General features: G+C 68.5%; 50 protein-coding genes (1 of these 50 cut by a window edge). 27 read left to right on the top strand and 23 right to left on the bottom strand.

Translation table 11 applies throughout. From position 1 onward, the window contains the following. On the top strand, positions 1 to 161 hold the final stretch of the coding sequence (locus AC0685_RS27395) for a nuclear transport factor 2 family protein (protein WP_478228152.1). Its footprint begins 301 nt before the window's first position; the window shows 161 of its 462 coding nt (coding positions 302–462); the start codon falls outside the window, past its left edge; its stop codon occupies positions 159 to 161. A gap of 11 nt (positions 162 to 172) precedes the next feature. On the opposite strand, the gene AC0685_RS27390 is transcribed toward AC0685_RS27395, so the two are convergent. Further along, positions 173 to 856, bottom strand: coding sequence for a class I SAM-dependent methyltransferase (locus AC0685_RS27390; protein ID WP_478228151.1), 684 nt, complete (start codon positions 854 to 856; stop codon positions 173 to 175). Between the two features lie 39 nt (positions 857 to 895). Here AC0685_RS27390 and AC0685_RS27385 point away from each other — a divergent pair, with 39 nt between their 5' ends. The 3 genes from AC0685_RS27385 (at position 896) to AC0685_RS27375 (ending at position 4,497) form a co-directional block, all read left to right on the top strand. Next, positions 896 to 1,936 carry a DUF2891 domain-containing protein gene (locus AC0685_RS27385; protein WP_478228150.1) on the top strand — a complete coding sequence of 347 codons (1,041 nt, stop codon included), beginning with the start codon at positions 896 to 898 and terminating at the stop codon, positions 1,934 to 1,936. Between the two features lie 573 nt (positions 1,937 to 2,509). After that, the gene (locus AC0685_RS27380; protein WP_478228149.1) at positions 2,510 to 2,908 is read left to right on the top strand and encodes a hypothetical protein; all 399 of its coding nucleotides are present in this window, start codon (positions 2,510 to 2,512) and stop codon (positions 2,906 to 2,908) included. Positions 2,909 to 3,033: 125 nt separating this feature from the next. Further along, a complete protein-coding gene (locus AC0685_RS27375) occupies positions 3,034 to 4,497 on the top strand; it encodes a trypsin-like serine protease (protein WP_478228148.1) in 1,464 nt (487 codons plus the stop codon). A 57-nt stretch (positions 4,498 to 4,554) separates the two neighbouring features. Here the strand turns inward: AC0685_RS27375 and AC0685_RS27370 are convergent, their stop codons facing one another. Next, entirely contained in the window at positions 4,555 to 5,043 is a 489-nt protein-coding gene (locus AC0685_RS27370) for a hypothetical protein (RefSeq protein WP_478228147.1), read from the bottom strand. 277 nt (positions 5,044 to 5,320) lie between these two features. Here AC0685_RS27370 and AC0685_RS27365 point away from each other — a divergent pair, with 277 nt between their 5' ends. The 3 genes from AC0685_RS27365 to ligA all read left to right on the top strand — a co-directional run bounded on the left by AC0685_RS27365 (position 5,321) and on the right by ligA (position 8,839). Next, positions 5,321 to 5,572, top strand: coding sequence for a hypothetical protein (locus AC0685_RS27365; protein ID WP_478228146.1), 252 nt, complete (start codon positions 5,321 to 5,323; stop codon positions 5,570 to 5,572). A 123-nt stretch (positions 5,573 to 5,695) separates the two neighbouring features. Next, the gene (locus AC0685_RS27360) at positions 5,696 to 6,793 is read left to right on the top strand and encodes a calcium:cation antiporter (RefSeq protein WP_478228145.1); all 1,098 of its coding nucleotides are present in this window, start codon (positions 5,696 to 5,698) and stop codon (positions 6,791 to 6,793) included. A 54-nt stretch (positions 6,794 to 6,847) separates the two neighbouring features. Further along, positions 6,848 to 8,839, top strand: a complete 1,992-nt coding sequence (gene ligA, locus AC0685_RS27355; RefSeq protein WP_478228144.1) for an NAD-dependent DNA ligase LigA — start codon at positions 6,848 to 6,850, stop codon at positions 8,837 to 8,839. 171 nt (positions 8,840 to 9,010) lie between these two features. Here ligA and AC0685_RS27350 read toward each other — a convergent pair whose 3' ends face one another. Genes AC0685_RS27350 through AC0685_RS27335 form a run of 4 tightly spaced genes read right to left on the bottom strand, consistent with a single transcriptional unit; the run spans position 9,011 to position 13,905 of the window. Further along, positions 9,011 to 10,156, bottom strand: a complete 1,146-nt coding sequence (locus AC0685_RS27350) for a family 2 encapsulin nanocompartment cargo protein terpene cyclase (protein ID WP_478228143.1) — start codon at positions 10,154 to 10,156, stop codon at positions 9,011 to 9,013. Between the two features lie 25 nt (positions 10,157 to 10,181). Further along, the gene (locus AC0685_RS27345; protein WP_478228142.1) at positions 10,182 to 11,045 is read right to left on the bottom strand and encodes a geranyl diphosphate 2-C-methyltransferase; all 864 of its coding nucleotides are present in this window, start codon (positions 11,043 to 11,045) and stop codon (positions 10,182 to 10,184) included. A gap of 53 nt (positions 11,046 to 11,098) precedes the next feature. Then, positions 11,099 to 12,487, bottom strand: a complete 1,389-nt coding sequence (locus AC0685_RS27340; protein ID WP_478228141.1) for a family 2B encapsulin nanocompartment shell protein — start codon at positions 12,485 to 12,487, stop codon at positions 11,099 to 11,101. After that, positions 12,484 to 13,905, bottom strand: a complete 1,422-nt coding sequence (locus AC0685_RS27335; protein WP_478228140.1) for a family 2B encapsulin nanocompartment shell protein — start codon at positions 13,903 to 13,905, stop codon at positions 12,484 to 12,486. Before AC0685_RS27335 ends, AC0685_RS27340 begins: the two co-directional genes overlap by 4 nt. A 453-nt stretch (positions 13,906 to 14,358) precedes the next feature. Here AC0685_RS27335 and cmtR point away from each other — a divergent pair, with 453 nt between their 5' ends. The 4 genes from cmtR to AC0685_RS27315 are packed head-to-tail and all read left to right on the top strand — an operon-like array spanning position 14,359 to position 16,447. Next, positions 14,359 to 14,685 carry a Cd(II)/Pb(II)-sensing metalloregulatory transcriptional regulator CmtR gene (cmtR, locus tag AC0685_RS27330; RefSeq protein ID WP_478228139.1) on the top strand — a complete coding sequence of 109 codons (327 nt, stop codon included), beginning with the start codon at positions 14,359 to 14,361 and terminating at the stop codon, positions 14,683 to 14,685. Next, positions 14,682 to 15,335 (top strand): cation efflux transmembrane domain-containing protein, encoded by a 654-nt coding sequence (locus AC0685_RS27325; RefSeq protein WP_478228138.1) that lies wholly within the window; start codon positions 14,682 to 14,684, stop codon positions 15,333 to 15,335. Before cmtR ends, AC0685_RS27325 begins: the two co-directional genes overlap by 4 nt. 10 nt (positions 15,336 to 15,345) lie before the next feature. Then, on the top strand, positions 15,346 to 15,957 hold the full coding sequence (locus AC0685_RS27320) for a class I SAM-dependent methyltransferase (protein ID WP_478228137.1): 612 nt from the start codon (positions 15,346 to 15,348) through the stop codon (positions 15,955 to 15,957). A 43-nt stretch (positions 15,958 to 16,000) separates the two neighbouring features. Next, complete coding sequence (locus tag AC0685_RS27315; RefSeq protein ID WP_478228136.1) at positions 16,001 to 16,447, top strand: LppU/SCO3897 family protein; 447 nt, start codon at positions 16,001 to 16,003, stop codon at positions 16,445 to 16,447. A 4-nt stretch (positions 16,448 to 16,451) separates the two neighbouring features. Here AC0685_RS27315 and AC0685_RS27310 read toward each other — a convergent pair whose 3' ends face one another. Both AC0685_RS27310 and AC0685_RS27305 read right to left on the bottom strand, forming a co-directional pair. Beyond that, complete coding sequence (locus AC0685_RS27310) at positions 16,452 to 17,264, bottom strand: MBL fold metallo-hydrolase (protein WP_478228135.1); 813 nt, start codon at positions 17,262 to 17,264, stop codon at positions 16,452 to 16,454. Then, positions 17,258 to 17,863, bottom strand: a complete 606-nt coding sequence (locus tag AC0685_RS27305; RefSeq protein ID WP_478228134.1) for a TetR/AcrR family transcriptional regulator — start codon at positions 17,861 to 17,863, stop codon at positions 17,258 to 17,260. Before AC0685_RS27305 ends, AC0685_RS27310 begins: the two co-directional genes overlap by 7 nt. 70 nt (positions 17,864 to 17,933) lie before the next feature. On the opposite strand from AC0685_RS27305, the gene AC0685_RS27300 reads away from it, so the two are divergent. Continuing rightward, a complete protein-coding gene (locus AC0685_RS27300) occupies positions 17,934 to 18,827 on the top strand; it encodes an NADP-dependent oxidoreductase (RefSeq protein ID WP_478228133.1) in 894 nt (297 codons plus the stop codon). A 6-nt stretch (positions 18,828 to 18,833) separates the two neighbouring features. Here AC0685_RS27300 and rraA read toward each other — a convergent pair whose 3' ends face one another. After that, a complete protein-coding gene (gene rraA / locus AC0685_RS27295) occupies positions 18,834 to 19,319 on the bottom strand; it encodes a ribonuclease E activity regulator RraA (RefSeq protein WP_478228132.1) in 486 nt (161 codons plus the stop codon). Positions 19,320 to 19,332: 13 nt separating this feature from the next. After that, a complete protein-coding gene (locus tag AC0685_RS27290; RefSeq protein ID WP_478228131.1) occupies positions 19,333 to 19,932 on the bottom strand; it encodes a TetR/AcrR family transcriptional regulator in 600 nt (199 codons plus the stop codon). A gap of 62 nt (positions 19,933 to 19,994) precedes the next feature. On the opposite strand from AC0685_RS27290, the gene AC0685_RS27285 reads away from it, so the two are divergent. After that, complete coding sequence (locus AC0685_RS27285; protein ID WP_478228130.1) at positions 19,995 to 20,231, top strand: hypothetical protein; 237 nt, start codon at positions 19,995 to 19,997, stop codon at positions 20,229 to 20,231. 2 nt (positions 20,232 to 20,233) lie between these two features. On the opposite strand, the gene AC0685_RS27280 is transcribed toward AC0685_RS27285, so the two are convergent. Together AC0685_RS27280 and AC0685_RS27275 are read right to left on the bottom strand one after the other, a co-directional pair. Beyond that, a complete protein-coding gene (locus tag AC0685_RS27280; RefSeq protein WP_478228129.1) occupies positions 20,234 to 20,689 on the bottom strand; it encodes an NAD(P)-dependent oxidoreductase in 456 nt (151 codons plus the stop codon). Positions 20,690 to 20,777: 88 nt separating this feature from the next. Further along, on the bottom strand, positions 20,778 to 21,680 hold the full coding sequence (locus AC0685_RS27275; RefSeq protein WP_478228128.1) for an EamA family transporter: 903 nt from the start codon (positions 21,678 to 21,680) through the stop codon (positions 20,778 to 20,780). A gap of 79 nt (positions 21,681 to 21,759) precedes the next feature. On the opposite strand from AC0685_RS27275, the gene AC0685_RS27270 reads away from it, so the two are divergent. Continuing rightward, on the top strand, positions 21,760 to 22,665 hold the full coding sequence (locus AC0685_RS27270) for a LysR family transcriptional regulator (RefSeq protein ID WP_478228127.1): 906 nt from the start codon (positions 21,760 to 21,762) through the stop codon (positions 22,663 to 22,665). 71 nt (positions 22,666 to 22,736) lie between these two features. On the opposite strand, the gene AC0685_RS27265 is transcribed toward AC0685_RS27270, so the two are convergent. After that, positions 22,737 to 23,597 carry an NAD(P)-dependent oxidoreductase gene (locus AC0685_RS27265; RefSeq protein ID WP_478228126.1) on the bottom strand — a complete coding sequence of 287 codons (861 nt, stop codon included), beginning with the start codon at positions 23,595 to 23,597 and terminating at the stop codon, positions 22,737 to 22,739. 11 nt (positions 23,598 to 23,608) lie between these two features. After that, positions 23,609 to 24,484: an NAD(P)-dependent oxidoreductase gene (locus AC0685_RS27260; RefSeq protein ID WP_478228125.1), complete on the bottom strand. Its 876-nt coding sequence runs from the start codon at positions 24,482 to 24,484 to the stop codon at positions 23,609 to 23,611. Between the two features lie 95 nt (positions 24,485 to 24,579). Between AC0685_RS27260 and AC0685_RS27255 the strand changes: the two genes are divergently transcribed. The 4 genes from AC0685_RS27255 to AC0685_RS27240 all read left to right on the top strand — a co-directional run bounded on the left by AC0685_RS27255 (position 24,580) and on the right by AC0685_RS27240 (position 31,839). Beyond that, positions 24,580 to 27,768: an AfsR/SARP family transcriptional regulator gene (locus tag AC0685_RS27255; protein ID WP_478228124.1), complete on the top strand. Its 3,189-nt coding sequence runs from the start codon at positions 24,580 to 24,582 to the stop codon at positions 27,766 to 27,768. A gap of 147 nt (positions 27,769 to 27,915) precedes the next feature. After that, on the top strand, positions 27,916 to 30,492 hold the full coding sequence (locus AC0685_RS27250; protein WP_478228248.1) for an FtsX-like permease family protein: 2,577 nt from the start codon (positions 27,916 to 27,918) through the stop codon (positions 30,490 to 30,492). After that, the gene (locus AC0685_RS27245) at positions 30,485 to 31,177 is read left to right on the top strand and encodes an ABC transporter ATP-binding protein (RefSeq protein WP_340681814.1); all 693 of its coding nucleotides are present in this window, start codon (positions 30,485 to 30,487) and stop codon (positions 31,175 to 31,177) included. Before AC0685_RS27250 ends, AC0685_RS27245 begins: the two co-directional genes overlap by 8 nt. Next, entirely contained in the window at positions 31,177 to 31,839 is a 663-nt protein-coding gene (locus AC0685_RS27240; RefSeq protein WP_478228123.1) for an ABC transporter ATP-binding protein, read from the top strand. Before AC0685_RS27245 ends, AC0685_RS27240 begins: the two co-directional genes overlap by 1 nt. A 62-nt stretch (positions 31,840 to 31,901) precedes the next feature. On the opposite strand, the gene AC0685_RS27235 is transcribed toward AC0685_RS27240, so the two are convergent. Beyond that, positions 31,902 to 33,545 (bottom strand): tannase/feruloyl esterase family alpha/beta hydrolase, encoded by a 1,644-nt coding sequence (locus AC0685_RS27235; protein ID WP_478228122.1) that lies wholly within the window; start codon positions 33,543 to 33,545, stop codon positions 31,902 to 31,904. 199 nt (positions 33,546 to 33,744) lie between these two features. Between AC0685_RS27235 and AC0685_RS27230 the strand changes: the two genes are divergently transcribed. Further along, entirely contained in the window at positions 33,745 to 38,037 is a 4,293-nt protein-coding gene (locus AC0685_RS27230; protein ID WP_478228121.1) for a GH92 family glycosyl hydrolase, read from the top strand. A gap of 64 nt (positions 38,038 to 38,101) precedes the next feature. Here AC0685_RS27230 and AC0685_RS27225 read toward each other — a convergent pair whose 3' ends face one another. After that, positions 38,102 to 39,496, bottom strand: a complete 1,395-nt coding sequence (locus AC0685_RS27225) for an MFS transporter (RefSeq protein WP_478228120.1) — start codon at positions 39,494 to 39,496, stop codon at positions 38,102 to 38,104. A 402-nt stretch (positions 39,497 to 39,898) separates the two neighbouring features. On the opposite strand from AC0685_RS27225, the gene AC0685_RS27220 reads away from it, so the two are divergent. Genes AC0685_RS27220 through AC0685_RS27210 form a run of 3 tightly spaced genes read left to right on the top strand, consistent with a single transcriptional unit; the run spans position 39,899 to position 45,913 of the window. Beyond that, on the top strand, positions 39,899 to 40,657 hold the full coding sequence (locus tag AC0685_RS27220; protein ID WP_478228119.1) for an SDR family oxidoreductase: 759 nt from the start codon (positions 39,899 to 39,901) through the stop codon (positions 40,655 to 40,657). A 55-nt stretch (positions 40,658 to 40,712) separates the two neighbouring features. Further along, positions 40,713 to 43,784, top strand: coding sequence for a GH92 family glycosyl hydrolase (locus AC0685_RS27215; RefSeq protein WP_478228118.1), 3,072 nt, complete (start codon positions 40,713 to 40,715; stop codon positions 43,782 to 43,784). After that, positions 43,781 to 45,913, top strand: a complete 2,133-nt coding sequence (locus AC0685_RS27210; protein WP_478228117.1) for an FUSC family protein — start codon at positions 43,781 to 43,783, stop codon at positions 45,911 to 45,913. The genes AC0685_RS27215 and AC0685_RS27210 overlap by 4 nt, the downstream gene beginning before the upstream one ends. On the opposite strand, the gene AC0685_RS27205 is transcribed toward AC0685_RS27210, so the two are convergent. Together AC0685_RS27205 and AC0685_RS27200 are read right to left on the bottom strand one after the other, a co-directional pair. Further along, positions 45,861 to 46,505, bottom strand: a complete 645-nt coding sequence (locus AC0685_RS27205) for a DUF4360 domain-containing protein (protein WP_478228116.1) — start codon at positions 46,503 to 46,505, stop codon at positions 45,861 to 45,863. The two genes, AC0685_RS27210 and AC0685_RS27205, sit on opposite strands and share 53 nt — an antisense overlap. Positions 46,506 to 46,701: 196 nt before the next feature. Further along, a complete protein-coding gene (locus AC0685_RS27200) occupies positions 46,702 to 47,343 on the bottom strand; it encodes a DUF4360 domain-containing protein (RefSeq protein ID WP_478228115.1) in 642 nt (213 codons plus the stop codon). A 439-nt stretch (positions 47,344 to 47,782) separates the two neighbouring features. Between AC0685_RS27200 and AC0685_RS27195 the strand changes: the two genes are divergently transcribed. After that, a complete protein-coding gene (locus AC0685_RS27195; RefSeq protein WP_478228114.1) occupies positions 47,783 to 48,772 on the top strand; it encodes a malate dehydrogenase in 990 nt (329 codons plus the stop codon). A gap of 13 nt (positions 48,773 to 48,785) precedes the next feature. Here the strand turns inward: AC0685_RS27195 and AC0685_RS27190 are convergent, their stop codons facing one another. Beyond that, positions 48,786 to 49,169, bottom strand: a complete 384-nt coding sequence (locus AC0685_RS27190) for a MerR family transcriptional regulator (RefSeq protein WP_478228113.1) — start codon at positions 49,167 to 49,169, stop codon at positions 48,786 to 48,788. 52 nt (positions 49,170 to 49,221) lie between these two features. On the opposite strand from AC0685_RS27190, the gene AC0685_RS27185 reads away from it, so the two are divergent. Next, positions 49,222 to 50,058, top strand: coding sequence for an NAD(P)-dependent oxidoreductase (locus AC0685_RS27185; RefSeq protein WP_478228112.1), 837 nt, complete (start codon positions 49,222 to 49,224; stop codon positions 50,056 to 50,058). On the opposite strand, the gene AC0685_RS27180 is transcribed toward AC0685_RS27185, so the two are convergent. Further along, positions 50,055 to 50,180, bottom strand: a complete 126-nt coding sequence (locus AC0685_RS27180) for a helix-turn-helix domain-containing protein (protein ID WP_478228111.1) — start codon at positions 50,178 to 50,180, stop codon at positions 50,055 to 50,057. The two genes, AC0685_RS27185 and AC0685_RS27180, sit on opposite strands and share 4 nt — an antisense overlap. Before the next feature lie 345 nt (positions 50,181 to 50,525). Here AC0685_RS27180 and AC0685_RS27175 point away from each other — a divergent pair, with 345 nt between their 5' ends. Beyond that, positions 50,526 to 52,973, top strand: a complete 2,448-nt coding sequence (locus AC0685_RS27175) for a DUF6493 family protein (protein WP_478228110.1) — start codon at positions 50,526 to 50,528, stop codon at positions 52,971 to 52,973. Here the strand turns inward: AC0685_RS27175 and AC0685_RS27170 are convergent. After that, positions 52,956 to 53,357: an SWIM zinc finger family protein gene (locus AC0685_RS27170; protein ID WP_478228109.1), complete on the bottom strand. Its 402-nt coding sequence runs from the start codon at positions 53,355 to 53,357 to the stop codon at positions 52,956 to 52,958. The genes AC0685_RS27175 and AC0685_RS27170 overlap by 18 nt on opposite strands. Positions 53,358 to 53,899: 542 nt before the next feature. Between AC0685_RS27170 and AC0685_RS27165 the strand changes: the two genes are divergently transcribed. Beyond that, a complete protein-coding gene (locus AC0685_RS27165) occupies positions 53,900 to 54,103 on the top strand; it encodes a hypothetical protein (RefSeq protein ID WP_478228108.1) in 204 nt (67 codons plus the stop codon). 101 nt (positions 54,104 to 54,204) lie between these two features. Here the strand turns inward: AC0685_RS27165 and AC0685_RS27160 are convergent, their stop codons facing one another. After that, positions 54,205 to 55,074: a TetR/AcrR family transcriptional regulator C-terminal domain-containing protein gene (locus tag AC0685_RS27160; protein WP_478228107.1), complete on the bottom strand. Its 870-nt coding sequence runs from the start codon at positions 55,072 to 55,074 to the stop codon at positions 54,205 to 54,207. Positions 55,075 to 55,161: 87 nt separating this feature from the next. On the opposite strand from AC0685_RS27160, the gene AC0685_RS27155 reads away from it, so the two are divergent. Beyond that, on the top strand, positions 55,162 to 56,961 hold the full coding sequence (locus AC0685_RS27155) for a right-handed parallel beta-helix repeat-containing protein (RefSeq protein ID WP_478228106.1): 1,800 nt from the start codon (positions 55,162 to 55,164) through the stop codon (positions 56,959 to 56,961). Here AC0685_RS27155 and AC0685_RS27150 read toward each other — a convergent pair. Then, positions 56,962 to 57,238: hypothetical protein (locus tag AC0685_RS27150; protein WP_478228105.1), on the bottom strand; the 277-nt coding region annotated here is incomplete at its 5' end.

Raw genomic sequence — 57,238 nt, 5'->3', positions numbered from 1 at the left:
CGTGGCGCAGCTACGGCAACGAACTGTGGGAGTTCGACGAGCACGGTCTCATGAGCCGTCGCGAGGCGAGCATCAACGACGTCGCCATCTCCGAGACCGAGCGGCGTATCCACGGCCCGCGCCCGAAGGAGGAACACGGCACCGACTCCCCGCTTCGGTGAAGCCGCCGCGATCAGTCCACGATCGCGGAGATCTCCCACAGGCCCAAGGACTTGTCGGCGTAGGCGCCATCCTCCTCGGTGCACCCCTCGACCAGCACGGTCAGCGGCTCCGGGAACCCGAACGGCTCCCGGCACAGGTTCAGCGGCCGCCAGTCGCCGGTCACGATGTCGGTGTTGGTCCGCAGTTCGGTGAACGTCGTGGTCAGCAGATACCGGGAACCGCTCCGCCGCAGGTTGCGCAAGGCCCGCCCGATATCGGCGAAACTCAGATGAACCAAGCAATCCCGGCACAGCACGAGATCAGCCGACGGCAGCGGATCGCCGGTCAGATCGAGCACCCGGAACTCGTGGACCGGGTCGCCCCGGAACCGTTCGGCGTTCATCTCGATCAGATCGGGAACGATGTCGGCGCCGATGTACCTGTCGAGATCAAGGCCCACCTCACTGAGCCAGCCGTAGTCGCCGCACGGCAGGTCAAGCAGGGTGCGTACCCCGAAACGAGCGAGAAGAGCAGGCAACCTGTCGCTCAATTCCCGCGTCTGGACCGACTCCGAACCAGGCCCGGAGACCGAAGAGGAACTCCACAGCCGGGAACGGAAGATGTAGGTGAAACGATCCTGGGTCCCCATGCTTTCCAACTCTTCGGCGACCCGCCGGAAGTTGCGCTGCGCCGTGGTGATCGGTCGTTCGTCCACTCCGGCATCGTAACCTCGTGCGTAACGGAGGGCGGTGCGATGACCGAATGGGATTTCGAACGCGACCGGCTGCTGAAGTCGAATGCCGGCGCGCTGGCCAGGACGGCGCTGACGAACGTCTTGCGCGAGTATCCGCACCACGAGAGTCACTGGCACGACGAAGGTGTGCCCATCCTCTCCCCTCGGCTCTCGCACCCGTGCTTCTACGGCAGTTTCGATTGGCATTCCTGCGTGGAGATGTTCTGGGTACTCGTGCGTCTGCTGCGCCGTCACGCCGAACTCGTGCCCGCCGAGGAGATCCGCGGGCTTCTCGGCGAGCACCTGACCGTCGAGGCGCTCGCGGGCGAGGTCGCTTTCTTCGCCCCCGAGGAGCAGCGCAACACCCAACGCCCGTACGGCTGGTCGGCACTGCTGGAACTCACCTTCGAAACCGCCACCTGGGATGACCCGGACGCCGCGTGCTGGTCAGCGGGGCTGCATGAGTTGAGCGCCGTCTTCGTGAACCGCTACCTCGACTGGCTTCCCCAGGCCACGTACCCGATCCGGTACGGGGTGCATGACAACGGTGCGTTCGGATTGTCCCGCGCCCTGCCGTACGCGGGATACCTCGCCGACCACGGCGACCCGCGGTTGCGCGGCCTCATCACCGAGACCGCATGGCGCTGGTTCGGATCCGACCGCGATTACCCTGGCTCCTGGGAGCCGTCCGGGGCCGATTTCCTGTCCCCCGCGCTCGCCGAAGCCGAGCTCATGTCCCGCCTGATGCCCGCGGCCGAATTCACCGATTGGCTGGGACGTTTCCTTCCTGGCATCGCGGAGCGTAGACCCGCGACTCTCTTCACCCCGGTGACCGTCACGGACACCTCCGACGGACAACTCGCCCATCTCCACGGTCTCAACCTGCATCGGGCGTGGTGCTGGCACCGCATCGCGGACGCCATCCCGGGCAATGACGACCGGATCCCCGCCATCCTCGAAGCCACGCACGCCCATACCCACGCTTCACTCGCACAAACCACGGGCGGTGCTTACATGGTCGAACACTTCCTTGCCTACTACGCGCTCCTCCTGCTCGGCTGAGCCGGCAACCGGCGAGAGTGTTCGGAGTGCGACCACCCGTTCAGAGCAGTCACTCGCTGTTGGTAAGCCGAGCGAGGCGACTACGGGTGAACACCCGCCTGATCGGGTGAACACACCGTGAGCACGCTGCTCGGATCTCGTTGGACCTGGGCGAAGTTCGACTTAACTCGGCAGTTGCGATCAGCATTTCGCACAATGCGAAAACAGCGTGCACGACAGCGCCAACATCGGGCTTCACCTGGGGGACTTCGCTACCACGGCACATCTGGCGATGACCTGACTCGACACCGGGAAGGCAAGTTGCCGGGCCGCGGAGATCTCTCGGCGGCACTGATCCATTCGGCGCCACCCACTACTTTTAGTAGTTTTCGAAGTCACCCGGACCGTTGAGCGACGCGTGCATACCGTTCAGCGCGACACACGCTGTACTACTGAACGGTCACAGTCTGCTTTCGCCAAGATGTCTTCAGCCGCACCGGTCAAGAACCGGTAACGCACGCGTGGCCCCCTGCTGTCACAGGAGGCCACGCGAATGTCCATTCGCCCGCTCGCTAGAACAAGGACAGGACGGTCGTGACCTTACAGCCTGACAACACGAAGACACCAGACAATGAGCCGCCCCAACGGGTCAAAGTCGTCATCGACAACGCCGAGCCGGCTCGGCGTGTCGCGACGTCCGCGGAGATGATCCGCACGGCGCGGCCGCTCCTGAGGACACCGGGACGCCACCGCAAAGAGCAGACGCGCGACAGTTGGCTCTGCCTGGCGATGGCGGTCCTCGCCGGCTGGGCCCCGACGCTGCGGATGTGCCTCCTGCTGACGATCGGCGGCGGAATCGTCGTCGGCGTCGTCAGGATCAGCACTCCGCAAATCGGGCTGTCGGCAGGGACCACTGTCGGTCTCCTGACCCTCTTCTGCGTATGGATCGTCAAGTCCCGCCAAGGAAAACAGCGGCGAGAGCCGAGTCTGTAACCGCATCGCGCCCCGTGCCCGTCACCTCGCGGACACGGGGCGCCCGGCAATGTCGGAAAATCTCCCCGCCTGTGCGGCGACTTCCGGTTGAATGATCGCGAAGTCCCGACATGTGAGGAGATCTCGTGCGGAGAGCTAGAAGACTGGGGGCCCTGGCCGTTTCGGTGCTGGCGGCGGCCATGGCACTGGGCAGCCCGGCGTCGGCCGACACCGTGCAGTCGTTCCACACCTCGCTCGACCCCGCTTCGGTGCGGGAGTCGATGCGCTATCTGGTCGAGAACTACGGAGTGAGCGAGCAGGAGGCGTTGCGGCGTCTGGAACTGCAGACCGACAGCCTCAAACTGGACGAACTGCTGCGCCGCGACCGCGGTGCCGAGTACGGCGGCATGTGGCTCGACCAGGACAAGGGGCAGCTGGTCGTGGCGATGACCAAGCCCTCGGCGGCCGAGCCGTATCTGAAGGCGATGCCCGCCCGCTCCGCTGTTCGCACGCAACAGGTCCAGCACTCGTTGCAGCAGCTCACGGCGGCGAAGTATCGCGTCGCCGCCAAGGTCGGCGCCGGTCCGGAAGCGGTCTACCTGCCTTCGGTGAGCGAGTCCGAAAACCGTGTCGTGCTTTGGGAACGCGGTTGGGTGGCGCAGGAGAAGGCGGCCGTGCGCGCCGCGGCCGCCGAGACGAACGCCGCGCACCAGGCCGCGGCGGCGGAATCCGGCATGGTCGTCTCCCGCGTGCTGAAGAACCCGAACGCGCTGTCCACGGCGAACGTGGATCTGGGTTTCTGTCACCCGCTCTACTGCACGAACTACGGCCCGATGCGCGGAGGCCTCCGGCTGGACATGAAGCGGGACAACGGTACCTGGGGCGGTTGCACCAGCGGCTTCAACCTGCGGTCCACCGGTGGCGGGTTCCCCGGCAAGGGCTGGGTGCTCACCGCGGGCCACTGCATGCGGACCAAGACCAACAACACGCCGACGCAGCACAACGGCAACGACGTGCTGCAGCAGCACGGCATCGAGAAGAGCTCGTACCCGTACGACTACGCGGCCCTGCCGTACGTCAACGACGCGGCGTCGACGCAGTGGCTCGAAGGCCAGACCGGCCGCAACCGCGTACTGAAGTATTGCCGCAACGGCGGTATGGACAGCAACGGTGACACCCCGTGCGGCGCGCAGGCCACCTCGGTCGACGAGTACATCACCAGTGCCCGCAAGCTCGCCGACATCAAGGCCGGGTATGTCGTCTGCGCCTCCGGAACGGCGTCGAGCGCGGTGAACTACCCCGATTCCGTCGACAGCGGCGCGGGCGCCGGCTACCTCGTCGGGACCCGGTGCGGTCGCGTCCTCTCCACGGACGTCGGCATCAACACCGACCTCTGCGCGCGTCCGGGCGACAGCGGCGGACCGCTGTTCAGCCAGGCCGACCACGCGGCACTCGGCATCCTGGTCGGCAACCAGCAGTCCCGGTCGGGCCCCTGCCAGGCCGGTGAGCTGAACAACTACGCGCCGATCGAGACGATCACCACCGATCTCAGCGAGCGGATCGCCAGTCAGGGATCCACGTTCGCGGTGATCACGACTCCGAACGGCTGACCTCACAAGTACGTGAAGGCCCCCTTCACCTTGTGGGAAGGGGGCCTTCACCGACTTTCACGTGGTCAGCAGAGGACCTTCGTACCGCAGTGCGTCACCCTCGCCGTACACCCGGACCGTCAGCTCCGGCGGCTCCCACGGGGCGAACACTTCGTCGATCGTCCGGGGCACCGGACCCAGGTCCACGTCCACGGCGAAGGTGTGCGCCACGATCGCCGCCTGGACGATGTCGCCGTCCGCGTCGGCCACCTCCAGCCGGGTGACCCCGGTGTCGATCGCGCCGAGCACGCCCGGTCGCCTGCTCCACACCGCGAACCCGCGCTCGCCGGTGTCGCGCCCGTATCCGGTGCTCATGATGTTGAACAGCGTGCGCTCTCCCTCCCGGAAGACGCACTCCGCCTCGACACCCGAATCGTGGTAGGCCAGCATCCGCCCGTCCGCGGTGCTCGTCCCGATCCGGGCCCCGGTGTGCCACCCCGCGTGTGACACCGCCTCCGCCGATCCCGCGATCTCCGCGGACCGGTAAAGCTCACAGAGGTCCGTCAACTCCGCTATCCATCGCGCGGTCTCTTCATCACTTGCTGGGGCCACTACGCGTGTGCCCTCCTCCCTGACTGTCCACAATGGTCATCAACGAGGCTGGCACACCCGGATGTCGATCACATCGGGGTTCTCCCGGAGATCGCCCCGGCCCGCTGCACGGTTCGGTGCAACCGACGCCGGGCGGTTAGGCCGAGCAGAGCAATCTCGCGAGTATCCCGTCATGGGTGTTTCCGTCACCCGTCGGAGTGTCGTGACACTCCGACGCAGAGAGGTACGGCTGATGACCGCGCAGCGCACGATCACGGAAGAGATCGGCGAAATCGGTGTCTGGCTGATGGGCGAGTTCGGTGGCCGCGTACCCGCGGCCGTGATCAGCCGGGTGCTCAACGCGAGCAAGCGCGACCTCGAAGGCCGCATCGACCCCGAAGCTCTGGGCGAGATGTTCTACGCCCTCTGCCGGTTCCGCCTTCAGCGGATCGTCGCCGCGGACGAGCGGATCACGGTCACGATTCCCGACGGTCGCCCTTCGTGATGGTCTTGCCCCTTCGAGAGGCAGTTGCGGCCAGGGAAGTAAGACCAAGCCACACTCGCCTGGCATTCGCCTCGCGACCCCCAGGGAGGGGCGACGTCACGCAGAGTGTGCGAAGGTGACGGCATGGCCGCTTCGCGCAGACGATTTCCCGTGTCCTGGACCACCGTCATGCCGGTCCTCGCCATAGTCGTGCTGGCGCTGAGCTGGGGCCGTGACCTGGGCCCGGTGCCCGTGGCCATCGTCGCGCTCGCGCTCGGCGGTACCGTGCTGGCCGCGGTGCACCACGCCGAGGTGGTCGCGCATCGCGTCGGGGAACCCTTCGGCTCGCTGGTGCTGGCGATCGCGGTCACGGTCATCGAGGTCGCGCTGATCGTGACGATGATGTCCTCCGGCGGCCCCGAGGCCGGGACACTCGCCCGCGACACCGTGTTCGCCGCGGTGATGATCACGATGAACGGCATCGCGGGCATCTCGCTCATGGTCGGCGCCCGCCGCTACGGCGAGACACACTTCAACCCCGAAGGCAGCGGCGGCGCGCTCGCCACCGTGGCGACACTCGCTTCGGTCAGCCTCGTGCTGCCGACGTTCACCACGAGCACCCCCGGCCCGGCCTTCAACGGCACACAGCTCACCTTCGCCGCCGTCGCCTCACTGCTGCTCTACGGACTTTTCGTGCTCACGCAGACCGTGCGCCACCGCGACTTCTTCCTGCCGGTCGACAGTGAGGGCTCCGTCAAGGAGGAAGAACACGCCGAACCGCCGACCAACAAGGCCGCCCTGACCAGTCTGGGGCTGCTGCTGGTCGCGCTGGTCGCCGTAGTCGGCCTGGCGAAGGTCGAATCGCCCGCGATCGAAGCGGGAGTCCGCGCCGCGGGGTTCCCGCAGTCGTTCGTCGGCGTCGTGATCGCCATGCTGGTGCTGCTGCCGGAGACCCTGGCCGCGACCCGGGCCGCGCGGCGCGACCGGATGCAGACCAGCCTGAACCTCGCCTACGGTTCGGCGATCGCGAGCATCGGGCTCACCATCCCGACCATCGCACTGGCGTCGATCTGGCTGGACGGGCCGTTGCTGCTGGGCCTCGGCGCCACGCACATCGTGCTGCTGGCGCTGACGATCGCGGTCAGCGTGCTCACCGTCGTCCCCGGTCGCGCGACGCGGTTGCAGGGCGGGGTGCACCTGGTCCTGCTGGCCGCGTTCCTGGTGCTGGCCATCAACCCGTGACACGAGTCCTCTTCGGACGGTGTTCTGTCGGTGGTCCCGGGTAATCTCTGCCCCGTGAACGCTCGGAACCGCATCCAAGAACTCGCCGATCAGATCGTCGTCCTTCGCGACGCCTACTACCGTGGCTCGCCGAAGGTCGCCGACGCCGACTACGACGCGATCGAAGACGAATTGCGCGGGCTCATCGAGGCGAACCCCGAGCTCACCCCGGATCCGAACCCGCTCGACCAGGTCGGCGCGCCCGCCATCCTGCACGCGCCCATCCGGCACTCGCGCCCGATGTTGTCACTGGAGAAGGCGACCAAGCCCGAGCAGGTCGCGGCGTTCTTCACCCGGTTCCCGGGCCAGCCGGTGGTCGTCATGCCGAAGCTCGACGGCCTGTCGCTGGCGCTGGTCTACGAGAACGGACGGCTCGCCAGGGCGGTCACCCGCGGCGACGGGACCACGGGCGACGACGTGACCATGCTGGTCCGGGCGCTGACCGACGGCGTCCCGGACACCGTCGACGCCCCCGGCCGGGTCGAGGTCCGCGGTGAGGCGGTCATGCTGCGTTCCACCTTCGCCGCCTACAACAAGGTCCACCCGGACAAACCGCTGATCAACCCGCGCAACGCCGCCGCCGGCACCCTGCGCGCCAAGGATCCGGCCACCGTCGCCGAGCGGCGTCTCCAGTTCTTCGCTTTCGACCTCTCCACCGAGCCCGAAAGTGCGGAGACCGATCTCGACGGCGCTCTCCGGACGCTCGGGTTCGCCGCCGCGGACATGCGCCACTGCGAGGACGCCGAGGCGGCACAGGCGGTCATCACGACCATCGAGCAGCAGCGCAACGAACTCGACTACGACCTCGACGGTGCCGTGCTGCGCCTGGCGGATCGCGACGCCTATGCCGCCGCCGGCACCAGGTCCAGCTCACCGCGTGGCGCGCTGGCGTTCAAGTTCGCCGCCGAGGAGAAGACAACCGTGCTCGCCGATGTCGTATGGGACGTCGGCAAGACCGGCAAGATCGCACCCGTCGCGTGGCTGGAGCCGGTGTTCGTCGGCGGGACCACCGTCACCCGGGCGACGCTGGCCAACCAAGAGGTCATCAAGGCCCGCGGCATCAAGATCGGCGACACCGTGCTGGTGCGCCGCGCGGGCGACGTGATCCCGTTCGTGGCTGGCGTTCTCGACGCCGCCAAACGCACCGGCGAGGAGCGGGAGATCGTGCCGCCCTCGGTGTGCCCGTCGTGCGAAGAACCATTGACCGAACAGGGCAACAGCCGGGAACTGTTCTGCACCAACGTCGCCTGCCCCGCGCAGACCGTCCGGCGGCTGATCCACTGGGCGTCTCGCGCGGCCGCGGACATCGACGCGATCGGCGGCGTCTGGATCGAGCGGCTCGCCGAGGCCGGGATTCTCGAGCACCCGTCGGACTTCTACCGGCTCACCAAGGAGAAGCTGCTGGAGTTCGACCGGATCGGCGAAATCTCCGCCACCCGCATGATCGAGTCGATCGACGCGAGCCGGGCCGTCGGCCTGCGCCGGGCGCTGATCGGGCTCGCGATCCCGATGGCGTCCGAGGGCACCGCCGCGCGACTGTGCCGGGCAGGGTTCGGTTCGCTGGAAGCCGTCGCCGACGCCGGCGAGGAAGGCCTCGTCGCCGTGGAGGACATCGGCCCGAAGGTCGCCGCGTCCCTCATCGAACACCTCACTCGGCTTCGTCCCGAGCTCGAGCGGCTGCGGGAAGCCGGAGTCTCGCTGGACGTACGCGAAGAAGACCTCCCGCCGGTCGTCGCGGCCGGCGCGCCGCTGGAAGGCAAGACGGTCGTGGTCACCGGCTCGATCAGCGACCCCCGCTCCGGCGAGAAGGTGCCGCGCCCGACCTTCCAGCGGCTGTGCGAAAGGGCGGGCGCGACCATCGCGTCTTCGGTCTCGGCGAACACGGACATGCTGATCACCGGCGCCGACGTCGGGGCGAGCAAGCTCACCAAGGCCGAGAAACTCGAAGTCGAGGTCGTGGACCAAGGCGTGATCTGGCAGCAGTTGATCGAGGCCGGTGTTGTTTAGCGATGGGTCTCGTGAGTGGCGTGGCTGCTGGCTCCTGTGGGGCGAACGTCGCGGTCACCTAGGTAGTGAAGGCCTCCTTACCAACCCTCAGGGTAGGCAAGGAGGCCTTCACGGCTCACCCCACGTTAACCGCATCCGGGAACCACGTAGGTACCGAAGACACCCTTGGTGCTAACCGTCCTTACCACTCACGAGCTTGTACCGCGGACTCGTCGAGTGCCATTCGAAACCGCCGCCCATCCACCCTCGCAACCCGCGTAAGAACCGTTGCAGCTCGAGGGACGGAACGGCGCTCAGCTTTTCGTGCGCCGCCTGGAAGTCCCGTACGACGTCGTTGTGCAGTTCGACGGTGATCGCCGTGGCCTCTTCGATCGAGCATTTCCGGTCGCCGGCGATCAGCAGGACCGCGTTGCAGGGCGGCGACTCGTCCTCCAGGTCCTTGGCGACCGAGTGCACGTCGTTGACGAGCACGGCCGCCGTCCCCGCCTGGATCGCCGCCTCGCGAACCCGGGGGTCGTAGTACAGGTTCGAGGTCAGTTCGTAGCCACCGAGGACGTCGATCAACGTCATCGAGGTGTAGAAGCTGTCGTGCTGCCGTGCCGCTAGGTATTCCCACGCCGGCGGGTATTTCCCGCTGTGGCGCCACGCGGCGTAGGCGGTCCAGCTCACGAACATCGCGAAGGTCGAGTAGCAGACTCGCTGGACCTGCGCCGCGGTCCCGGATCGCCGCAGGAAGTCCGTCGCCGAGCCCAGGGCTACCAGAACCCGGTCGTTCCGCAGTGTTTCGTCGAGGTCGCGGCTGAATTCGCCCAACGACGGCACCGGGTCCATCGCTGCCATCGCCAGCGCGAGCTTAGGCGGCAGCTCGGCGGGCACGGCGCCGAGGGAGGTGTCGTCGGCGTAGAGGTCGTCGGCCGCCCACCATGCGGCGTTGAGCTTCGCCGAGATCAACAGCCGGTCCGGATCCTCACAGTCCGGGTGGGCGAGCATGACGAGCCTGCCGAATCCCGCCTTCCCGATCTGCTCGCACTCCTCCTCGTCGAACCCGCACTCCCCCGCCCACAGGACGAGCCGCCGGTCGACCTCCAGGGCGAGCGGATCGTTGATCCGTTCGGTGACGGGGCAGTACAGCGGCGGCGCCGACCCGTCGCCCCACGGCCGGTAGGCGTACGCCGGGTCGAGAGCGGGCTCCTGCGGCGGTGGACCGTCCTCCACCGCCGCGGGAACAGCGGTCAGCCGGGCCGCCAGCCGGGCGGCGGACGTGCCCAGCCCGCTCGGACCGGCCAGCAGTGTGGCGAGCGCACCCTGTTCGGTCATCGCTTGCTCCGATGGTCTCGCGGGATCAGACGCGGTCGGCGGCGATCAGCAGGTAGTGGAAGCTGCCTTCGCGATAGGCGTCCAGGAACGGTCCTTCGATCCCGGTCGCCACCGACGACTTCGCCCGCAGCTCCCAGTACGGGATCGTGTCCGGCGTCAGGTCCACCACCGAGATCGGCACCAGGTCGTTCGCCGTCATGGCCTTGAAGTACTCACTGCGTGGGTGGATGTTGCACGTGTAGTGCTGGTCGATCTGCGCGACGGCCTTGGACCGGCCGCCGGTCACGTCGTTGTAGCACCCGGTGATGGTGACGTACCGCCCGCCGAACTCCAGCTGCCGCGCGTGCTCGGCGAAGAGTTCGTGGAGGTCGACGTACATCGTGCTCTCGTTGTTCCAGATCGCCTTGCGCGAGTCGGTTTCGAAGCCGGTGTCGAGCATGTTCCGGAAGTGGTAGCGCACCCGATCGGCGACACCTCGGATATCCGCCTGGTGATTGGCGAACTCGACCTGCTTCTCCGAGATCGAGATGCCGTCGACGTGGCAGCCGAAGCGCGCGTTGGCCATGATGCTGGTCCCGCCGCGTCCGCAGCCGGCGTCGAGGAGCCGGTCGTCCGGTTTGACGTCGCCGAGGTGATCGAGCAGGACGTCCGCCTGAGCGGTCTCCAGTCGGTGCATTTCGGCGATGATCCGCTCGTCGCGGGTGTTCTCGGGGCCTTCCAGCACCGACCAGTCGACCTCGCCGACCCCGTAGTGGTGGTGGTAGAGCCCGTCCACATCGCCCAGACGCAGGTTGACCGGATCCTTCTCCTTGTTCCAGTACGACGCCACCGACTTCTGGTACTCGGTGCGCAACACCTTGGCAGGAGCGGGAGTACGGGCGATGGTCACGTGTGTGGTCCTTTCTGGAGCGTTGTTGTCCGTTGTCGTCGCGGGGTGAGGGGTCACCGCGCGACCTCGACGTTCTCCAGGACACCGAGCGCGTCCGGAACGAGCACGGCGGCCGAGTAGTAGGTGCTGACCAGATAGCTGGCGATCGCCTGTTCGTTGATGCCGTCGAAGCGCACGTTCAGGCCCGGCTCGTACTCGTCGGGCAGGCCGGTCTGGTGCAGTCCGATCACGCCGTTGTCCTCGACACCGGTCCGCATGGCGAGGATCGAGGACGTGCCGCTGTCGGTGATCGGGATCTTGTCGCAGGGCAGGAGCGGCACGCCGCGCCACGCGGCGACCACCTTGCCGTCGACCGTGGTGCCCTCCGGATACAGGCCGCGGCGCGTGCATTCCCTGCCGAACGCGGCGATCGCCTTCGGATGGGCGAGGAAGAACTTCGTCTTGCGGCGACGGCTGACGAGTTCGTCCATGTCGTCGGGTGTCGGCGGACCCGACCGGGTCTGGAACCGCGACTTGAGGTCGGCGTTGTGCAGCAGCCCGAACTCGCGGTTGTTGATCAGGTCGTACTCCTGCCGCTCCCGCAGTGCCGCCACGGTCAGCCGGAGTTGCTCGTCGAACTGGTCCATCGGCCCGTTGTAGAGATCGGTGACCCGGGTGTGCACCCGCAGCGCAGTCTGCGCGACGGCGAGGTCGTACTCGCGCGGAGAGATCTCGTAGTCGACGAACGTGCCAGGCAACAGCGGCTCGCCGTCGTGCCCGGAGGACATCCCGATCTCGGCCTCGCCCTTGGCGTTCTGCGGTTTTCCCTTGTGCGCCAGCATGTCCTGGACGTGGCGGCGCATCGCCTCGGACCGGCCGTTGATGTCGGCGAAGTCTTCGGCGCGCAGGGTCAGCACGATCACCGGGGTGACGGCCTTGGCGGTGAACGGCCAGTTCCGGTCGATGCCGGCGAGCATTTCTTCACCGAAGTGGTCGCCGTCGGCCATGCTGCCGACAGAGGCCTCGGCGCCGTACTCGCCCGGCACCACCTTGGCGATCTTGCCGTGCGCGACCAGCACGACCTCGTCGAGCGGAGTCCCGTGGCCGACGATGGTCTCGCCGGGCTGGTACTCGTGCTGCACGAACCGGTCGGCGAGCGCGTTGAGCGTGTCCTCGTCGTCGAAACCCCGCAGCAGGGCCAATTCCGCGAGTTCCTGTGGGACGACGCGGACCTCGGTGCCGACGTTGGTGAAGCTCACCCGCCCGTCGCCGATCGCGTAGGTCAGCCGCCGGTTGACCCGGAAGGTACCGCCGGACGCCTCGACCCAGGGCAGCATCTTCAGCAGCCAGCGCGGGGTGATGCTCTGCATCTGCGGCCGCGTCTTGGTGGTCGTGGCCAGGTTGCGCGCGGCGGCGGGGCCGAGACTGAGCCGCCGGTCGGCCTCCGGCGTCGTGGCGGTCATCCTTCGCGGCCGAGTTCGGCGGCTTCGAGGACGGCCAGCGCGTCCGGTACGAGCACGGCGGCGGAGTAGTACGTGCTGACGAGGTAGGAGATGATCGCCTGCTCCGAGATGCCCATGAACCGGACGTTCAGGCCGGGCTCGTATTCGTCCGGCAGGCCGATCTGACGCAGTCCGACGACGCCCTGGTTCTTCTCGCCGGTGCGCATCAGCAGCACGGAGCTGGTGCTGGTCTGGCTCACCGGGATCTTGTTGCAGGGCAGGATCGGCACGCCGCGCCAGGACGGCACCTTGTGCCCGCCGAGGTCGGTGCCGGTCGGGTAGATCCCACGTTTGCTGCACTCGCGGCTGAACGCGGCGATCGTGCGCGGATGCGCGAGGAAGAAGCCGGGCTCCTTCCACACCAGTGCGAGCAGGTCGTCGAAGTCGTCAGGAGTGGGCGGGCCGGTGCGTGTCGCGATGCGCTGGGTGAAGTCGGCGTTGTGGAGCAGGCCGAAGTCCGTGTTGTTGATCATTTCGTGCTCTTGCCGCTCACGCAGCGCCTCGATGGTCAGGCGCAACTGCTGCTCGGTCTGGTCCATCGGCTGGTTGTAGAGATCGGACACCCGGCTGTGGACCCGGAGCACCGTCTGGGCGACGCTCAGTTCGTATTCGCGCGGCGAGGTCTCGTAGTCGACGAACGTACCCGGCAGCAGTGGCTCGCCGTCGTGCCCGGAGGAGATGTCGATCTCGGCCTCGCCGAAGTCGTTGGCGCGCCCGGAGTCCTGCGACGCCTGCTCGATCTGTGCCTGCAGCGATTCGGACTGTTCCAGTATGCGCTCGAAGTCCTGGCGGGTCAGGGTGAGCACGGTGCAGGCGGTGGCCGCCTTGGCGGTGAACTCCCAGATGCCGTCACCGTCCACGAGGGCTTGCGCACCGAAATAGTCGCCGTCCTTGACCACGCCCAGCGCGGTCTCGTCACCGTAAGGACCAGGGCCGGTCTTCGTGATCTTGCCGTGTGCGATGAGGTAGACCCGGTCGGCCCGGTGGCCGAATTCGACGAGCACGTCGCCGGCCGCCACTTCCTGCTGTTCGAATCGGTGGGCGATTTCGGCGAGTACTTCCTCGTCGTCATATCCCTTGAGCGGCTTCAGCTCTCCCAGTTCCGCCGGGATCACACTCACCTCGGCGCCCGCTTTCGAGAAGGTCACCCGCCCGTCGCCGACCGCGTAATTGAGCCTCCGGTTGACCCGGTAGGCACCACCGTTCACCTGAACCCATTCGAGCGACTTCAGCAGCCAGCGGGACGAAATTCCCTGCATCTGCGGAACGGATTTGGTGGTCGTCGCCAGGTTGCGCGCGGCGGCCCTACCCAAACTCAGCTGCGGATTTTCCGGCCCCTGGACACCTTCGGCGGAAGTGTCCGATTCGGTCACGGTCACAGCAAGGTCCACCCTTCGATAGTCGTGTGAACAAACAAGATCCACAATTCGCGGCGCGCCGGTCCTGCCCCGAAGTGCGGTCCGCAGGATCAACATAGCAAGGGGTTTTTCCCACACAAGCGCACTTTCAGGTAATACGACAATGCCACCCGAATGCCGAATTTCCCTTGCGCGCGAAGCCTTTTGACAAAGTCACTCGACGTTTTACGGTGACCACGCAATCGGGCCAGCAATTGCGCTGAGGTGTCACGCGAAGCCGCGCCGGGATTCCCCCGGGTACCCGCGATGCGGCCGTTGGAGTGGCCACACCGGGCTCTTTCGGGTTGGTCCGGCGTCCCTGTTCGGCGATGACTTGACAGACCGCGACGAAACAGAGGGTCGCGTCCGGACCCTCAGTAGGGGCAATGGTTCAGCCCTTGCTGATACGTCAGCGTTGGCTGTACTGTCTCGCCTGTGCTGACATGTGAGACCCAGGGGGCCGCACTCGCCCGGCTCGGTCGTGCCCTCGCCGACCCGAACCGGTGCCGGATCCTGGTCGCCCTGCTCGATGGCGTGAACTATCCCGGGCTGCTGGCCGGGCAACTCGGGTTGAGCCGCTCGAACGTGTCGAACCATCTCGCCTGCCTGCGTGGTTGCGGGCTGGTCGTGGCCACCTATGAGGGCAGGCAGGTCCGCTACTCGTTGGCGGACGAGCATCTCGCCCGCGCCCTGCGGGAACTTGTCCAGGTCGTGCTGGCCGTCGACACCGCCGAGCCCTGCATGGACGAGGCGCTCCGATGAGTGTGGAGAGCGGTTCCTGTGCGGATGGCTGCTGCGCCGCGAGGTCCACAGTGGCCCCGGATCGCCGTGCCGTGCTTTCCCGGCGGGTCCGGCTCTTGGTCGCCGCGACGATCACGTACAACGTCGTCGAGGCGGTCGTCGCCATCGCGGCGGGCACCATCGCCTCGTCGACGGCCCTGATCGGTTTCGGCCTGGACTCGGTCATCGAGGTCGCCTCGGCCGCGGCGGTCGCCTGGCAGTTCTCCGGAAAGGACCCCGAAGCCCGCGAACGCGCGGCGCTCAAGGTCATCGCGGTGTCCTTCTTCGCGCTGGCCGCGTACGTCACCGTCGAATCGGTACGCGCCCTGTTCGGCGCCGACCCCGCCGAACACTCCCCTGTCGGCATCGTGCTGGCGGCGGTCTCGTTGCTCGTGATGCCGTTCCTGTCCTACGCCCAGCGCCGCGCCGGGCGCGAACTCGGCTCCGCCAGCGCCGTCGCCGACTCGAAGCAAACCTTGCTCTGCACCTATCTTTCCGGTGTGCTGCTCGTCGGGCTGTTGCTCAACAGCCTCCTCGGCTGGTACTGGGCCGACCCGCTGGTCGCGCTCGTCATAGCCGCCGTCGCGATCAAGGAAGGCCGCGAGGCCTGGCGCGGGGAACACTGCTGCTGAAAGGAGCGTCATGACCCGGCCCGCCCGATGGAACCGTTACTGGGACGGCAAATCCCAGAACTACGACCGGGAGATGCAGTTCCTGGACCGGAAGCTCTTCGGTGATTCCCGTACGTGGGCCTGCGGCCAGGCCACCGGCGAAGTTCTCGAAGTCGCCGTCGGGACCGGCCTGAACCTGCCGCTCTATCCCGAAGACGTCACGCTCACCGGCATCGATCTCAGCGACGGAATGCTCACCATCGCCCGCGGCCGCGCCGAACGCCTTGGCCATCCGGTGACGCTGCGGCGGGCCGATGCCCATGACCTCCCCTTCGACGCCGATTCGTTCGACACCGTGGTCTGCACACTCGGACTCTGCGCCATCCCCGACGACGGCAAGGCGTTGCGGGAAATGGCCAGGGTTCTCCGGCCAGGGGGCAGGCTCATCCTGCTCGACCACATCGCGAGTTCGTCGCGCGCCGTCCGCGGTCTGCAATGGATCGCCGAAAAGATCACCGTGCCGATGGCGGGCGAGCACTTCCTCCGTCGCCCGCTCGACAAGGTCGACGGTCTCGGCTTGGCCGTGGAGCACCGGGAGCGGTTCAAACTCGGGCTGGTGGAACGGCTCGTCGCCCGCAAGTGAACCGTGTCATCGGAATTTCATCGACGTGGCCGATCCTGATGGCGTGACCTACCCTCAGCAGCAGCCGCCCATCTGGCAGCAGTACCCCGTCGCGACGCCGAAGAAGACCCCGAAGACGGGGCTGATCGTGGGGATCGCCGCCGCGGCGGTCGTCGTCACCGGCGGGGCGATCGCGGTGACCGTGGCCATCACCACGGGCGGCGGCGCTTCCGGTGCCGGCGTTCCCGAGGTCGACCCCGACCCGTTCTCGGCGCAGGCCGGGGATTGCATCTCGGCCGACGAAGACGCCGGCAGCAACGGCGCGTTCAGCGCCGGCGCCGTCCGGGTCCACTGCTCGGACAGCTCCGCCAACTATTCGGTGATCGCCCAGCTCTCGTCCGGGTCCGGCTCGGACTGCAACTCCGTGCCCGGCTACGAGTACGGCAACCCCGTCGTCTACGACTTCAAGTCGGGGCGGTCCAGGGAACTCTGCGTCATGCCGAGGGGATGACGGCTCAGGACGGTTGTCGCCGGGCGAGGCTTCGGGCTTGCCCGGCGTGCAGATCGCTCACCCATTCCCAGCCGGGTTTCGCCGACGGGCCGATTCGCGGGTCGTCCGGAGTCCGGCCGTCGCGCAAGGCGTGCACGTACGCGCGATCCAGGTCGATCCGTGCCCGCACTTCACCGGCTCCGCCGAAGGCTCCGTGGCCGGGTACGACGACGTCGACGTCGCCCGCCGCGTCTTCGATCACCCGGAGCCCGGCCAGGTAGTCCTCGATCGGATCCCTGTCGTCGTCGAACATCGGGACCAGGACGTCGGAAAGCATGTCGCCGGCGATGAGCACCTCGCGGTCCTCGATCAGCAGCGCCGCATGACCGGGAGCGTGGGCCGGATGCTCGACGATCCGGATTCGCGGGCCGTCCCAAGGAATCCGGGTGGTTCCGGCGGGCAGGCCGGTGATGAGGCCGAACAGGTCGAGCGGCACCTGTCCGTCGATTTCCGGCGGCAGCCCCTCGGCGACGCCGGTCTTCCAGTCCGCGTTCGACCGCAGATCTCGCAGGTACTCCGCGCAACGGGCGGTGCCGTAGCGGGGTGCGTCACCCAGCTCGGCGTGCCAGAGCACGTGATCCCAATCGGGATGGGTCGCGAAACCCGCCACGACCGGGCGGCCCGAATCGGAGAGATCGTGCGCGAGGCAGGCCATTTCGTCGCCCGTGATCCCGGGGTCGACGAGCAGCACGCCGTCCCTGCCCTCCACGACGACCGTGTTGTTCTCGAGCAGCGCGCTCTGGTGGACCAGTACACCCTCCGCGACCTGTGTCAGCACGGCGATCCCTCCGCTTGTGCTGTCCCGTTACGGCTGGCTTCCCAGGCCGCTTCGATCATCCGGAAGATCTCGTCCACCGCGGCCGCCGGATCGGCCGCCTCCCGGCCGAGCGAGTAGGCGTCGATCACGAACCTCGCGATCGTCCGGCAGGCGATCGCGGACCGCGACGACTCCACATCCGCCGCGATGGCCGCCGCCAGGGACTCCGCGTGGCGCAGCCGCATCGAGTCCTCGTACTCCCGCAACGCGGGCGACTCGTCGATCATGCGCCAGATCGGTGCGGCGCCGTCCGCCGTGCAATGGCGCACCATCGCGTGGACCTCCCGGCGCAGCGCGGGAATGAGCGGCTCGTGCGGCGCCCTTTCGGTGACCGCCCGCGCGAGGCCCTGCTCGAACTCCGCGTCCTGCCCGAACACCAAGGCCTCTTTCGAGGCGAAGTGGGAGAAGAGCGTCGTGACGGCCACGTCGGCCTCCGCGGCCACCTCGCGGATGCCCACCGCGTCATACCCACGTTCCAGGAAAAGCCGCAGTGCGGTGTCGGCGATCTTCTGACGGGTGGCGGCCTTCTTCCGCTCACGCCGTCCAGTCGGCACGGTCATGCGGGGACGCTATCAGATCCAAAAAAACAACGGTTTCAAAACGCTAACCGTTAGTGCTACGGTCGATCGCATGAAGAAAGTGATCTTCACCGAGTTCGGTGGTCCGGAAGTCCTGCAGCTCGTCGACGCCGCGGATCCGCACGCCGGCCCAGGCCAGGTACGCATCGCTGTGCGAGCTGCGGGGGTGAACCCCGTCGACTGGAGAATCCGTGAAGGCCAGGTCCTGGGCGCGCATCCGACGGTGTTGCCGTCCGGCGTGGGCCTGGACGCCGCCGGGGTCGTGGACGAGATCGGCGAAGCCGTCACCGGAGTCGACGTCGGCGATTTCGTGTTCGGCGAGGGTGCGAGTACCTATGCCGAGTTCGCCGTGCTGACGGCGTGGGCTGTGATGCCCGAAGGTCTGACGTTCGAGGAGGCGGCCGGATACCCCTCCGTGGTCGAGACGGCGATACGGCTGATCCGCGAAGCCGGAGTGCGGCCTGGCGAGATGCTGCTGGTCAGCGGCGCGTCCGGCGGGGTCGGCTCGGCGGTGCTGCAGATCGCGCGGGAACGCGGCATCGCGGTGATCGGCACGGCGGGCGCCGCGAACCAGGACTACCTGCGCGCCCTGGGCGCGCTCGCCACGACCTACGGTGAGGGCTGGGTGGAGCGGGTGCGGCGGCTCGGCCGCGTCGACGCCGCTCTCGACCTGGCCGGATCCGGCGTGATCCCGGACCTGGTCGAGCTCACCGGGGATCCGGGGAAGGTCATCTCCATCGCCGACCTCGGCGCGCCCGAGTTCGGTGTCCGCTTCTCCGGCGTGGCCGGGAGCGTGCCGGACGCACTGGCCGAGGCCGTCGATCTCATCTCACGAGGGAAGCTGCACATACCGGTCGAGAAGGCCTATTCGCTCGCCGACGCCGCGGCGGCGCATGCCGACAGCCACGCCGGGCACACCCGCGGCCGCCGGGTCATCGTCGTCTGAGCCGGTTCAGGATCCGGCCGCGGGAAGGATCACGACGCCGTCGTCATCGGCGTAGAGCGTGTCTCCGGGGGTGAACGTCACTCCCCCGAAACCGACTGGGACGTCGACAGCGCCGGCGCCTGCCTTGGAACTCTTGCGCGGGTTGGTGCCGAGCGCCTTCACCCCGAGTGGGAGCCCGGCGAGCTCGGCGCTGTCACGTACCGCGCCGTTGACGACGATGCCCGCCCAGCCGTTGTCGACGGCGGACTTCGCGATCATGTCGCCGGTGAGCGCGCTGTGCAGCGAGCCACCACCGTCGACCACCAGGACGGCGCCGTCACCGGGGGTGGCGAGGGTCTTCTTGACCAGGCCGTTGTCCTCGTGACAGGAGACGGTGCGGATCGGGCCCGAGAACTTCCGGTGCCCGCCGAACTGGCGGAACTGGGTGTCGCAGACGCGCAGCCGGTCGCCGTGTTCGTCCACGAGGTCGGCGGTGGTGAAGGAATCGATCACGCGCACGAGCTTCTCATGTCGCCTCGGGCGGGAACACCGAGTCCAGCACGTGAGTGAGGATGGCGGCGGAGTCGGCGGCCGGTGCGACCGCCTGCCGCAGGGCGAGCCCGATACCCAGAGCTCCCAGCATCACCACGGCCTCGTGGAGCGGCATGGCAGGTTCGAGGCGGAGCCGCCGCGCATGCTCGACGAGCAGGGAGACGACGTCGTCGTCGTGACGCCGCTGGACGGCGGCGACGAGAGCGGCGGTTTCGGGCTGTTGTGCCGTCGCGGCGAGCACTTCGGCGGCCGCCGCGCTCCAGCGGGCGGCATCCTTGTCCACCACGTCGCCGGGGGCCAAGGCCGCGATGACGTCGTCCCTGTCGGTGGCCACGGCGAGAGATTTCTTCAGCTCCGAGAGGTGTCCTTCCGCGGTGGCTTCGATGATCGCCAGCCACAGCCCTTCCTTGCCGCCGAAGTGCTTGTAGACGGCGCCGCGGGTGTACCCGGCGTCGGCCGCGATCTCCTCGACCGTCGCCGCCAGGAAGCCGCGCCGCAAGAAGACCTGGCGTCCGGCCTCCAGCAGGTGTTCGTGGGTGCGCTGCTGCTGCTCGGCCCGTGTCAGCCTGGTCATCGCCCGCCCTATTCAGTAACAGAACGTTTCTGGATACACGACGTTACTGTATCGTCGGGTGCATGGAGGTCCTGGCGCCCGTGGCCGCGTTCCTCAGCCTTCCCCTCTTCCTGGCCGGGTTCGCGTGGTACGCCGCGCGTGCCCGCCGGGCAGGCGTCAGCCAGTCACTGCTGGCGCCGATCGAGGATATTTGGGACCCGATCTCGCACAAGACCAACATCGAGATCCAGATCGAGGCCGAACGGAGCCCCGAAACGCCCTCGCCCGGAGACCCGCCCGAGCTGAAGTGGCGGCTGTAGCGTCAGTACCCGACGGTGAAATGCCGGTCCGGGCCCGGATTCTCGAGCTCGTCCACGACGGCGACCGCGAGATCCTCCGCCGATATCCCGGATGACCCGTCCTCCGCGGTGAGGATGGTCGTCGTTCCCCGCCGGTAGACGCCGGTCCGGACGCCGGGCTCGAGCATCGCGGGCGGGCTGAGGTACACCCAGTCGCCCGCGTGGGCCTCGCAGGCCTGAAGCTGACTCGCGCTGGCCGAGGCGATGGTCCGCCATGCCGGCGGCACGAACGCCGGGTCGTCGATCACCAGCCCGCCGGACGGCGTCCGCAACGGCCCGGCGCCGCCGATGACCAGGACGCGAGTGCCCGCCGCGGCGTCGAGCAGGGCCGTGACCGTGGCGGCGACCGTGTCTTCGGCGCCGGGCGCCGGTCTCGTCGCGCCCACGACGGCATCGACTCCCCCGAATACCGCTCTCATGTGCCCTGTGTCAGTGACGTCGCCGCGCACGACGTTCACGTCCGGATGCGGGAACCCGCCATTCCCGACGCTCCGACAACGGCGATCTTCATCGGACAGCGCCTTCCTGCTTGCTCTTCGGGGTGATCTGGCCTGCCACGATCGAGGCCAGAGCGAGCGCGAAGCCGACGAGCTGGATCGGCCCGAGCGACTGACCGAGCAGCACGGCGCCGAGTACCGCGGCGACCATCGGCGAGAGCAGGCCGAGGACCGCGACCGACGTGACCGGCAGGGCTGTGATGCCACGGAACCACAGCACGTAGGCGAGCAGGCCGCCGATCAGGCCGAGCCAGAGGTAGCCGAGTGCCGCGTTCAGGTCGATGGCAGGCGGTGCGCCTTCGAAGAAGAAGGTCACCGGTACCAGAAACAACCCGCCCGCGGTGAGCTGCCACGAGGCGAACGCGGTCGGCCCGACGTCGGCAGGGCGTCCCCATCGTTTGGTGAGCGTGACGCCGAGCGCCATGGTGCCCGCGCCACCGAGTCCGGCGAGCACCCCGATCAGGTCGAAGCCCGCCGCGGGTCCGATCACCACCAGGCCGACACCCACGATCCCGACGATCCCCCAGGCGAACCGCCACGCGGACGGGTTCTGGCGTAACACGGCCACGGCGAGGATCGCGACGAGCAGCGGCTGGGCGGCACCGAGCGTGGCCGCGACGCCGCCGGGCAGCCGTTCGGCGGCGACGAACAGCAAGGGGAAGAACATCCCGATGTTGAGGACGCCGAGCGCGGCGGCCTTCAGCCACCAGGTGCCGCGCGGGAGTGTGCGGGTGACGGCGAGCGCGATCAGTCCGGCGGGCAAGGCGCGCATGAGCCCTGCGAAGAGCGGATGTCCAGGCGGAAGTAGTTCGGTGGTGACCACGTAGGTCGTCCCCCAGACCATGGGGGCGAAGGCGGTCAGCGCGGTTCCGGCGAGACCTGCGGCGAGCGGTGTGGTCGTCAGCGTTTTCACGCTTCCCAGCTTCGACGCCGACGATCAATGAGTCCAACACATGTTTGTCACTTGATCCATCGTGATTCAAGATGGATTCATGGAGCTTCAGCAGATGCGATACGTCGTGGCCGTGGCGGAAACGAACAGCTTCACGCGTGCCGCGCAACGGTGTCTCGTCGTGCAGTCGGCGCTGAGCCACCAGATCGCGCGGCTGGAACGAGAACTCGGCGCGCGGCTGTTCGAGCGCACGAGCCGACGGGTGCGGCTCACCGCCGCCGGAGAGGCGTTCCTGCCCGCCGCCCGGCAATGCCTCGAGGCCGCGGAGCGGGCCGGATCGGAGGTCGCGGCGGCCGTCGGCGAGATCCGCGGGCGGCTCACCGTCGGTGTGATCCCGACCGTCGCGGCGGTCGACGTCCCGGCCGCCCTGCAGACCTTTCGCGGTCGGTATCCGCACGTCCGGATCGGGCTGCGGGTCGGGGCGAGCGGGCAGCTGGTGGAGCAGATCAAGGACGGTGCGATCGAGGTCGCGTTCCTCGGCCTTCCGGTGACCGACCGGCCGGACGGCGTCGCCACCTGCGAACTGGGCAGGGACGATCTGATCGCCGTGGTGGCTCCCGGACACCCTCTCGCCGTCGAGTCCGAAGTGGATTTGAAGCGGCTTTCGTCGGAGGTGTTCGTCGACTTCCCGTCCGGATCCGCGGGGCGTGCCCAGACGGATCAGGCCTTCGCCGCGGCGGGAGTGACCCGGGAGGTCGCCTTTGAGGTGACGGCCGCCGACTTCATGGCGCGGCTCATCCATCAGGGCTTGGGGGTGGCGCTGCTGCCGTCGAAATTCGTGCCGAACCTGACCGACGTGGTCACCGTGCCGGTGCGGGACGCGCCCGCGCGGATCGAACATCTCGTCTGGAACCGCTTCACGGTCACTCCGGCGGCGAAGGCCTTCCTGGAGATTCTGGGCGTCGTGAGCGAAACTCGCCCTTCGCACCCTGCCCGAAGGTCGTGAAGGCCTCCTTGCCAACCCTCAGGGTAGGCAAGGAGGCCTTCACGACCTTGGTGGCCGCACGAGCCGGGCACTTACTTGCGGTCCGCCTTGATGATCTCGAAAAGGCTGGTCCACGAGCTACGTCCGTGTCCGGCGGCGATCGCCCGGTCGTAGTGCGACTTGACCGCCTCGGGCAGGGCCAGGTCGACCCCGGCGTCCCGGCTCGCCTGGACGATGTGGTCGGCCGTCGCGCCCATCATGGTCACGCTGGCGTCGTCGCCGGGGTGTTCGCCCTTCTCGATCTGCTCGGCCGCGGCGTCCAGGTAGAAATCCATCATCTTGAAGTTGTCCTTGGCGTACGGGAGGAACTTCTCCACCGGCACACCGGCCGAGCGCACCAGCGCGCTCGCGTGCATGAACACCGAAAGCGAGGTCAGGAAGACGTCCAGCTGCGCCTGGTAGAACAGCTGCGCCAGCCGGACGTCGTCACCGAGGTAATCCGGCCGCCCGATCAGCGCCAGGGTCTCGCGGTGCTTCTCGAGCACGTCAGCCGGGCCGCTGTAGAAGACGTACGCCTCCTCCTTGCCGACCAACTCGGCGGGCACCATCACACCACCCGCGAGGAACTGCCCGCCACGGGCCTTGACCCAGTCCGCGGCTTCGCGGGTCTTCTCCGGAGTGTCCGAGCTGAGGTTGACGATCACCTTGCCCGCCAGTGCGTCCTCGGCCTTGCCGAGGATGTCGTACATGGCGGCGTAGTCGGTGAGGCTCAGCAGCACCAGCTCCGACGCCGCCACCGCGTCCGCGGGAGTCGCGGCGCGCACGGCACCCGCCGCGACGACGTCGTCCGCGCGGGCGGCGGTGCGGTTCCAGACCGTCACTCCGTGGCCGTTCTCCAGGAGTACCCGGACCATGGCCTGTCCCATCGGGCCGAGCCCGATCAGTGTGATCATTGTGTCTTCCTTTACTTTTTGAGGAGTTCGATGACGCCGATCAGGTCTTCGGCGCCGTGTCCATCGGCGACCCGCTTGTCCATCAGCGACTGCAGCGGGGTGAGCAGTTCGGCGCTGACGCCTTGTTCCGCCGCGGCTTTGGCGAGGTTCGGGTAGGCGGCCGCCTGCATCGCGATGTTCGAGACGACGTCGGTCACGTAGTCGCCGTCGTCGATCTGTTCGGCCGCGCGCTCCAGGAAGCCGCTCATCGCGTCGATCCAGGCTCGGAGCAGCGGCGCGAATTCCCGCGCCTTGACCCCCGCCGAGCCGACCAGCGTGTATGCCTGGATGACGCCGATGAAGTGCCCGTACATCCCGCTGAGCAGCGCGATGTCGTGCAGGGGCGCCAGTCCGGGATCCGCGCCGAGGTAGTTGGCGCCGCCGAAGGTGTCGAGCGCGGTGCGTGCCCGGCCGAAGACCGTGCCCGAGCCGCTGTAGAAGATGAACGCCGCGGGGGTGCCGATCATCGGCGGGACGGCCATGATCCCGCCGTCCAAGTACTCCGCGCCCAGTTCCTCGGCCCAACCACCCATTTCGCGCGCCTGGCCGGGGGTGCCGTTGGTCAGGTTGATCAGCTGCCGTCCCTTGAGCCCGGACGCCACCGGGTCGAGGACCTCGTGCACCGAGTCGTAGTCGAGCAGGCAGGCGATCACGATCTGGTTCGCCGCGAGAGCGTCCTCGACGGTCGAAGCGACCGAAGCTCCCTTCGCCGCCACCGCCTCGGCGCGGCTCGCGGTCCGGTTCCACGCGGTGACCGGATGTCCCGCGGCCAGTAGTGCCTCTACGAGCGCGGTTCCCATCGCGCCCAGCCCCAGTACCGTCACCGGGGTCTTGCCGTGTTCGCTCATGGGACCACCGTGACGCGGGCCGCGCACGGATCGCTGCGGGTCCGCGCACGGCCTCGCGCACGATCTTGTCGGTGCTCCGCGCTAACGTCGGTTTCGTGCGATTCGGAGTGCTGGGACCACTCGCCGTGTGGACGACCGCGGGCGAGCCCGTCGTCGTGCCCGAGGCGAAGGTCCGCCTCCTGCTCGCCGGGCTGCTGAGCCGCGACGGCAGGGCGGCGTCGGTGTCGTCGCTGACCGACGACCTGTGGGGCGAGCATCCGCCGGGCAATCCGGGCAACACCCTGCAGACGAAGATCTCCCAGTTGCGCCGCGCGCTGGATCGCGCCGAGCATGGCGCGCGGGAACTCGTGACGCACCAACCGGCCGGGTACGTCCTCGCCGTCGAGCCGGGTGACCTGGACGTCCATCGGTTCCGCGCGCTCACCGCACGGGCCCGCGACGCCGTCGACCCGAGCGCCCGTGCCGCACTGCTGGCGGATGCGCTGGCGTTGTGGCGAGGGCCCGCGTACGCCGGATTCGAGGACGAGCCGTTCGCCGTCGCCGCTGCTCAGCGGTTGGAGGAGGAAAGGCTGCTCGCCGAAGAGGAGCGAGCCGAAGCCCGGCTGGCGCTCGGCGAGCACGGCGTCCTCACCGGGGAGCTGGCCGCGCTGGTCTCGCGCCATCCGCTGAGGGAACGGCTCCGCGGACTGCTGATGCGCGCGTTGTACGCGGCCGGACGGCACAGCGAAGCTCTCGAGACCTACGCCGAACTGCGCGCCCGCCTGCGTGACGAATCCGGTCTCGAACCGGGGCCGGAGCTCGCGGCGTTGCACCAGGCGGTCCTCACCCGCAGTCCGGACCTCGAGCCAGTCCGCGCCGCCGGGCCGGTGCGCGGGAACCTGCCGGAGGCGGTGACCGAGCTGATCGGCCGCACGACAGCGGTCAAGGAAGTGGTAGCGCTCGTCACCGACGCACGACTGGTCACCCTCACCGGCCCCGGCGGTGTGGGCAAGACCAGGCTCGCCATCGAGGCCGCGTCGAAGGTCGTGATGGGCGACGGCACCTGGCTCGTCGAGCTGGCGGGTCTGGACAACGTCGAGTGCCCGACGTGCCCGCCCGAGGATCTCGTCGCCGTCGTCCTGGCGGCCGTGCTGGATCTCCGGGAGGACGCGACGTCGACTGGAACGCTGTCCCAGTCGCTGGCCGATGCCTTGCGGGACAAGGAGATCCTGCTGGTCCTGGACAACTGTGAACAGGTCGTCGAGCCGGTCGCGGCATTGGTGGAAAGGCTGCTCGCGGCGGCGCCCCGGCTGCGCGTGCTCACCACCAGCCAGGAGCCGCTCGGGTTGCCAGGGGAGAACGTCTGGGTCGTACCGCCGCTGGAGCTGCCCGAGCTGCCGGATTTCGCCGCCGTGCGGGAGTCGAGCGCGGTCCGGTTGTTTGCCGCGCGTGCCGCCGCGGCCGCGCCGGGGTTCGCGCTCGACGCGGAGAACGCGGCCGTGGTCGCCCGGATCTGCCGCACGCTCGACGGCATCCCGCTGGCGCTCGAACTCGCCGCCACCCGCGTGCGGACGCTGGGCGTGCACGAACTCCTCGCCCGCCTCGACGACCGGTTCGCCCTGCTGTCGTCGGGCAGGCGAGGCGGGCCGCGTCGCCAGCAGACGCTCCGGGCGATGATCGACTGGAGCTGGAGCCTGCTGAGCGAGCCCGAGCAGATCGTGCTGCGCAGGCTCGCCGTCCACGCCGAGGGCTGCGGGCTCGACGCGGCCGAGTCGGTCTGCGCCGGCGGTGAGATCGCCGCCGGTGACGTGCTGGATCTCCTGTCCCGGCTCGTCGACAGGTCGCTGGTGGTCAGCAGGCCCGGCAGGTCCGGTGAACCGCGGTTCCGGCTCCTGGAGTCCGTATCGGCATACGCCTTGGACCACGCCGAGCAGGCGGGCGAACTCGACGACCTGTACTTGCGGCACGCCCGTTTCCACGTCGAGCTGGCCGAACGCGGGGACACGGGCCTGCGCGGGAGGGAGCAGCGGCGCTGGCTCGACAGGCTGGACGCTGAAGGAGCCAACACCCGGCGCGCGCTGGAAACGCTGCTGCGGCAAGGAGAACATCGGCTCGCGTCGCGACTGGTGAACGCGACGGCGTGGTTCTGGTTCCTCCGCGGACGGCTCACCGAGGCCAAGCGCTCGCTGGACCTCGTGCTCGGCACCGAGGCGGGCACCGGCGACGAATACGCGCAGGCCCTCGGCTGGCGCACCGGGATCGCCGTGCTCGACGGCACCGGCACGGACGGAGCGGCGGAAGAGATCGCGTGGGGTATCACCGATCCTCTCGTACAAGCACGGATCTTGTGGTTCCTCGGCTACGCGTGGTCCACGGTCGGCGACCTGTGCCGGGCGGAGAAGCTCACGCTCGGTGCGCTGGAAACCGCCCGCGACATCGGTGACGACTGGAGCGCCGCCGCCGCGCTGAGCGACAGGGCGGCCCACCTGATCGCCGGTGGCGACCTCACCGGAGGTGGCCGGATCGCGGCGCAGAGCGCCGGCATCTTCGACGGGCTCGGCGAACGCTGGGGCTGGCTTCAGGCTTCGTTCGTCATCGGCATGCTGGCGTCGATCGCCGGGGATTACGACCACGCCGCCCGCGTCCATCGGGAAAGCCTTCGCCGCGCGGAGGAACTGGAGTTGTGGCCGGAGGTCTCCTACAAACTGTCGTGGCTGGGCCGGACGGCGCTGCTCACTGGCGATTTCGAAGGAGCGAAGGAGTTCCACGAGCGGGCCAGGACCTTGGCCGTCGAGCACAGTTTCAAACCCGGTGAGGTGTACGCCGAGACTGGGCTCGCGCTCGGCGCACGGCGCCAGGGGCTGTTCGATGAGGCCGAGCGGCGGCTGCTGTCCATACTGGACTGGCATCGCCGTGTGGAGTCCGAAGCGGGCAGCACCCTGATCCTGGCGGAGCTCGGGTTCATCGCCGAGCAACGCGGAGACGCGGTGGCGGCGAAGCGGCTCCACCTGGACGGTCTCGCGATCGCTCGCCAGAGCGAGGATCCCCGTGCGATCGCGCTCGGTCTCGAGGGCCTGGCCGGCGCGGAGGCGGCAGCCGGCTCGTATCGCCTGGCCGCGCGGCTGCTCGGTGCCGCGGCGGCTTCGCGGCGCTCGGTGGGTGCACCCCTGCCGAAAGCCGAACGCGACGACGTCGACAGGATCACCGGCGTGATCGTCGCGGCGCTCGGAGAAACCGCATTCTCGGCGGAGTGCGAGGCGGGTGAGACGACACCCATCGATCAATTGGTGACGGACAGTCAGTGAGCACGGGCCCGTGTCACCACAATGGACCAGGCCTTACTTCACGTCAGCAACAAACAGTGAGTTCTTCCTGTCGCCGGAGCGCCATGACCGGTAGCGTGCGTATCCATGCGGGTGAAGTGGGGGGCTCCCGGCGGGCCCAGGGTGACGATGCCGTGGCGAGCGGCTCCGAAAGCGGCACTGACCAGTCCCCTGACTTTGATCATCGCCGCGGTGACCGCGTTGCTGGCCTGTTTCCTCGGGACCGCCGCCGTCCTGCAGGCCTCGGCCGCGGGTGGCGCGGCCGTCACGTATCAGTCCGGCATCGTGTGCCCGGACTACTACGGGCCGGTCTTCAGCAAGGACAACGTGCCCGCCGCGGTGGCTCCGCAGGTCGTCGACTCGGTCCGCCGGAACGCCGCGGCGCACGGCTTTCCCGCGCCGGTCACCTCCCGCTACACGCAGTACCTCTACGGCACCGAGTTCAACGGCGACCCCAACTACAAGGTCGTTCTCGCCCATCGTGACCAGGCGACGCAGGGCCACCTCGACGTGACGAGCGGATCCGCGGGCGCCGGGTTCCTGCTCGGCACCGTCGTCGCCGGGGCGGAGAACATCAAGGTCGGAGCCACGCCGAGCATCAAGGGCACCCCGATACCCCCGGTGACCGGGCTGTACCGCGACCTTCCCGACACGGCGCCGCGCTGGTGGTGCTCGCAGCAGCGGAACGCCGTCGTCAGCAGGCTCGCCAACGACCCGCTCGACTCGGTCATGTTCGCCAACGACGGGAAGACGTTCGACGACACGGTCCGCGCGCTGGGCGTCCCGACGATCAAGACGTTGCACATGTCGTTCTACGAGGCTCCGCCCAAGACCGTGAGCGAAGCCGAGGACCTGGAGGAACGGGGGAAGGCCCTCATCGCCGCGGTCAAGGCGGATCTGGGCTCCCGTGGCCTCGGTGACGCGATCGTCGGGTCGCTGCCGTTCGAGCGCTCGGTCGAGATCAGCAACCAGGCGGAATCGAACGTCCTGGTCTCGATCCTGCCGCTCGCGGCCATCAGCATTCTCGTCGGCTGCGCGGGGATCGGCACCGTCGCGTTGCAGTGGTACCAGCGGCGGCACCCGCAGCTGAGGTTGCTGTCGGCACGCGGCAGCGGCCCTGGGGCGCTGGGGTTGCTCGCGGTCGCCGAACTCGGGCTCCCGATCGTCGCCGGTGGCGCGCTGGGCGCGGCGCTCGCGCGGCTGTTGCTCGGGCTCTACGGACCACCAGGTGAACTGGATGATGGCGCGACGTTCTGGGGATCGCTCGTCGCGGCCGGGATCCTGCTCGTCTCGCTCGCACTGCTCGCCGGGGTGATCTCCGTCCGGACCCATCGGGAGTTCGAACTCGGAAGGGTCCGCTCCGGACGGCGCAAGAAGGTTAAGTTCCTGGCCTTCTTCCCGTGGGAACTGCTCACCGCCGGTGTCGCCCTGCTCGGCTGGAACCGGCTCGTCGACTACAGCAAGGGATCGCGGATCGGCAATCCGCTCCCCCAGGTCGACCCGCTCGCGCTCACGTATCCGGTGTTCGTCGTATTGACGGTCGGGCTCGTCGCCGCACGACTGGCCTGGCTCGCCCTGCACGCCTCGCATCGCGCCCGGCTGTGGTCCCGGCCTGCACTGCAACTGGCCATCCGGCGGCTCGCCAGCGCCCGCGCGCCGGTCACCGGTGTGCTCGTGATCGGCACGCTCGCCATCGGGACCCTGGCCACCGGGATCGGCATCGCGCGCGGGCAGGAAGAAGCCCTGCAGACGAAGTCCGCCATCTTCGTCGGGGCCGAGACCAGGGTCGACACCGAAAGCGTCGTCGGCACGGGGAAGGTCGCGCTGCCCGCCTCACTGGACGGCGGCACCACGATCGTCGGCGAGCTGACCGGCACCGGCAATGTCGTGCTGGTCGTGGACCCGCGGACCTTCCGGCAGGCCGCCACGCTCGGTCCGCTCGACGGCGCCGAGGTCGACCGGTTGCTGAGCGGTCTGTCGAGCCAGGGCACCGGTGTCCCGGCGATCCGGATCGGACACGACGCGGCCCAGAAGACCACGTTGCCCGCCGGTCTCGCCGAGGCCAAGGCGATCGGTGAACTGCCGATGTTCCCGATCATCGGCACCAAGGCCGGGTACGTGATCTCGCGGGAATCGCTCACCGAGGCGCAGTTGCGCACCGTGCCCAAGTGGAGCGTGCTGTCCAGCTCGTCGATGACGCGGGTGACCGAGGCGCTGGCCTCGGTGGGGGTGATGACGGCGGTCAACCGCGTCACCCGTGAGTCCGCGCTCGACGCGCTCCCGTTCTACGTGGTGTCTTGGACGTTCTCGTTCATGGCCCTGCTCGGGGCCGTGCTCGGCGTGGTGGCCGTGCTGTCGCTGCTGGTCGCGGTCGAAGTCCGACGGCGCCAGAACGCGCTCGCCGGGGCTCTGGTGCTGCGGATGGGAATGCGGCCACGTGCCCTGCTGGCGAGTCATCTGATGGAACTGGGCACCCTCAGCGGGCTCGCCGTGGTCATCGGCGTCGTGTGCGGTGTCTCGGTCGCGGGGCTTTCGGTGCCACGGTTCGATCCGGCGACGTTCCTCCCGCCGCAGTCGGCGCTGCCCGACCCGACCCCGCTCGCCCTGACCGTGCTCGCCGTCGGTGTGCTCGTCGTGGCGCTGGCGGGCTGGATCGCGATGCGCTCGGTGCGCACCGCCCGAACCGCGGAGTTGATCCGTGCCTGAGAAACCGATCTTCCGGCTGCGCGGGATCGGCGTCGACTACCAGACGCCGGCGGGCACGGTCACCGGCGTCGAGGACGTCACCTTCGACATCCCGGCGCGCGGGATCACCGTGCTGGCGGGGCCGTCCGGCTCCGGCAAGTCCACCCTGCTACGGACGCTCGGCCTCTTCGAGCAGCCCGTACGGGGCACGATCTCCTTCCAAGGCAGCGAAACCGGCAAGCTGCGGCATCGTGACCGGCGGGCGCTGCGGCGGAACCACCTCGGCCTGGTGTTCCAGAATCCGACCGACAACCTGCTCGCGTATCTGAGCGTCGCGGACAATCTCCGCGCGGCGGCCGAATCGGCCGGGACCGAATGCCTGCCTGACGACATCCTCGAGCAACTGGGGCTCGGCGGGACCGGCAGCTGGCGGATCTCCGCACTGTCCGGCGGACAGCAGCAGCGCCTCGCGTTCGGCTGCACCCTCGCCCGACGCTCGACCGTCGTACTCGCCGACGAGCCGACGTCCCAATTGGACGAAGGCTCCGCCGACCGGGTGCTCGACACCCTGAAGTATTTGGCGGATCAGGATTTCGCCGTCATCGTGGCGTCGCACGACGACCGGCTCATCGAACTCGGCAGCCGGGTCGCGCGGATGCACAAGGGCAGGCTGGAAGAAGTCGAAGAACGGGAGGTCGTGCCGTGATGGCGGAACCCGCCCTCGAGGCCGTCGGGTTGCGCCGCCGGTTCCCCCATCCCAGCGGGGACGTCGAAGTCCTGCGCGGGCTCGAACTGCGGGTGGCCCCGGGAGAACTGGTCACCGTGTCCGGCCGGTCGGGTTCCGGCAAGAGCGCGCTGCTGGCGCTGCTGTGCGGTTTCGACTCGCCCGATTCGGGCAGTGTCCTGCTGGACGGCGTCCCGATAGCGGGCGCGCCGCCGTGGCACACCTGCGCCGTCCTGCCGCAGGCGCTCGGCCTCGCGAACGAGCTCACCATCGCGGAGAACGTGGCGCTGCCGCTGCGGCTCCGATCCGACGTTCCCAAGCCCAGCGCGAAAGACATCCACACGCGGGTTTCGGAGCTGCTGGAGGAACTCGGGATCGGCGATCTCGGTGACCGCTACCCTCTCGAGGTCTCGTTCGGGCAGCAGCAACGGGTCGCGCTCGCCAGGGCGGTCAGCGGGCGGCCCCGGGTCCTGCTCACCGACGAGCCGACGGCGCACCTGGACGCCGGGAGCACGCCGCGGGTGCTTCGGCTGTTGCGGCGCTGCGCCGAAGAGGGCGCCGCGGTCATCGTGGCGACGCACGACGACGAGGTGCACCGGATCGCGGACCGGCGGGTACGACTGCTGGACGGCGTCCTCTCCTGACTCGTGAGTGGTAAGGACGGTTCTAACCGTCCTTACCACCCACGAGACGCGCCCCAACACCTCTAGGGAGCTACCGGCCCTGCCTTCCCGTACAGCCCGTTTCCCGCCCAGTTCACAAGATCGCGCGAAGGCCGCGAGGGCGGGACTGGCACGAAGTTGGCCGCGTCGTCGACGCTTCCGGTGCCGTCGTACTTCGCCTGCAGCGGATACGGGAACACCGGCCGCGTGCGGAAGACCTTGCCGTCGGCGCCGCGGCCGGTGGCGACCGTCCGGTCCGGCGCGGCGCCTCGCTCGACCCAGGAGACGAGTTCCTTCAGCGGGTCGTACTCGGTCAGCTTGTCGCCGGTCGCGCAGTGGTACAGCGCGGGCACCATGAACAGCCGCGCCCAGTCCCGCGTCGCGGCGGGGCCGCCATTGGCGCGGGTGAGCCGCTCGTAGTAGTCGATGCTGCCCGCGGCGGGGATCGCCTGGTCCGCCCAGCCGTGCCAGATCACGAGTTTCCCGCCCGCACGCCGGAATTCGCGCAGGTCCGTCGACATCGCGTTGGAGCGGACGCCTTCCGGGGTCAGCCTGTCGAATTCACGAGCGGTGAAGGCGAACTTCTCGACCGACGAATGCCGTGTCCCGATCGGGTACGCCATGTACTTCAGGTAGTTGTCGGCGAGCGAGTGCGCGAACGGGATCCCGCCGGTTTCCGGGGACGGGATGATCCAGCCGTACCAGGAGAGTTCGGAGCCGACGGTCTGGCCACCCGGGTACAGCTTGCGGCCGCGTTCGTCGGTCGGCGGCGCGTAGATCTTCTTGGTGGCTTCGACCTGTGCGGTGGTGAGGCAGCCCGCGTTGTCGGTGCCCGGCGGGCAGGCGATCGTGGCCGGGTCGAAGCGGCACGTGCGCGGATCGTCGATGGCACCGTCGCCGAGCCCGTCGGACTTGTCGCAAGAGGACAGTGCGGCGGCGTGCAGGGCCGGGAGTTTGTCTTCGGTCAGGATCGGCTCGCCGTCGGCGCCGGTGTTCACCTTGGCGAGCCAGGTCTGGTAGACGCCGAGCAGCGGCCCCCAATATCCGGCCGGCGCGCCCGCGAGGATCCCGTCGAAGTCGTGGGGATAGCGCTGCGCGAGCAGAAGCGCCTCGCGGCCGCCGTCGGAGCAACCGCTGAAGTACGACTTCTTCGGAGGAGCGCCGTAGAACTGCGTGATCAGCCGCTTGGACGCCTTCGAGACCACGTGCGGGGCGCGGAACGCGAAGTCGTCGCGCGCGGCCTGGTCGTTCTCGGCCCACTTGCCGTCATCGACGATCGCGGAGGTCTTGCCGACGTGACCGTCGTCCGTGGCCGCGACCGCGACGTCGCCGCCGTGCGGGAGGCCGCAGTCAGCGAACGGTGGCGTGGTGACCACCCCGCAGAACCCGCCGCAGCCGAACTGCAGGTACCGGCCCGCGTAGGTCTTGGTGGGCAACCGGAGCTGGAACCGCACCGCAGGTTCGACGTAGCCGCGGACGTCGCAGTTCTCGGGTTCGGTCGCCGTCGCCGGCACCACGGTCGCGGTCTCGACATGCGTGACCGCGCCGGGGATGTCATAGGTCCGCACCAGATCGGCGCAGGTGCGCACCGGGCGGAACGTCGTTTCTCCGGCAGTGGCCGCCGGAGCCGTGAGTATCGAGCCTGCCGTGATGAGCGCTGCCACGCCGAGCATGGACAACCGCCGCATGTCCCCACCCCAGTTTCCCGGATCGGCTTCAGTCGTCTCTTCACCCTGGCCCCGGCCCCGGCGGTTGTCCACCAGGTTTCCGGGCATCCGGGTTGTCCAGTTCGGGCCAGGTTTGTCCGAGTGTCTTGACATCGATGTCACACGCGAGCTTTTCTCTCTTGGCGTCACCGGTCCCCTGCGAGAAAGCATTGGTGCAACGATGCCCCGAAGCGTCAGACCTTGGGTCTGCAGCCTTCTGAGTGCCACGGTCGTGGCGTCCGGGCTGGTAGCCCTCCCCGCCACCGCCGCGGCCGAAGAGGCCCCGCCGGACTTCTACTCCTCGTTCGAGCCGGGCGAACCGGAGCCGACGTGGAGCGACACCGTCGACGTCGACCCGTCCGGCAAGCCGAAGGCCTTCGGTGTCGACGGCGCGAACGCCACCACCATCCCCGGTGACATCCGCGGCAAGGTCACCGAGGTCTCCGCCAACAGCGAGAACACCCCCAACGAGGGGGTGGCGAACCTCGTCGATGGCTCGACCGACACCAAGTGGCTGGCCTGGACCCCGACCGGCTGGGCGCAGATCACGCTGTCCGAGCCGACGTCGATCACCCGGTACGCGTTGTCCTCGGCGAACGACTTCGACAACCGCAACCCGCAGGACTGGACGCTGAAGGGCTCCGCCGACGGCCAGACCTGGACCGATCTGGACAAGCAGACCGGGCAGAAGTTCAGCGAGCCGTTCCAGAAGAAGGAATACCGCCTCGCCGCCGCGAGCGCCGCGTACAAGTTCTTCCGGCTCGAGATCACCAAGAACAACGGCGGCCCGATCATGCAGCTCTCGGAGCTGCTGCTGGCCAACGAGGACCCGGCCCCGCCTGCGCTGCCGAACATGCGTAGCTTCACCGACAGCGGCCCCGGCAGCGGTTACACCAGCAAGAACCGGGTCGGGTTCACCGGTCTGCGCGCGTTCCGCTACTCCGGCAGCCACAAGGCGCAGGGGCACGGCTGGTCGTACAACAAGATCTTCGACGTCGACCTCCCGGTGGCGGCGACCTCGGAGCTGTCGTACAAGGTGCAGCCGGAGTTCATCCGCGGCGACCTCAAGTACCCGAGCACGAACGTCGCGGTGGACCTGGCGTTCACCGACGGCACCTATCTGAGCCAGCTCGGCGCGGTCGACCAGTACGGTTTCGGGCTTTCCCCGCAGGGCCAGGGCGCGAGCAAGGTGCTGTACACCAACCAGTGGAACCTGGTGCGCTCGCAGATCGGTGTGGTCGCGAAGGGCAAGACGATCGACCGGATCCTCGTCGGCTACGACAACGCCGACGGCCCGGGTTCGCTGCAGGGCTGGCTGGACGACATCAAGGTTTCGGCGACGCCGACACCGCCAGCGAGCCTTCGCCCGTCCGACAACGTGCTCACCACTCGCGGCTCGCTGTCGAACGGGTCGTTCTCGCGGGGCAACAACATGCCCGCCACCGCGGTTCCGCACGGGTTCAACTTCTGGATCCCGACGACCGACGCGGGCACGTTGAGCTGGATGTACTCCTACCACTCGCGCAACAACGAGCAGAACCTCCCGGCGCTGCAGGCGTTCTCCGCGAGTCACGCGCCGAGTCCGTGGATGGCGGACCGGCAGACTTTCCAGTTCCTGCCCTCCACCGCGTCCGGCGTGCCGAATCCCGACCGTGAGGCGCGGAAGCTGCCGTTCAAGCACTCGAACGAGACGGCGCGGGCGCACTACTACGGTGTCGACTTCGAGAACGGGATCAAGGCCGAGGTCGCGCCGACCGATCACGCGGCGCTGTACCGCTTCAGGTTCCCCGGGGCGGACTCGAACCTGATCTTCGACAACGTCAACAACAACGGCGGGCTCACCCTCGACCCCGCCGGCCGGGCGATCACCGGGTACAGCGACGTGAAGAGCGGGCTGTCGGCCGGCGCCACCCGGATGTTTGTCTACGCCACCTTCGACAAGCCGGTGACCGCCGGTTCGAAGCTGTCGACCGGTTCGGGCGACCAGAAACGGGACAACGTCCTCGGCTACCTGAAGTTCGACGCGGGCGCCGACAAGACGGTGAACATGCGGATCGCGACCTCGCTGATCAGCGTGGACCAGGCGAAGAAGAACCTGGAGCAGGAACTCGCCCCGAACGCGACGCTCGAGTCCGTCGCCGGTGCCGCGCAGAACGCGTGGGACGAGAAGCTCAAGGTCGTCGAGGTCGAAGGCGCCTCGAAGGACCAGCTGATCACGCTGTACTCCAACCTGTACCGCCTGTTCCTGTACCCGAACTCGGGCTTCGAGAACGTCGGCACCGTCGAGAAGCCGGTGAAGAAGTACGCGAGCCCGGTGTCGCCCAAGGCCGGTCAGGACACCCCGACGCAGACCGGGGCGAAACTGGTCGACGGCGAGTTCTACGTCAACAACGGGTTCTGGGACACCTATCGGACGGTGTGGTCGGCGTATTCGCTGCTCAGCCCGGACACCACCGGCAAGCTCGTCGACGGTTTCGTGCAGCAGTACCGTGACGGCGGCTGGATTTCACGCTGGTCCTCCCCCGGTTACGCGGATCTGATGACCGGCACGAGTTCGGACGCCGCGTTCGCGGACGCCTACCTCAAGGGAGTCAAGGGTTTCGACGTCCAGTCGGCCTACGACTCGGCTATCAAGAACGCGACGGTGACCCCACCGAACGGCGCGGTCGGACGCAAAGGAATCGACGAGGGCACGTTCCTCGGGTACGCGCCGAACACCGCGGACCACGGGTTCTCGTGGGCGATCGAGGGCTACGTCAACGACAACGCCATCGCGAACATGTCGAAGAAGCTCCACGACGAGGCTCCGGCGAACGATCCGCGCAAGCAGGAGTACCTGGACAACTACGGGTACTTCACCGAGCGGGCGACGCAGTACGTGAACGTGTTCGACCCGAGTGTCGGCTTCTTCCAGGGCCGTGACGCGGCGGGCGAGTTCACCCGGAGCAAGGAGGAGTTCGACCCGGAGGTCTGGGGTATCGACTACACCGAGACCAACGCGTACGGCATGCGGTTCTCGGTGCCGCAGGACGGACAGGGCCTGGCGAACCTCTTCGGCGGCAAGGCGGGGCTGGCGTCCAAATTGGACGAGTTCTTCGCCAAGCCGGAGCAGGGTCTCAAGTTCGGCACCTACCCCGGTGTCATCCACGAGATGACCGAGGCACGGGACGTGCGGATGGGCATGTACGCGCATTCCAACCAGGCCGCGCATCACACGCTCTACATGTACGACTACGCGGGTCAGCCGTCGAAGACACAGGCGAAGGTCCGCGAGGCGCTCGCCAGGTTGTACGTCGGCAGCGAGCTCGGCCAGGGCTACGGCGGTGACGAGGACAACGGTGAGCAGTCGGCCTGGTGGCTGTTCGGCATGCTGGGCTTCTACCCGCTGCAGGTCGGCAGCTCGGACTACGCGATCGGCTCGCCGCTGTTCACCAAGGCGACCGTGAACCTGCCCGGCGGCAAGAAGATCGTGGTCAACGCGCCGAAGAACAGCGCGAAGAACGTCTACGTGCAGGGTCTGAAGGTGAACGGCAAGGCGCAGACCTCGACGTCACTGGCGCATTCGGCGATCGCGAACGGCGGGACGCTCGACTTCGACATGGGCCCGAACCCGTCGTCGTGGGGTACCGGCCCGGACGACGCGCCGAAGTCGATCACCAAGGGCGACGCGGTGCCGACCCCGGTGCACGACCTGACCAAGCCGGTCTCCGGCGGGGACGCCGCGTTCTTCGACAACACGTCGCGGACCGAGGCGAAGGTCAAGGCGCCGATCCAGTACCAGGTGCCTTCGACGAACGAGGCGGGTTCGTTCTACACGCTGACTTCGGGCAAGGGCGCGGGTGACGCGAAGAGCTGGGTGCTGAAGGGCTCCTACGACGGGAAGACGTGGGCGGTCGCGGATCGGCGGACCGACCAGACGTTCCAGTGGCGCCAGCAGACCAGGGCGTTCAAGATCGCGAATCCGGCGCACTACGCCTACTACCGGCTCGAGGTCACCGCGACCACGGGCGGGGAGGCGTCGCTGTCGGAGTTCGAGGTGCTGGGCAAGCCCGACGCGGCATGCACGGAGACGATCACCGGCGAGCGCAAGGGTCCGCTGACCGTCCGGAGCGGCGTGACCTGTGTGGACGGTGCGACGATCTCCGGTCCGGTGTCGGTGGCGGCGGGTGCGAGCCTGATCGTTCGCGGCGGCTCGATTTCCGGGCCGTTGACGGCGACCGGCGCGGCGCAGGTCGTGCTGGACCGGACGAAGGTGGGCGGTCCGGTGGCGATCACCGGGACGACCGGGTCGGTCTCGATCGAGCTGACCGAGATCGGCGGGCCGGTGGCGTTGACGGGCAACAAGGGGCCGGTGCTGACTGCCAGCACGATCGGTGGACCTCTGGCGTGCGCGGCCAACTCCCCCGTTCCGACGGACTACGACCTGCAGAACACCGTCCGCGGCCCGGCCGCCGGGCAGTGCGCGAAGCTGTAGTCCTCCGGTGAGTACGTGAAGGCCCCCTTCATTGCGCCTGGCGCGGTGAAGGGGGCCTTCACGTCTATTCGGGACGTCGGCCGCGGAAGATACCGAACCCGACGAGGGCCGCGGACAGCAGGGTGAGCGCGAGCCCGGCGCAGGTGATCGCCTTCGGGAAGTCGGCCGACCGCTGAGCCGCCGTCAACGCGCCGGGGAAGACCAGCGCCAGGATGGTGCCGCTGAGCGCGATGCCGATCCCGGTGGTGACCTCGCTGGAGGTGTCGACGAGCGCGGCTCCGATGGTGGTCCGGTTCGAGGGCAGGCCGCGCATGACGTTGGTGCCCGCCACGACACCGACCATGCGCCTCCCCGCTGCCACGAGGGCGAGCGCGACGGCGATCCAGGCGTAACCGAGCCCGCCGAACACCGTGTAGACCGCGAGCCCGCACACCACCGCGGCTGCGCTGAGCCAGGCGGCCTTGTCGAGGCCGACGCGGGTGATCAGCGGGCCGATGAGGGCGCCTCCGGCGATGAGGACGATGACTTGGGGCAGCATTCCCAGCGCCGCCTGAGCGGGTGCCCAGCCGAGACCGAACTGCAGCTGCAGTGTCACGAGGTACCCGAGGCCGGCGGTCGCCAGCCCCGCCGCGGCTTTGAGCGCCAGGCCGCTGGACACGAGCGGGCGGGCGATGAGTTCCAGGTCGAGCAAGGGATGCCGGGCGGTCTTATCGCGGACGACGAAACAAGTTCCGGCGACGAGCGCGGCAACGGTGGCACCCCAAGGCAGGGTCGAGGCGGTGCCTGCTTCGACGAAGAGCGTCGGGGCGACCAGCGCGAGGACGATCGTGGCGGTTCCCAGCACGGCACCGGCGACGTCGATCGGATCGTGGCGCAGGTCGGCGGGCTCGTCGGCGGGGATGCCGAGGAACGCGAGCGCGGCGACCGGCACGTTCACCAGCAGCAGCGACTGCCACGGCGCGACGGTGAGTGCGAGCCCGCCGGCGGTGGGGCCGACGGCGAGGCCGATCAGGCCCACGGTCGAGATCAGCGTGGTCGCGCGGACGCGCAGGACGTCGTCGTCGAACAGGCGGAACGCGAGGGCGAGTGATCCCGGCGTCGTCATCGCGGCCGCGACACCCATGAGCGCCCGGACGGCGATGAGCTGCCACGCGGAGGTGACGAGCAGCGTGGCCAGGCTCGCCAGTCCGAGCAGGACGAGCCCGGTGAGCATGATCTTGCGCCTTCCTGCCCGATCGGCCAAGGCACCGAACGCCAGCATCAGGCCGCCGAACACAACGGAGTAGGCACCGGTCACCCATTGCAGGGTGGTCGTCGAGGCGGACAGCTCACGGCCGATGGTCGGCAACGCGACGTTGAGGATCGAGTTGTCGAGCATCTCGACCAGGAACACGGCCGAGAGCCCGGCCAGCGCGGGCCATTTCCCGGCCAGGGAGGGGCTTTGGACAGGGGAACGCATCACGTACTCCTTCGAAGTGAAGGAGTGACGGTTCATTCGATACCGCGTATGCGCGTGCCCGGTACGGCGGGCACGTTTCTACCCCGATATCCCGATCATACGGCGCTCGTGAGCGGCAAGGACGGCTAGGTCCGACCGTGGTCTCGGGATCTGCCGCGGGCCGGTCCGTGAAGGCCTCCTTGCCTACCCTGAGGGTTGGCAAGGAGGCCTTCACTACCTCTGGGACCGCCATGATCACATCGGTCTCGTGAGTGGTAAGGACGGTTCTAACCGTCCTTACCACTCACGAGGCCAGGCGGAAGCGCCCCGCACCGCCAGTTTCCGCACGTCCATGTACAGGGCATCCGGCGGGGTGGCCCGCCGGTTCTTGAGGGTGGAAGCTCTCGTGAACGGAGGATCAAGGTGACGAACCCGATTCTGGTGACCGGCGGTACCGGCGACCTCGGCCGTGAGGTGGTGCGGCGGCTGGTGGCCGAAGGTCGGCCGACCCGGATCATGAGCAGGCGACCACGTCCCGCCGACGAGCCGACCGAATGGGCGCGGTGCGATCTGAAGACCGGTGACGGCCTCGCCGAGGCGGTCGACGGTGTCTCGGCGATCATCCATTGCGCGTCGACGCTGGGCCGCGGGGACGAGCGGGTGACGCGGAACCTGGTCGAGGCGGCGCGGCGGGTGGGCGGTCCGCATCTGGTGTACATCTCGATCGTCGGCATCGACGTGATCCGATTCTTCTACTACGACGAGAAGCTGGCCTCGGAGAAGGTGATCGAGGAGTCCGGTCTGCCGTGGACGGTGCTGCGCGCGACGCAGTTCCACGAACTCGTCGCGCGGGCGTCGGCGGCGCAGCGGCGGCTGCCGGTCACGTTCATGCCGTCGGGGTTCCGGTTCCAGCCGGTCAGCACCGCCGACGTCGCGGATCGGCTGGTCGAGCTGGTGTCCGGTGCGCCGTCGGGGCGGGTGCCGGACATGGGCGGCCCCGAGGTGCGCAGCGCCCGTGAACTGGCGGAGGCGTATCAGCGGTCGGTGGGACGCCGGAAGCCGATCGTGTCGCTGTGGTTGCCGGGCAAGGCGGCCCGGGCGTTCCGGGCGGGCGGCAACCTGACGCCGGAGAACGCGACCGGCGTCGGCACCTTCGAGGAGTTCCTTTCCTCACGCGTTTAGTCCTCTGGATGCGGCACACCGAGCCGCGCTCACGCGTCCGAGTTACGGTGGCCTGGTGACGATCACCGGGTTCTTCTCCTCCTTCGAAACGGGTGATCCGCAGCCGGTCGATCCGGCCCTGCGCGTCGGCACCGGCCCGGCTTCGTCGCCGACCGCGAAGACCGGCGTCGGCTTCACCGGCGCGCACGCCCTCCGCTACGAGAACACGCTGCGCGCGACCGTGTTCGAAGTGGACGTCGAGGTCACCGGCGACACCGAACTGTCCTATGTGGTCTTCCCCGAAGCGGGGACCGACTACCGCGGCACCTTCGTGGCGCTGGACGTCGAGTTCGCCGACGGCACATCGGCCGGGTTCAGCGCCACGGAGCAGGGGCTGGACAAGACGCTGTACGTGGACCAGTGGAATCTCGTGCGCCGCCGGCTGGGCGACTTCGCCGGACGGCGGATCGCCCGGGTCGCCCTGGTCAGCGAACCACCGGACGGCGAGAGCACGGGCTGGGTGGACGACGTCCGGATCGCCGAACGCGCGGTCGGGATCCGCGAGCCGGTCGACCACGTCCGCACCACCCGCGGCACACAGTCCAGCGACAAGTTCTCGCGCGGCAACAACTTCCCCGCGACCGCGGTCCCGCACGGCTTCAATTTCTGGTCCCCGGTCACCGACGCGGGCGCCACCAATTGGATCTACAGCTATCACCGGCACAACGACGCCGCGAACCGTCCGGCGCTGCAGGCGTTCGCGCTGTCGCATCAGCCGAGCCCGTGGATGGGCGACCGGCACACCTTCCAGGTGATGCCGGGGATCGGTCCGGTCGAGGCCGACCGGGTCCGGCGCGCGCTCGCGTTCTCCCATGACGACGAGGTCGACCGGCCGCATCACTACGGTGTCCGGTTCGCCAACGGCGTCACCACCGACATCGCACCGGCGGATCACGCGGCGCTGTTCCGCTTCACCTTCCCGGGTGATCGCGGCTGGCTGCTGTTCGACAACGCCCTCAACCGGGGCGGGTTGAGGCTCGACCCGGCGAACGGCGTGGTCACCGGCCACACCTGGGTGCGCAGCAGGTTGTCGGCCGGGGCGCGGCGGATGTTCGTGCACGCCGAGTTCGACGTCCCGGCCGAACGCGGAGGGAGGATCCGGCGTCCGGTGTGGCGCACGGTGACCGGTTTCCTGGAGTTCGCCGCGGGCGAGGTGACGATGCGGATCGCGACGTCGTTGCTCAGCCTCGCGCAGGCCAAGCGGAACCTCGATCAGGAGATCCCGGCAGGCACGAGCTTCGAGCAGGTCCGTGACCAGGCCCGCGCGCAGTGGGCCGAGGTGCTGGACCGGGTCGAGATCGAGGGCGCGACCGAGGACCAGCGCACCACGTTCTACTCCAACCTCTACCGGCTGTTCCTGTATCCGAACTCCGCGCACGAAGTCACCCCGAAGGGTGTCCGTCACGCGAGCCCGGTCATCCGCCGCCTCTGGCCCAGCACGCGCACCAGGACCGGCGCGAAGGTCGTGGACGGCGAGATGTACGTCAACAACGGCTTCTGGGACACCTACCGCACCACGTGGCCCGCGTATGCCCTGCTCACGCCCGGCCGGTGCGGGCGGATGATCGACGGGTTCGTCCAGCAGTACCGCGAAGGCGGCTGGATCTCGCGCTGGTCCTCCCCCGGTTACGCCAACCTCATGACCGGCACCAGTTCCGACGTGGCGTTCGCCGACGCGTACCTCAAAGGCGTGCGCGGGTTCGACGTCGAGGCCGCCTACGAAGCGGCGCTGAAGAACGCGACGGTGACGCCGCGCGGGCAGAGCGTCGGCCGCAAGGGCCTGCACGAGTCGATCTTCCTCGGCTTCACGCCGACGTCGGTCCACGAAGGGCTGTCGTGGGCACTGGAGGGCTGCATCAACGACTTCGGCCTGGCCAATTTCGCCGAAGCGCTCGGGCACCACGACGACGCCGCGTACTTCTGGCAGCGTTCGCAGCAGTACGCGAACCACTTCGACCCTCTGATCGGCTTCTTCCAGGGTCGCAACCGCGACGGCAGCCGCCATTTCGCCCCCGAGGGCTACCACCCCGAGGCATGGGGCGGCGACTTCACCGAGACGAACTCGTGGAACACCGCCTTTTCGGTACCCCACGACGGCGCCGGGCTCGCCGCGCTGCACGGCGGCACCGAAGCGCTGGAGTCCAAACTGGACACTTTCTTCGCGACCCCGGAGACCGGACTCAAACCCGGCTCCTACGGCGGGCTGATCCACGAGATGACCGAGGCCCGCGACGTCCGGATGGGACAGTACGGACATTCCAACCAGCCGTCCCATCACATCCCCTGGATCTACCACTACGCGGGCGCGCCCTCGAAGACGCAGCGGATCGTGCGGGAGGTCCTGCGGCGGCTCTACGTCGGAAGCGACCTCGGCCAGGGCTATCCGGGCGACGAGGACAACGGCGAGATGTCCGCTTGGTACGTCTTCGCCGCGCTCGGGTTCTATCCGCTGGCGATGGGCAGCCCCGAGTACGTGATCGGCGCACCGTTGTTCACGAAGGCGACCGTCCACCTGGAGAACGGGAAGGACCTGGTCATCGAGGCGCCCGGCAACACCGGCGACACCGTGTACGTCCAAGGGCTCACGATCGACGGACGTCCGCACGACAGCAGCTCGCTCCCGCATTCCACGCTGGCCGAGGGCGCCGTGCTGCGGTTCACGATGGGCGAGCAGCCGTCGGACTGGGGCCGCTCCCCAGCCGAGCCCGCCGACCCGCGGCCGCTCACGGACATCACGATGGCCGGCGGTCCCCTGTTCGACGACACCACCAAGACCGAGGTCACCTTCCCCGAGCGCGAACCGGTCATCGAGTTCCCAGTCGAGAACGGGTCGCGGGAGGTGGTGATGTACACGCTGACCTCGGGCAGCCGCGGGGGCGATCCGCGTTCGTGGGTGCTGGAGGGATCCGACGACGGCGAGCACTGGACGCTGCTGGACCAGCGTGAAGGCGAGAAGTTCCGTTGGCGCCGCCAGACGCGGCCGTTCGCCCTCGCCGGGACGGCGAGGTACGCCCGATACCGTCTTCGCGTCACCTCGTCCACCGCCCGGCGGGTCACCCTCGCCCAAGGAGAGCTGCTCGCCCGATGATCACCCGCATCACCCAGGCCACGACCGACCGTCTGGTCGCCTCCGATCCGGGCCTGGTCCGGCTCCGGCTCGGCTTCTCGGCCGTCCTCAGCATCGTCGTCGCGGTGCTGGCGATCCTGCCGTTCCACCAGCCGCTCACGGTCATCCTCGTCGCAGCGATCGCGGGGATGACGTCAGCCTTCACCGTCAACGACGCGACCCCGGGCCAGCAGGCGGTGACGCTGGTGCTGGGGCTGGTATTCGGTGCGGCGTCGCTCACGGCGGCGAGCGTGGGCTCGGCGGTGCCGCCACTGGACAGTGTCGTGTTCGTCCTGCTGATCTTCGTCGCGGTCTACGCCCAGCGGTTCGGCTCGCGTGGGATCGCGCTGGGCTCGCTGTCGTTCTTCCTGTTCTTCTTCGCGATGTTCCTGCAGACGCATTTGAAGCAGGTCCCGGCGCTGCTGCTGGCGCTGACCATCGGGATCGCGGCCAACGCGGTCGTCCGGTTCGTCCTGGTACGCAGGCACACCGACGCGGAGTTCCTCCGGATCCGGCGGGCGTTCCGGGCCCGGCTCGCCGCGGTGGTGCGCGCGGCCGAAGACCACCTCGCCGTGGGCGGCAGCGAACGCACCCGCAAACGGCTCCGCAGGACGAACGCCCGCATGCACGAGTCCGTCCTGCTCATCGAGGACACCGCGCCGGAGGTGATCGGCGCGGACTCGGTGAACCGGCTCCGCCGCCGGGCGATCGAGGTCGAGCTGGCGGTGCAGTGGCTCACGATCACGGTGCAGCGCACCTGCGCCGAAGACCTCGACGAGGACGTCCGCGACGATCTGATCGCCCGGATGCGGCGCTTCCGGTCGCTGATCGAGCGCGACCCGCGAGAGTTGCCGCTGATCAGCGAGACCGAAGAGTTCAGTAAGATGCTGGTGGAAGGCAGCCGGATCGACGAGCACGCCGCGCCCGGTGACGGCGTCCGCCGCGCGCTCGCCGAACTCGCGCTGGCCGACGTGCGCGCACAGCGGGTGGCCGAGCACGACGTCTCCGACGCCGCCGACGATCCCGAAGACCCCGAGGAGGAGAAGTCGTCGGCGTTCGCCTACGACAACCAGACGCGCAGCGCCATCCAGGCCGTGGTGGGCGGCGGTCTGGCCGTGCTCGGCGGAGAGCTTGTGTCGAGCCAGCGGTGGTACTGGGCGGTGCTGACCGTGTTCGTGGTGTTCATCGGCTCGTCGACCGCGGGGGCGACGTTCGTCAAGGGTGTCCGGCGGCTCGGCGGCACGCTGATCGGGATCGTGGGCGGGCTGGTGCTGACGCTGCTGGTGTCGGGCAGTGTGCCGGCGACGCTGGCGTTGATCCTGGTGTGCGTGTTCGGCATGGTCTACATGGCGCGGGTGTCGCAGGTGATCATGGCGTTCTTCATCACCAGCATGCTCGGGCTGCTGTACAGCCTGCTGGGGACGTTCAGCCTCGAGGTGCTGTGGATCCGGGTCGCGGAGACCGCCGTGGGCGCGGCGGCCGGGGTGCTGGCGGCGGTGGTGATCGTGCCGGTGCGCACGCGGGCGGTGATGCTGGACGACGTCTCGGCGTTGCTGGAGGAGCTGGACGAGTTCGTCGAGAAGGCCGCGGGCCTGCTGTCCGGCGCGGAGAACGTGAGCGTCATCGAGAAGTCGCGTGATCTGGACCGGGCGGTGGACAAGGTCCGCACGACGATCGAGCCGCTCACCCATCCGGTGAATCTCAGCAGCCGCCGTGACTACGGCTGGCACGTGCTCACCACGGTGGAGGCGATCGCCTTCCACTCCCGCCACGTCGCCGCGCGGTCGCAGCCGGGGCTGCTGCTCAACGAGGCGGACCGGCTGCTGCTGTACACCGGGCGGATCCGGGAGAACACCGCGGTGCTGAGGAAGGCGATCGGTGATCCCGGCGGTTCGGGGCACGGGACGCTGATCCGGGACGACGGTACGCCGGTGGCGGACCGGATCGACGATCCGCGGGCGCGTTCGGTGCTCACCAGTCTCGGGCATCTCGACGAGACGGTGATCGCGCTGGGCCGCGCGTTCGGGATCGAGGCCACGGATCCGGAGCCGTCAGGAATCAGCTCTTCGGCTTGGGACAGTTCTTCCACGAGAAGTGGTACGTGGTCTTGATGGAGCCGTCGGTCGAGTCCATCGTCACGAAGCTGGTGGTCTTCTTCGGATCGGAAGTGCCGACCGCGGCCCGCAGTTCCGTGTTGATGTTGAAGTTCCGGTCCTCGCCGCAGGGTTTGTAGACGATGGCGCCGATTTCGATGTTGTCGGTGAACTGCCAGTTGTCCTCGAACGGGCCTTTGAGGCTGTGGGTCACATAGGACGTCGGGGAATTGCCCTGGAAGTAGTAGTTGGCCCGTTCCAGCCCGGTGGCTCCCGCGGCCAAGGAGGCGAACCCGCGGTAATCCGTGCCCGCGATGCCGTAGGTGAATCCCTGCGGCACGTGGACATACAGGTTGAGCTGGCAGTTCTTGCGCAGATCGGTCGGTTTCGCGCCGACGCCGACCTGGGCGGTGTATTCGCTGTAGGTGACGGTGAACGCGGTGTTGTCCGGCGAGACGGAAATGGCGGCCGTACCCGGTTTACATCCGGTCCCGTTGACGTTCACGACGTCGATGACTATCTTGTCGGACGGCAACGGGGGCGGCACCCAGGCGTTCGGAGTGACGACCGAAGAGAGCAGCGTTACGGCAGCGACCAGCGCGTTGAGCATGGGATCCTCCCAAGAACGGTTTCGGTCACCGGACGGGGGTGACCGCCGAAAATGAGGTCGTCGAGAAGGCTCGTCGCCGCCGAGCGGGCGGCGACGAGCGGTGAAGCCCTCGTGCAGGGCAGCCAAGACCCTGACCGGCATGGGTGGGACGGCCTTCTTCCGCACCGGGAAGCAGGCCGTCACCCGGAAACAGCTGTCAGGACTTCGGGCAGGTCTTCCACGAGAAGTGGTAGGTGGTCTTGAACGCGCCGTCGGTCGAATCCATCGTGATGAAACTGGTGGTCTTCTTCGGATCCGACGAACCGGCACCGACCCTCAGTTCCGTGTTCACGTTGAGGTTCCGGTCCTCACCGCACGGCTTGTAGATGATGACACCACCTTCGGCCTCGTCACGGAATTGCCAGTTGTCCGAAATCGGCCCGTTGACGGGATGATTGACGTGCGCGGTCGGGGAATTCCCCTGGAAGTAGTAATTCGCCCGCTGCAGCGCCTTGGCGCCGGATTCGAGATGGGCGAAACCGCGGTAATCGGCACTGGCGATGCCGTAGGTGAATCCCTGCGGAACGTGGATGTTGAGGTTGAGCTGGCAGTTCTTCCTGAAGTCGGTGGGCTTCGCGCCGACGCCGATCTGGGCGGTGTATTCGCTGTAGGTGACGGTGAACGCGGTGTTGTCCTTGGCGACGGCGACCGCGGACGAACCCGGCGGACATCCGGAGCCGTTGACGGTGACGACGTCGATGACGACGCGATCGGGCGGCGGTCCCGGCGGCGGGGACATGCTGTTCGGTGTTATTATCGACGAAAAAAGCGACACGGCGGCGACCATTGTATTGAGCATGAGGTCCTTCCCGAAAACTTCCACACGGGGGGCGGGGAACTGGGCGGACCCATGTTAGCGAAACGATCTTCACGATGCCGTCCGCCGATCGGACGCAAACGTCCCGGCAATCGGTTCATGAAATGAAATCATGGCCTGTAACCGTTTTCCGGATTCAACGGAAACACCGCCGGACCGGGAAAACACCATTCACTTCGCACGATATGAAAAAGGCTTTCGCGGGTTCGCCGTTGACGATCCCGGAGAGACAGGCTTTCCGTACCGCACACGGACCTCCCTCCCCACGCGGCGCAGCGCGTGAGCCGGGTCACCCGGCGGTGTGATGCGGCCGCGGACCGCATCGATCAAGAAAACAGTGACTGGACGCACCCGAACGGCGACTCGGGACAGGACTAGCATCGCGGTACAAGTCGATGTCGCCTCAAGCTGGAGAACCGCAATGACCCAAGCCCCTGTCAACGTCACCGTCACCGGTGCGGCCGGCCAGATCGGCTACGCGCTGCTCTTCCGCATCGCGTCCGGTCAGCTGCTCGGCCCGGACACCCCGGTGAAGCTGCGGCTCCTGGAGATCCCGCAGGCGGTCAAGGCGGCTGAGGGCACCGCGATGGAACTCGAAGACGGCGCGTTCCCGCTGCTGTCGGGCATCGACATCTTCGACGACCCGAAGCAGGCCTTCGAAGGTGCGAACGTCGCCCTGCTCGTCGGCGCCCGTCCCCGTGCGAAGGGCATGGAGCGCGGCGACCTGCTCGAGGCCAACGGTGGCATCTTCAAGCCGCAGGGTGAGGCCATCAACGCCGGCGCGGCGAGCGACATCAAGGTCCTCGTGGTCGGCAACCCGGCCAACACCAACGCCCTCATCGCACAGGCACACGCACCCGACGTCCCGGCCGAGCGGTTCACCGCGATGACCCGCCTCGACCACAACCGCGCCCTCGCGCAGCTGTCGAAGAAGCTGGGCGTGCCGGTGACCGAGCTGAAGAAGGTCGCGATCTGGGGCAACCACTCCGCGACCCAGTATCCGTCGATCGCGCACGCCGAGGTGGCCGGCAAGCCCGCGACCGAGGTCATCACCGACCAGGCGTGGCTGACCGACGACTTCATCCCGACCGTCGCCAAGCGCGGCGCGGCGATCATCGAGGCCCGCGGCCTGTCCTCCGCGGCGTCGGCCGCCTCCGCCGCGATCGACCACGTCTACACCTGGGTCAACGGCACCCCCGAAGGTGACTGGACCTCGGCGGCCGTCGTATCCGACGGCTCCTACGGAGTCCCGGAGGGCCTGATCTCCTCGTTCCCGGTCACCGCCGCGAACGGCGAGTACAAGATCGTCCAGGGCCTGGAGATCGACGACTTCTCGCGTGCCCGCATCGACGCTTCGGTCAACGAGCTGGCCGAAGAGCGCGACGCGGTGAAGAAGCTCGGCCTCATCTGAGCCTGAACCACCTTCACGAAGGCGGCCGCGTCCCCCGGGACGCGGCCGCCTTTTCGCTGCCGATGATCGTGTCGAGGTTCGCGCGGGTGGTCTCCAGCTCACCGATCGCCTCGTCGATCCGGTCGCGCTGCCGCCGCAGCGCCTCCACCAGTTCCGGGCAATCCGGCGTCAACCAGCCGTCCTCGTCGACGATGCAGGGCAGGATCTCCAGGATCTGCGCGGTATTCAGCCCGGCCGCCAGCAGGATCCTGATCCGCCGCACCGCCGCCACGTCGGCGTCGCCGTACACCCGGTAGCCGCTCGGCCGCCGCTCCGGGGTGAGCAGGCCCTGCTCCTCGTAATACCGCAGCGCGCGCTCGCTGACACCGGTCCGCCGCGCGAGCTCCCCGATCCGCATCCGCACTCCCGACTTGACTCTCACGTCAATGTCAAGGTTTAGCTTAGCCGCCATGACCACCGTGACCGTCCTCGGACTCGGCCCCATGGGCCACGCCCTCGCCGCCGCGTTCACCGCCGCCGACCACCCCACCACCGTCTGGAACCGCACTCCTGGCAAGGAAAACGGCCTCGACGCCACCGTCGCCGCCACTGCCGCCGAAGCGCTCACCGCCAGCCCGCTCGTGATCGTCTGCGTGCGTGACTACGCCGTGGCGCAGTCGATCCTCGACGCCGACGCGCTCAAGGGCCGCACGCTCGTGAACCTCAGCGGCGGATCACCACGGCAGGCCCGCACAATGGCGGCCTGGACCGCCGAACACGGCATCGACTACCTCGACGGCGTGATCATGGCCACCACCGACGCGATCGGCGGCCCGGACGCGGCCCTGTTCTTCAGCGGCCCCGCCGACGTCTACGAAACACACCGGCCCACACTGGCCGCCCTCGGCGAGAACGCGCTGCACGTCGGCGACTCACCCGGCCACGCCGCAGCGTTCGACGCATCCCTGCAGGACATGCTCTGGACCTCCATGAGCGGAGTGATCCACATGCTCGCGCTCGCCAAGGCGGAGAACATCGGCGCCACCGACATCGCCGCACACGCCAAGGCACTGCTCGGCTTCTTCCCCGCCATGATCGACCTGCTCGCCGAACAGGTCGCCACCGAGAACTACTCCGGCGACGCCGGCACCCTCGAATCCACCGCCGCGACGATGGACCACGTCCTCGACGCGATCCGCGCGCAAGGCCTCGACAACGGAGTCCTCACCGCGGCACGAGCCCAAGTCCGGCACGCGATCGACGCGGGCCACGGCTCCGACGGCTTCGCCAGGCTCGCCGCCCTCTAAGAGCGGAACTGCCGCGCCTTGATCCCGTACTGGCCCATCTTCCGGTACAGCGTCGCCCGGCCCATCCCGAGCTTCTCCGCCGCACCGACCACAGTGGACCCCGGCTCGGCGAGACACCGCACGATCGCGACGCCGCCTCCCGCGCCACCCGGCGCAACTGCTTGGCGTTCTCCGGCCAGTCGAAGAAACCGAGGTCACCGTCCACCTGAGGCTCCCGACGTCGTTCTGCTCGCCCAACTTCGCCTACCTCATGGCCTCCGACGCCAAAGACGTCCTCACCGCGCTCGACGACCTCGACGCCGGACGCATCCGCGGCCGCGCGATCCTCGTCCCCTGAGGTGCTCGGTCCGTGAAGGACCCCTTCCCTCGGCTCAGCCGAAGAAACTCGACCTTCACACCTTCCCAAGTACCTCGTGAGTGGCGAGGACGGTTAGAACCGTCCTCGCCACTCACGACACAATGAGCCCGTGCACCTCGACGCGCTCCTCACCGGCCAGCCCTCGGAAGTCCTCACCCGGACCCTCGAGCTCTCCCACGCCGAGCGGAAAGCCCTCCTCCCCGAACTCCTGGCCGCCTTCAAGGACAGCAGCCAGTTCGTCGAGGTCAAGCCCAACACCTACGGCGCCCGCAACCCGCTCAGGGGTCAGCAAGCCGCGACCGCCCTCTGGGCCATCCTCCCCGCCGGCGACCCCCTGCTCCGCAAGCTCTGGATCGCCTCACCCACGATCCTCGAACGCGTCCTGCAGGACCGATCACTCACCGAGCGCAAGACGATCGCACTGCGCATGATCGGCCACCACACCGCCTGGGAAGCCATCCGCCGCATGATCCTCGACGGCGACCTCGAACCCATCCGGACACCGGAGTACCACGCCGGCTGGTTCCGCTGGGCCGGACGCTTCGGCGGGAAACCACTGGCCGAACGGCTCCGGACCGAACCCGAAGCCCTCACCGAAATCTGGGAACTGCTCACGATCGAAGGCAACGGCGACGGCAGCTTCGCCGCCTTCGACAAGTACGTCCGCGACGAGGACAAATGGTCCACCGCGCTGCTCGAACTCACCGAAACCGGCGAACTCGACCGCACCCGGCTCCTCGACCTCACCCTCGACATCCTCGCCCGCGACTTCGCCGCCTTCCGCGCCCAGTGGTACACCGCGCTCCACGAAGCGCTCGCCCCCACTCCGAACGAACGCACAGCGGCTCAGCACCGCTATGCCCGGCTGTGCGGAAGCGGCCTCCCACGCACCGTCTCCTTCGCCGTCAAAGCACTGTCCCTTGTGGATAAACAAGGCACGCTGGACGACGAAGTCGCACTCCAGCACCTCCCCGCCGCAGCCGCCGGACGCGGCGCCGCCACCGCCAAACTCGCACTCAAACTCACCGGCCGCATCGCCGACCGACGCCCCGAACTCACCGACCTCGCCAACGAGGTCTTCGAAGCGGCACTCACCCATGACGCCTCCGACGTCCGCGCCATCGCCACCGCCCGGCTCGGTGTCACCCCTGACGCGGCACCCGTCATCGAGACCACCGAGTACGCGGAACCCACCCGAACACCGTGGGACCAGCGCAGGACGCTGACCGTCCCGCTCGAAATCCCCGACACCCCGGCCGCGGTCGCCGAAGCCCTTTCGTCCCTGCTCGCCGACCCCGACCAGGCCGACCTCCTCCTGGCCGCCCTCGACGGCGCCCACCGTGTCGCCGGCGAACTCCGGGACGCCCTCAAACCGCTGGTGAAACGCGCCGCCCGGATCGCCGACCAGAAGTACAGCGCGGCCGTACCGAAGATGATCGCCACCCTCATCCTCGGCCTCACCGGACGCGACGTCGCCCCTCCGCCGAAGGTCGACGGCTGGCGCCGCCCCCTCCACCACCGGGTCACCGCCCTCCTCGAAGGCACCGCCGTCCCCGTCTCCGCCGCCACCCACCAAGGCGGCTGGCTCGACCCCGTCGCCTTCGTCGCCCGCATGCTCGAACACCCCGACGCGGCAGAAGACGACGTCGCCGACGCACTCCTCCGGCTCGCCCCCGACACGAGACCCGCAGCCCTCGCGCTCGCCGCGGATCTCACCGGGCCGCACGCCGACACCATTCGCTATGCCCTCGGCGGACCGGCCATCGACGACACGGGCTGGACCGCCCTCGCCGCCGCCCGCGCCCGGCACCCCGAATCCGCCGACCCCGCCGCCGCACTCCGCGGCGAACCCGGACCGGCCATCACCTGGACGGCGAAAGCCGGCCTGACCCACTACGGCTCGAACACACTGAACGTCGAACAAACCCCGGAACCCGTCTCACCGGGCGCTCCCTGGCTGGGCATCCCCTTCGACGGCCGGGCCCCCGAGTGGCTCGGCTTCACCGAATGCCACGAAGCGGTCTCGTCCCCGTATGACCGCGACCACCTCGAAGCCACGGTCGCCGGAAACCTGTACTTCAACGACATCGAAGTCGGCTATCCCGTGGAGCAGGCCGCGCTGCCCCCGTTCCTCGACAGCCCCTCGGTACCGGGCCTCCCCGGCACGACGCTCCTCGCCACCACCCTCGCGCTGAAACGCCCCGCCGCCGTCCAACTCGGCACGGACGCCGTGCTCACCCTGCTGGACCGGCGGATGCTCGGCCCCCGCGCGCTCGGCGAGGCGCTGGGCGTACTCGGCTCGCAGCTCATCATCACGCGACTGGCACCCCGGCTCGCGGTGATCGCGAACGAACACCCGATCGCCGTTCTGTCCACACTCGACACTTTGCTGCCGAAGCTGGCGCCCTCCCACCGCGGCATCTTCGCGCTGCTGGAGCTCGCCGCGGACCTCGTGGACCGCGGAGCGGGCACGATCAGCGCCGAAACGAAGGAATGGCTCGCAGGCTTCAAGGGCGGTTCGAAAGCGGCGAAGGCGGCGTCACGACTCAGCGGCTGACATCCGGGCCGCCAGCACATGTGAACACGGCCCTCGGTTCTCCTGATGCTTGGCCCACCACGCACACGTGCACCCGGCGGGCGAAAGCCGGACACGCTGCACCGAGCCGGCACGGGTGATCTCGTAGCCACCGTCCGGCAACATACGGACGGCTCCGGCGGCGAGAAGCTCCTGGGCTTTCGCCAGCCGGCCGTTCGCCGGAGCGGCCCCGCTCGGGAGCTCGCGCGGGAACCACATGCCGTCGACGACGTCGTGTCCGGCGCGACCCGCGACGAGTTCCGGCGCTTCGAGCCCCGCCGCCAGCGCGTTCAGCCAGCCGCCTTCGCCCGAGAAACCGCGGGACGGCTCCGGGGACAGCGTGATGACGAGCCGCGCTCGCTCCAACCGAAGCACCCAAGTCGCGACCTCGCTGTCCGGTCGCGTGTAGACGGTCAGTCCCTGGACGAACCGGATGAGCGGCTCGACGATCCCGCAACCGATGGAGCCCGGTCGCCGGGATCGAGTCCCGGCCCGGCCGTGACGTCAGCCGGAGCCCACGGCCCGACGCCACCGCCCAAGACTTGCCAACCGAAGTGGGGAGCCTCCGCAGGAAGTTCCGTGCCTCCGCCTTGTCCAGCTCCGCCTTCTCGACCGCTCCCGCCGTGACAGCGGCGACCTCGGCGAACCCCGACACCCAGCGATCCGGCAGCGGCACCACGGACTCGTCGTTCTGCCCGTCGAGAGTGCGAAGGCGGACCCCCTCACCACGAACGGTCAGGTGTAACGGATCCTGGGCCACGACCCCGGCCAGAACGGTCCGCGTCGCCTCGGACAGGTCCACATTGGTGCAACCCTCACCGAGATCACCCGCCTCCAGCAGATCGAGCCTGGCGTAGACGCCGCAGCATGGCGAGAAAGCCTCCGCTCGCAGCGTCGTCCGGTCCGCGGTGAAGACCGGATCGGATTCGGCGATCAACCGCTTCACCATGGACGGCGGCATCCAGAACCGGGTGCGGGCGACCTTCCCCAGCACGAGCAGCGCCTGGGCCGCCTGTGCTCCAGGTTCCAAGAAACCCTGGAAGAGCACGGACGTCGAGGCGTCCTCCTCCAACTGCTCCAGCAAGACCTCGGTGATCACCGGGCAACCCTAGCCAGGGCCCCCGACAGTCTTTGCGGGTTTTGTCGTCGGCTTAAAGTTGATCTTGTCAATTGCCCGACTGAATAGGTCGTTATACACTTTGAATCGACCGAATCAGTCCGACTGAGCCTGACGACGCCGATAGGCGCGTTGCTGACACGCCCTCGAGCAGTAGTCCCGCGGCCTGCCCCGCCCTCCCCCATCCAGCGGCTTACCGCAGACGACGCACTCCCCTCCCCCAGTTTCGTCACTGATTACCTCACTCCCCTGGCTTTGGATGAGCGCCTCGACACCATCGAGGGTCCGCCGCAGCCCGAATTCGAAGGTGTCCAGCGGAGCATCCATTCCCCCGGCCTTCCACAGCCGCTCCAGTGCCGGATAGCGGTCCAGGCGCTCGAAGAGGGACTCGCGTTCGCTCCACCAGCCCTCATGGGTCACCCCCGTGCGCCGCTGGAGCTCCGCGGCCTCCCCCGCCTGACGCGCGGCCGACTCGACGAATCCGCCCACCAGGTTCACCACCGCGATCACCTCCGCCGGCGCCAAACCGCTACGCGAAGCCACGTCCAGCGCGTGGTCGTAGCCGGCCATGATGTTCGGCCCCGGGAGGCGGCGGGACCCGGAGCTGCGAACCAGCCACGGATGCCGGTGGTACATCTCCCAGGCCCGCCGCGCCCAGCGTTCGAGGCCCGCTCGCCAGCCGAGCCCGTTCGAAGCCCCCATCGGGAACTCGCCGTACACCGCGTCACGCATCAGTTCCACCAGTTCCGCCTTGCCGGGGACGTACCGGTAGAGCGACATGGTGGTGGTACCGAACCGTTCCGCGACCTTGCGCATCGACAGCGAGGCAAGCCCTTCGGCGTCCGCGACCTCGACGGCCGCCGCGACGATCCGGCCGAGGCTCAACCCGGGCCGCTCCGGCTCGGACGTTCCCCACAGCAGTTCGATCGCGCGCTCCGGATCCGGCTGCGTGTCGTCTTTCGCCACCGCTACTCCCTTGACGCTCTTCACTCGCTCGTGTTTAGCTGATAAACCTCAGTATATCCCATATACTTCCCGCAGGAGCGCTTCAGCATGCCCGAAATCAGGTTCTTCGTATCCCCGGACGGCAGAGACGACTGGCCCGGCACCGCCGAACAGCCGTTCGTCAGCCCGAAAGCCGCGCAGGTGGCCATCCGTGCCGCGACGGCCGCCATGACCGGCGACGTCATCGTCTCTTTCGCGGCAGGCGTCCACCGCCTGGACGAACCCCTTGTCTTCACTGACACACAGGGTGATTCCGGGTCGAACGGCTTCCGCGTGATCCTCCAGGCACACGGTTACGGAACAGCCGACCAGGCCGAGGTCGAACTGAGCGGCGGCCGCGAGATCACCAGCTGGACGACGGGCGACGACGGCGTCTGGACCGCGCCGATCGGCGACCTGGCGCCACGACAGCTCACCGTCGACGGCAAACCCGCGGCACGAGCGGCCCGCACGGACGGACTCCCGGGAAACGTGACGAAAACAGCGACAGGTTACGTCACGGACGGCACGGAGCCTCAGGCGTGGCCGGACCCCTCCGGGCTGGAGTTCGTGTATCCGGGCGTCTACCCGTGGTCCGAAGCCCGGCTCGCGGTCGCGTCGATCTCCGGTGACGCCTCCTCGACCGCGATCACCATGGCTCAGCCCGCTTTCGACCATGCCAAATCCCTCTACGACGCCAAGTGGTACGGCGCCGGTGGCGACGGCTCCTGGGACGGCCTCGCCGCACCGTCCACGCTCGAGAACAACGTGGCTTTCCTGACCGAACCGGGAACATTCGCCGTCAGCCGCATCGACACAGGCGAGCACGTCCTGCATTACCGTCCTCGTCCCGGAGAGGAGATCGGCGAGACCAGCGTCGTCGCTCCGGTGCTCGAGACGCTCATCAGCGGACGAGGTGTGCACGACCTCGTGCTGCGCGGCTTCACCTTTACCGACGCGACCTGGTCCGGTCCTGCCCGCACCGGCGGCTACCTGCACTATCACGGCAACGCACGCTACGAGCGGGGTGACTTCCAGAAGATCGACCTCGGCGCGGACGTGGGCTATGTCCACGTGCCCGCCGAGCCGGTCCAGTTGCCCGCCAACGTCAGCCTCACGTCGGTCAGCCGGGTCTCCCTGGAGGACAACCATTTCACCCGGCTCGGCGCGGGAGGACTGCTGATCGAGGACGCCACCGACGTGCGGATCCGGGCGAACGTCTTCGACGAGATCTCGGGCAGCGGGATCGCCGTCCACATGAGCACCCGGGTCGCGGTCGAAGACAACCTCGTCCACCACATCGGCACCGAGTACCGCGGTTCGTCCGCCGTCCTCGTGGTCGAGTCGGCGGAGACCATCGTGGCACACAACGAGATCCACGACGTCCCGCACAACGGCATCGTGATCACCGGCGGTGAGCGCGCCAAGGGCACGCAGGTGATCTCGAACCTCGTCGAGCGCAGTTTGGGGAAGCTCATGGACGGCGGCGGGATCTACCTGTCGGCCCCACAGGGCTCGTCGTTCGCCGGTGGGGCGCTGGTCCGCGGCAACGTCATCCGCGACGTCCTCACCTCGTACAACTTCGGCCTCTACACCGACTACGGCGCGGCGTGGATCACCGTTCTCGGCAACATCGTCCACCGGGCCGACACCCCGATCGTGCTCCAGGTGGGACCGCCGATGGAGCACGTCGCCTTCGTCGGCAACTTCTGGGATGCCCTGCCCGACGGCTACGACACCCCACCCGAGACGGTGACCGTGGCCGGGAACACGGTGCTGCCCAAGGAGAGTTTCGACGAGGCCGTCCGGGCGGACCCGGCGGGCGCGGACATCCTCGCGCGGGCGGGCCGCCGCGGTCTGGAACGATGATCACCGCTCCTGCCGGGCACGAGTCCGGCAGGAGCCGCTCCGGCCACGATTCCCGAGGAGACCACGCGCGATGCCGACGCAGACCACGGAAGCCCCCGGGACCCGCCGACGTCTCGCGCGGATCGCGACCGAGGTGCTCGCTCCTTGGGTCTGGGTGCTCGGTCTCCCGCTGATCGTCGCCTGGATCTTGACCAGATCCGGGACGAAGGACCTCATCGGACCGCCCTCCCACCCGCGGGGGAAGGTGGCGGTGAGGCGTCGGTGCCGGTGGTCGTGA

Source organism: Amycolatopsis sp. NPDC043889, from assembly GCF_056435645.1.
Note: the sequence above shows the minus strand (reverse complement) of the source record. Positions and strands in the feature narration are given on the sequence as shown.

What these genes read in the sequence shown, in the direction of transcription:
- AC0685_RS27385 (WP_478228150.1), top strand. Translation starts at nt 896, where the DNA reads ATGACCGAATGGGATTTCGAACGCGACCGGCTGCTGAAGTCGAATGCC.
- AC0685_RS27365 (WP_478228146.1), top strand. Translation starts at nt 5,321, where the DNA reads ATGACCGCGCAGCGCACGATCACGGAAGAGATCGGCGAAATCGGTGTC.
- AC0685_RS27360 (WP_478228145.1), top strand. Translation starts at nt 5,696, where the DNA reads ATGGCCGCTTCGCGCAGACGATTTCCCGTGTCCTGGACCACCGTCATG.
- AC0685_RS27350 (WP_478228143.1), bottom strand. Translation starts at nt 10,156, where the DNA reads ATGACCGAACAGGGTGCGCTCGCCACACTGCTGGCCGGTCCGAGCGGG.
- AC0685_RS27340 (WP_478228141.1), bottom strand. Translation starts at nt 12,487, where the DNA reads ATGACCGCCACGACGCCGGAGGCCGACCGGCGGCTCAGTCTCGGCCCC.
- AC0685_RS27325 (WP_478228138.1), top strand. Translation starts at nt 14,682, where the DNA reads ATGAGTGTGGAGAGCGGTTCCTGTGCGGATGGCTGCTGCGCCGCGAGG.
- AC0685_RS27320 (WP_478228137.1), top strand. Translation starts at nt 15,346, where the DNA reads ATGACCCGGCCCGCCCGATGGAACCGTTACTGGGACGGCAAATCCCAG.
- AC0685_RS27305 (WP_478228134.1), bottom strand. Translation starts at nt 17,863, where the DNA reads ATGACCGTGCCGACTGGACGGCGTGAGCGGAAGAAGGCCGCCACCCGT.
- AC0685_RS27300 (WP_478228133.1), top strand. Translation starts at nt 17,934, where the DNA reads ATGAAGAAAGTGATCTTCACCGAGTTCGGTGGTCCGGAAGTCCTGCAG.
- AC0685_RS27290 (WP_478228131.1), bottom strand. Translation starts at nt 19,932, where the DNA reads ATGACCAGGCTGACACGGGCCGAGCAGCAGCAGCGCACCCACGAACAC.
- AC0685_RS27285 (WP_478228130.1), top strand. Translation starts at nt 19,995, where the DNA reads ATGGAGGTCCTGGCGCCCGTGGCCGCGTTCCTCAGCCTTCCCCTCTTC.
- AC0685_RS27280 (WP_478228129.1), bottom strand. Translation starts at nt 20,689, where the DNA reads ATGAGAGCGGTATTCGGGGGAGTCGATGCCGTCGTGGGCGCGACGAGA.
- AC0685_RS27270 (WP_478228127.1), top strand. Translation starts at nt 21,760, where the DNA reads ATGGAGCTTCAGCAGATGCGATACGTCGTGGCCGTGGCGGAAACGAAC.
- AC0685_RS27265 (WP_478228126.1), bottom strand. Translation starts at nt 23,597, where the DNA reads ATGATCACACTGATCGGGCTCGGCCCGATGGGACAGGCCATGGTCCGG.
- AC0685_RS27260 (WP_478228125.1), bottom strand. Translation starts at nt 24,484, where the DNA reads ATGAGCGAACACGGCAAGACCCCGGTGACGGTACTGGGGCTGGGCGCG.
- AC0685_RS27250 (WP_478228248.1), top strand. Translation starts at nt 27,916, where the DNA reads ATGCCGTGGCGAGCGGCTCCGAAAGCGGCACTGACCAGTCCCCTGACT.
- AC0685_RS27240 (WP_478228123.1), top strand. Translation starts at nt 31,177, where the DNA reads ATGGCGGAACCCGCCCTCGAGGCCGTCGGGTTGCGCCGCCGGTTCCCC.
- AC0685_RS27235 (WP_478228122.1), bottom strand. Translation starts at nt 33,545, where the DNA reads ATGCGGCGGTTGTCCATGCTCGGCGTGGCAGCGCTCATCACGGCAGGC.
- AC0685_RS27230 (WP_478228121.1), top strand. Translation starts at nt 33,745, where the DNA reads ATGCCCCGAAGCGTCAGACCTTGGGTCTGCAGCCTTCTGAGTGCCACG.
- AC0685_RS27225 (WP_478228120.1), bottom strand. Translation starts at nt 39,496, where the DNA reads ATGCGTTCCCCTGTCCAAAGCCCCTCCCTGGCCGGGAAATGGCCCGCG.
- AC0685_RS27210 (WP_478228117.1), top strand. Translation starts at nt 43,781, where the DNA reads ATGATCACCCGCATCACCCAGGCCACGACCGACCGTCTGGTCGCCTCC.
- AC0685_RS27205 (WP_478228116.1), bottom strand. Translation starts at nt 46,505, where the DNA reads ATGCTCAACGCGCTGGTCGCTGCCGTAACGCTGCTCTCTTCGGTCGTC.
- AC0685_RS27200 (WP_478228115.1), bottom strand. Translation starts at nt 47,343, where the DNA reads ATGCTCAATACAATGGTCGCCGCCGTGTCGCTTTTTTCGTCGATAATA.
- AC0685_RS27195 (WP_478228114.1), top strand. Translation starts at nt 47,783, where the DNA reads ATGACCCAAGCCCCTGTCAACGTCACCGTCACCGGTGCGGCCGGCCAG.
- AC0685_RS27190 (WP_478228113.1), bottom strand. Translation starts at nt 49,169, where the DNA reads ATGCGGATCGGGGAGCTCGCGCGGCGGACCGGTGTCAGCGAGCGCGCG.
- AC0685_RS27185 (WP_478228112.1), top strand. Translation starts at nt 49,222, where the DNA reads ATGACCACCGTGACCGTCCTCGGACTCGGCCCCATGGGCCACGCCCTC.
- AC0685_RS27155 (WP_478228106.1), top strand. Translation starts at nt 55,162, where the DNA reads ATGCCCGAAATCAGGTTCTTCGTATCCCCGGACGGCAGAGACGACTGG.